Source organism: Pseudomonas sp. 2995-1 (assembly GCF_002742505.1).
GTDB lineage: Bacteria > Pseudomonadota > Gammaproteobacteria > Pseudomonadales > Pseudomonadaceae > Aquipseudomonas > Aquipseudomonas sivasensis.
The window spans coordinates 57,672-115,342 of sequence record NZ_LJSA01000332.1; the positions used below are offsets into that span (position 1 = coordinate 57,672).

Annotated in this window: 53 protein-coding genes (2 of these 53 cut by a window edge); 30 read left to right on the forward strand and 23 right to left on the reverse strand. The window is 60.3% G+C overall.

Translation table 11 applies throughout. From position 1 onward, the window contains the following. The 8 genes from AOA61_RS09225 to pqqE form a co-directional block, all read left to right on the forward strand. Positions 1–1,419: the 3' portion of an NAD(P)/FAD-dependent oxidoreductase gene (locus AOA61_RS09225; RefSeq protein WP_032883896.1), read on the forward strand. 273 nt of this gene lie to the left of the window's left edge; the window shows 1,419 of its 1,692 coding nt (coding positions 274–1,692); its start codon lies beyond the left edge, outside the window; the stop codon is at positions 1,417–1,419. Between the two features lie 11 nt (positions 1,420–1,430). Further along, a complete protein-coding gene (locus AOA61_RS09230; RefSeq protein WP_099601637.1) occupies positions 1,431–2,225 on the forward strand; it encodes a carbon-nitrogen hydrolase family protein in 795 nt (264 codons plus the stop codon). 48 nt (positions 2,226–2,273) lie between these two features. Further along, positions 2,274–4,628 (forward strand): pyrroloquinoline quinone biosynthesis protein PqqF, encoded by a 2,355-nt coding sequence (gene pqqF / locus AOA61_RS09235; RefSeq protein ID WP_099601638.1) that lies wholly within the window; start codon positions 2,274–2,276, stop codon positions 4,626–4,628. A 174-nt stretch (positions 4,629–4,802) separates the two neighbouring features. Then, positions 4,803–4,877 (forward strand): pyrroloquinoline quinone precursor peptide PqqA, encoded by a 75-nt coding sequence (gene pqqA / locus AOA61_RS09240; protein ID WP_003194766.1) that lies wholly within the window; start codon positions 4,803–4,805, stop codon positions 4,875–4,877. Between the two features lie 71 nt (positions 4,878–4,948). Next, complete coding sequence (gene pqqB, locus AOA61_RS09245) at positions 4,949–5,860, forward strand: pyrroloquinoline quinone biosynthesis protein PqqB (protein ID WP_032883902.1); 912 nt, start codon at positions 4,949–4,951, stop codon at positions 5,858–5,860. An 11-nt stretch (positions 5,861–5,871) separates the two neighbouring features. Further along, positions 5,872–6,624 (forward strand): pyrroloquinoline-quinone synthase PqqC, encoded by a 753-nt coding sequence (gene pqqC / locus AOA61_RS09250; RefSeq protein ID WP_099601639.1) that lies wholly within the window; start codon positions 5,872–5,874, stop codon positions 6,622–6,624. After that, entirely contained in the window at positions 6,621–6,896 is a 276-nt protein-coding gene (gene pqqD, locus AOA61_RS09255) for a pyrroloquinoline quinone biosynthesis peptide chaperone PqqD (protein WP_095185054.1), read from the forward strand. Before pqqC ends, pqqD begins: the two co-directional genes overlap by 4 nt. Further along, positions 6,868–8,019 (forward strand): pyrroloquinoline quinone biosynthesis protein PqqE, encoded by a 1,152-nt coding sequence (pqqE, locus tag AOA61_RS09260; RefSeq protein ID WP_163033231.1) that lies wholly within the window; start codon positions 6,868–6,870, stop codon positions 8,017–8,019. The genes pqqD and pqqE overlap by 29 nt, the downstream gene beginning before the upstream one ends. A gap of 5 nt (positions 8,020–8,024) precedes the next feature. Here the strand turns inward: pqqE and AOA61_RS09265 are convergent, their stop codons facing one another. Next, positions 8,025–8,183 (reverse strand): YqaE/Pmp3 family membrane protein, encoded by a 159-nt coding sequence (locus AOA61_RS09265; protein WP_003194776.1) that lies wholly within the window; start codon positions 8,181–8,183, stop codon positions 8,025–8,027. A 182-nt stretch (positions 8,184–8,365) separates the two neighbouring features. Beyond that, positions 8,366–9,631, reverse strand: coding sequence for an aspartate aminotransferase family protein (locus AOA61_RS09270; protein ID WP_099601640.1), 1,266 nt, complete (start codon positions 9,629–9,631; stop codon positions 8,366–8,368). A 197-nt stretch (positions 9,632–9,828) separates the two neighbouring features. Here AOA61_RS09270 and AOA61_RS09275 point away from each other — a divergent pair, with 197 nt between their 5' ends. Then, a complete protein-coding gene (locus AOA61_RS09275) occupies positions 9,829–10,728 on the forward strand; it encodes a LysR family transcriptional regulator (protein WP_032883909.1) in 900 nt (299 codons plus the stop codon). 226 nt (positions 10,729–10,954) lie between these two features. Here AOA61_RS09275 and AOA61_RS09280 read toward each other — a convergent pair whose 3' ends face one another. From AOA61_RS09280 to bioB, 10 genes are all read right to left on the reverse strand, one after another. Next, a complete protein-coding gene (locus AOA61_RS09280) occupies positions 10,955–12,733 on the reverse strand; it encodes an acyl-CoA dehydrogenase C-terminal domain-containing protein (protein WP_032883911.1) in 1,779 nt (592 codons plus the stop codon). A 122-nt stretch (positions 12,734–12,855) separates the two neighbouring features. Then, positions 12,856–14,625 (reverse strand): acyl-CoA dehydrogenase C-terminal domain-containing protein, encoded by a 1,770-nt coding sequence (locus AOA61_RS09285; RefSeq protein WP_095185057.1) that lies wholly within the window; start codon positions 14,623–14,625, stop codon positions 12,856–12,858. Between the two features lie 90 nt (positions 14,626–14,715). Next, the gene (locus AOA61_RS09290) at positions 14,716–16,005 is read right to left on the reverse strand and encodes a diguanylate cyclase (protein WP_099601641.1); all 1,290 of its coding nucleotides are present in this window, start codon (positions 16,003–16,005) and stop codon (positions 14,716–14,718) included. A 200-nt stretch (positions 16,006–16,205) separates the two neighbouring features. Then, a complete protein-coding gene (locus AOA61_RS09295; RefSeq protein ID WP_032883916.1) occupies positions 16,206–18,011 on the reverse strand; it encodes a phenylacyl-CoA dehydrogenase in 1,806 nt (601 codons plus the stop codon). A 263-nt stretch (positions 18,012–18,274) separates the two neighbouring features. Continuing rightward, entirely contained in the window at positions 18,275–18,556 is a 282-nt protein-coding gene (locus AOA61_RS09300; RefSeq protein ID WP_032883917.1) for a hypothetical protein, read from the reverse strand. A gap of 106 nt (positions 18,557–18,662) precedes the next feature. Then, positions 18,663–19,343 carry a dethiobiotin synthase gene (bioD, locus tag AOA61_RS09305; RefSeq protein WP_032883918.1) on the reverse strand — a complete coding sequence of 227 codons (681 nt, stop codon included), beginning with the start codon at positions 19,341–19,343 and terminating at the stop codon, positions 18,663–18,665. Continuing rightward, a complete protein-coding gene (bioC, locus tag AOA61_RS09310; protein ID WP_099601642.1) occupies positions 19,340–20,152 on the reverse strand; it encodes a malonyl-ACP O-methyltransferase BioC in 813 nt (270 codons plus the stop codon). The genes bioD and bioC overlap by 4 nt, the downstream gene beginning before the upstream one ends. Continuing rightward, the gene (locus AOA61_RS09315; RefSeq protein WP_032883920.1) at positions 20,145–20,876 is read right to left on the reverse strand and encodes an alpha/beta fold hydrolase; all 732 of its coding nucleotides are present in this window, start codon (positions 20,874–20,876) and stop codon (positions 20,145–20,147) included. The genes bioC and AOA61_RS09315 overlap by 8 nt, the downstream gene beginning before the upstream one ends. Beyond that, positions 20,869–22,050: an 8-amino-7-oxononanoate synthase gene (gene bioF / locus AOA61_RS09320; protein WP_099601643.1), complete on the reverse strand. Its 1,182-nt coding sequence runs from the start codon at positions 22,048–22,050 to the stop codon at positions 20,869–20,871. Before bioF ends, AOA61_RS09315 begins: the two co-directional genes overlap by 8 nt. 144 nt (positions 22,051–22,194) lie before the next feature. Then, positions 22,195–23,250 (reverse strand): biotin synthase BioB, encoded by a 1,056-nt coding sequence (gene bioB, locus AOA61_RS09325; RefSeq protein ID WP_032883922.1) that lies wholly within the window; start codon positions 23,248–23,250, stop codon positions 22,195–22,197. 92 nt (positions 23,251–23,342) lie between these two features. Between bioB and AOA61_RS09330 the strand changes: the two genes are divergently transcribed. From AOA61_RS09330 to rarD, 5 genes are all read left to right on the forward strand, one after another. Next, positions 23,343–24,080, forward strand: coding sequence for a ComF family protein (locus AOA61_RS09330; protein WP_099601644.1), 738 nt, complete (start codon positions 23,343–23,345; stop codon positions 24,078–24,080). Between the two features lie 52 nt (positions 24,081–24,132). Further along, positions 24,133–24,897 carry a TOBE domain-containing protein gene (locus AOA61_RS09335; RefSeq protein ID WP_099601645.1) on the forward strand — a complete coding sequence of 255 codons (765 nt, stop codon included), beginning with the start codon at positions 24,133–24,135 and terminating at the stop codon, positions 24,895–24,897. Positions 24,898–24,976: 79 nt separating this feature from the next. Then, the gene (locus tag AOA61_RS09340; RefSeq protein WP_099601646.1) at positions 24,977–26,875 is read left to right on the forward strand and encodes a PhoX family phosphatase; all 1,899 of its coding nucleotides are present in this window, start codon (positions 24,977–24,979) and stop codon (positions 26,873–26,875) included. 179 nt (positions 26,876–27,054) lie between these two features. Further along, the gene (locus AOA61_RS09345) at positions 27,055–28,029 is read left to right on the forward strand and encodes a serine/threonine protein kinase (protein WP_032883927.1); all 975 of its coding nucleotides are present in this window, start codon (positions 27,055–27,057) and stop codon (positions 28,027–28,029) included. 129 nt (positions 28,030–28,158) lie between these two features. Beyond that, positions 28,159–29,043, forward strand: coding sequence for an EamA family transporter RarD (rarD, locus tag AOA61_RS09350; RefSeq protein ID WP_099601647.1), 885 nt, complete (start codon positions 28,159–28,161; stop codon positions 29,041–29,043). Between the two features lie 111 nt (positions 29,044–29,154). On the opposite strand, the gene AOA61_RS09355 is transcribed toward rarD, so the two are convergent. Next, positions 29,155–29,667, reverse strand: coding sequence for a glycine cleavage system protein R (locus AOA61_RS09355; protein WP_032883932.1), 513 nt, complete (start codon positions 29,665–29,667; stop codon positions 29,155–29,157). A gap of 266 nt (positions 29,668–29,933) precedes the next feature. Between AOA61_RS09355 and AOA61_RS09360 the strand changes: the two genes are divergently transcribed. Continuing rightward, a complete protein-coding gene (locus tag AOA61_RS09360) occupies positions 29,934–32,111 on the forward strand; it encodes a malate synthase G (protein WP_032883935.1) in 2,178 nt (725 codons plus the stop codon). Between the two features lie 118 nt (positions 32,112–32,229). Here AOA61_RS09360 and AOA61_RS09365 read toward each other — a convergent pair whose 3' ends face one another. Continuing rightward, positions 32,230–32,676: a response regulator gene (locus AOA61_RS09365; protein WP_032884510.1), complete on the reverse strand. Its 447-nt coding sequence runs from the start codon at positions 32,674–32,676 to the stop codon at positions 32,230–32,232. Positions 32,677–32,922: 246 nt separating this feature from the next. Between AOA61_RS09365 and AOA61_RS09370 the strand changes: the two genes are divergently transcribed. The 8 genes from AOA61_RS09370 to AOA61_RS09405 all read left to right on the forward strand — a co-directional run bounded on the left by AOA61_RS09370 (position 32,923) and on the right by AOA61_RS09405 (position 42,775). Beyond that, complete coding sequence (locus tag AOA61_RS09370; protein WP_032884511.1) at positions 32,923–34,845, forward strand: putative nucleotidyltransferase substrate binding domain-containing protein; 1,923 nt, start codon at positions 32,923–32,925, stop codon at positions 34,843–34,845. Further along, positions 34,842–35,549, forward strand: a complete 708-nt coding sequence (locus AOA61_RS09375; RefSeq protein WP_099601648.1) for a PolC-type DNA polymerase III — start codon at positions 34,842–34,844, stop codon at positions 35,547–35,549. The genes AOA61_RS09370 and AOA61_RS09375 overlap by 4 nt, the downstream gene beginning before the upstream one ends. A 982-nt stretch (positions 35,550–36,531) precedes the next feature. Further along, entirely contained in the window at positions 36,532–37,050 is a 519-nt protein-coding gene (locus AOA61_RS09380; RefSeq protein WP_032883939.1) for an RNA polymerase sigma factor, read from the forward strand. Next, complete coding sequence (locus tag AOA61_RS09385) at positions 37,047–38,015, forward strand: FecR domain-containing protein (protein ID WP_099601649.1); 969 nt, start codon at positions 37,047–37,049, stop codon at positions 38,013–38,015. Before AOA61_RS09380 ends, AOA61_RS09385 begins: the two co-directional genes overlap by 4 nt. A 157-nt stretch (positions 38,016–38,172) precedes the next feature. Then, a complete protein-coding gene (locus AOA61_RS09390) occupies positions 38,173–40,611 on the forward strand; it encodes a TonB-dependent siderophore receptor (RefSeq protein ID WP_099601650.1) in 2,439 nt (812 codons plus the stop codon). A 64-nt stretch (positions 40,612–40,675) separates the two neighbouring features. Then, complete coding sequence (locus tag AOA61_RS09395) at positions 40,676–41,779, forward strand: PepSY domain-containing protein (RefSeq protein ID WP_099601651.1); 1,104 nt, start codon at positions 40,676–40,678, stop codon at positions 41,777–41,779. Beyond that, entirely contained in the window at positions 41,776–41,958 is a 183-nt protein-coding gene (locus tag AOA61_RS09400; RefSeq protein WP_099601652.1) for a hypothetical protein, read from the forward strand. The genes AOA61_RS09395 and AOA61_RS09400 overlap by 4 nt, the downstream gene beginning before the upstream one ends. 187 nt (positions 41,959–42,145) lie before the next feature. Next, on the forward strand, positions 42,146–42,775 hold the full coding sequence (locus tag AOA61_RS09405; RefSeq protein WP_099601653.1) for a glutathione S-transferase: 630 nt from the start codon (positions 42,146–42,148) through the stop codon (positions 42,773–42,775). A 697-nt stretch (positions 42,776–43,472) separates the two neighbouring features. On the opposite strand, the gene creD is transcribed toward AOA61_RS09405, so the two are convergent. The 4 genes from creD to AOA61_RS09430 are packed head-to-tail and all read right to left on the reverse strand — an operon-like array spanning position 43,473 to position 47,515. Further along, entirely contained in the window at positions 43,473–44,846 is a 1,374-nt protein-coding gene (gene creD / locus AOA61_RS09415; protein ID WP_099601655.1) for a cell envelope integrity protein CreD, read from the reverse strand. A gap of 51 nt (positions 44,847–44,897) precedes the next feature. After that, entirely contained in the window at positions 44,898–46,337 is a 1,440-nt protein-coding gene (gene creC / locus AOA61_RS09420) for a two-component system sensor histidine kinase CreC (protein ID WP_099601656.1), read from the reverse strand. Next, on the reverse strand, positions 46,337–47,005 hold the full coding sequence (gene creB, locus AOA61_RS09425; protein ID WP_032883959.1) for a two-component system response regulator CreB: 669 nt from the start codon (positions 47,003–47,005) through the stop codon (positions 46,337–46,339). Before creB ends, creC begins: the two co-directional genes overlap by 1 nt. A 9-nt stretch (positions 47,006–47,014) precedes the next feature. Further along, positions 47,015–47,515, reverse strand: coding sequence for an ATP-dependent zinc protease (locus AOA61_RS09430; protein ID WP_032883961.1), 501 nt, complete (start codon positions 47,513–47,515; stop codon positions 47,015–47,017). 172 nt (positions 47,516–47,687) lie between these two features. Here AOA61_RS09430 and AOA61_RS09435 point away from each other — a divergent pair, with 172 nt between their 5' ends. Beyond that, positions 47,688–48,575, forward strand: a complete 888-nt coding sequence (locus AOA61_RS09435; RefSeq protein ID WP_099601657.1) for an acyltransferase — start codon at positions 47,688–47,690, stop codon at positions 48,573–48,575. Here AOA61_RS09435 and AOA61_RS09440 read toward each other — a convergent pair. Continuing rightward, positions 48,572–49,144: a DUF2780 domain-containing protein gene (locus AOA61_RS09440; protein ID WP_032883963.1), complete on the reverse strand. Its 573-nt coding sequence runs from the start codon at positions 49,142–49,144 to the stop codon at positions 48,572–48,574. The two genes, AOA61_RS09435 and AOA61_RS09440, sit on opposite strands and share 4 nt — an antisense overlap. Positions 49,145–49,274: 130 nt before the next feature. On the opposite strand from AOA61_RS09440, the gene AOA61_RS09445 reads away from it, so the two are divergent. From AOA61_RS09445 to AOA61_RS09470, 6 genes are all read left to right on the forward strand, one after another. Next, positions 49,275–49,901, forward strand: coding sequence for a sigma-70 family RNA polymerase sigma factor (locus AOA61_RS09445; RefSeq protein WP_099601658.1), 627 nt, complete (start codon positions 49,275–49,277; stop codon positions 49,899–49,901). Continuing rightward, a complete protein-coding gene (locus AOA61_RS09450; protein WP_095185074.1) occupies positions 49,898–50,575 on the forward strand; it encodes an anti-sigma factor in 678 nt (225 codons plus the stop codon). Before AOA61_RS09445 ends, AOA61_RS09450 begins: the two co-directional genes overlap by 4 nt. A gap of 77 nt (positions 50,576–50,652) precedes the next feature. Next, positions 50,653–51,111 carry an anti-sigma factor gene (locus AOA61_RS09455; protein ID WP_032883966.1) on the forward strand — a complete coding sequence of 153 codons (459 nt, stop codon included), beginning with the start codon at positions 50,653–50,655 and terminating at the stop codon, positions 51,109–51,111. A 135-nt stretch (positions 51,112–51,246) separates the two neighbouring features. After that, positions 51,247–51,660 (forward strand): DUF3757 domain-containing protein, encoded by a 414-nt coding sequence (locus AOA61_RS09460; protein WP_158234797.1) that lies wholly within the window; start codon positions 51,247–51,249, stop codon positions 51,658–51,660. 147 nt (positions 51,661–51,807) lie between these two features. Next, the gene (locus AOA61_RS09465) at positions 51,808–52,782 is read left to right on the forward strand and encodes a hypothetical protein (protein ID WP_099601660.1); all 975 of its coding nucleotides are present in this window, start codon (positions 51,808–51,810) and stop codon (positions 52,780–52,782) included. Further along, positions 52,783–53,142 carry a hypothetical protein gene (locus tag AOA61_RS09470; protein ID WP_099601661.1) on the forward strand — a complete coding sequence of 120 codons (360 nt, stop codon included), beginning with the start codon at positions 52,783–52,785 and terminating at the stop codon, positions 53,140–53,142. Positions 53,143–53,186: 44 nt separating this feature from the next. Here the strand turns inward: AOA61_RS09470 and fdhA are convergent, their stop codons facing one another. The 4 genes from fdhA to AOA61_RS09490 all read right to left on the reverse strand — a co-directional run. Beyond that, a complete protein-coding gene (gene fdhA / locus AOA61_RS09475; protein ID WP_005792122.1) occupies positions 53,187–54,386 on the reverse strand; it encodes a formaldehyde dehydrogenase, glutathione-independent in 1,200 nt (399 codons plus the stop codon). A gap of 197 nt (positions 54,387–54,583) precedes the next feature. After that, entirely contained in the window at positions 54,584–55,441 is an 858-nt protein-coding gene (purU, locus tag AOA61_RS09480; protein ID WP_032883972.1) for a formyltetrahydrofolate deformylase, read from the reverse strand. Positions 55,442–55,608: 167 nt separating this feature from the next. Then, a complete protein-coding gene (locus AOA61_RS09485) occupies positions 55,609–56,241 on the reverse strand; it encodes a sarcosine oxidase subunit gamma (protein ID WP_032883974.1) in 633 nt (210 codons plus the stop codon). Between the two features lie 129 nt (positions 56,242–56,370). After that, a protein-coding gene (locus AOA61_RS09490; protein WP_032883975.1) for a sarcosine oxidase subunit alpha crosses the window boundary here: on the reverse strand, positions 56,371–57,671 show its end. The gene runs 1,717 nt beyond the window's last position; 1,301 of the gene's 3,018 nt are visible here — the last part of the coding sequence; its start codon lies off the right edge, out of view; its stop codon occupies positions 56,371–56,373.

Here is a 57,671-nt window from a genome sequence, read left to right on the forward strand (position 1 = left end):
GAAGGTGCCGAAGGCATCATCGCCGAGCTGGGCGGCATGCGCTTCCCGGTGTCGTCCACCGCCTTCTATCACTATGTGGACAAGCTGGGACTGGAAACCAAACCGTTCCCCAACCCACTGACGCCGGCCTCCGGCAGCACCGTGATCGACCTCGAAGGCCAAACCCACTACGCACAAAAGCTGTCCGACTTGCCTGCACTGTTCCAGGAAGTGGCTGACGCCTGGGCCGACGCCCTGGAAGCTGGCTCGCAGTTCGGTGATATCCAGCAAGCCATTCGCGACCGCGACGTACCGCGCCTCAAAGCGCTGTGGAATAAGCTGGTGCCCCTGTGGGACGACCGCACCTTCTACGATTTCGTCGCCACGTCCAAGGCGTTCGCCAAGTTGTCGTTTCATCACCGTGAAGTGTTTGGGCAAGTCGGTTTCGGCACCGGCGGCTGGGACTCGGACTTTCCCAACTCGATGCTGGAAATCTTCCGCGTAGTGATGACCAACTGCGACGACCACCAACACCTTGTGGTCGGTGGCGTGGCCCAAGTGCCAATGGGTATCTGGCGCCATGTACCGGAACGCTGCGCCCACTGGCCGGCCGGCACCAGCCTCAGCTCGTTGCACAGCGGCGCGCCGAGAGCCGGGGTCAAGCGCATTGCACATGCAGCCGATGGCCGTTTCGCGGTGACCGACAACTACGGCGACACCCGCGAATATGCCGCCGTCCTCACCACCTGCCAAAGCTGGCTGCTGACCACCCAAATCGAATGCGATGAAACCCTGTTCTCGCAAAAGATGTGGATGGCCCTGGACCGCACCCGCTACATGCAATCCTCGAAAACCTTCGTGATGGTCGACCGCCCCTTCTGGAAAGACAAAGATCCGGAAACCGGCCGCGACCTCATGAGCATGACCCTCACCGACCGCCTCACCCGCGGCACTTACCTGTTCGACAACGGCGACGACAAACCAGGGGTGATCTGCTTGTCGTACTCGTGGATGAGCGACGCGCTGAAAATGCTTCCGCAGCCTATCGAAAAGCGGGTAAAGCTGGCCCTGGATGCCTTGAACAAGATCTACCCGAAAGTCGATATCAAGGCGCGCATCATTGGTGATCCGATCACCGTGTCCTGGGAGGCCGACCCGCATTTCCTCGGGGCCTTCAAAGGCGCGCTGCCTGGCCACTATCGTTACAACCAGCGTATGTATGCGCACTTTATGCAGAAGGACATGCCAGCCGAACAGCGTGGGATTTTTATCGCCGGCGACGACGTTTCCTGGACACCTGCCTGGGTGGAAGGCGCAGTACAAACCTCGCTGAACGCGGTGTGGGGCATCATGACCCACTTCGGTGGCAGTACTCACGCCGAGAACCCAGGGCCGGGCGACGTGTTCGATGACATCGGGCCAATCGCCCTGGCCGAATAAGGAGTTACGCCATGCGTGTCGCCCTGTACCAATGCCCGCCGCTGCCACTGGAAGTGGCGGGCAACCTCAAGCGCCTGCGCCAGCTCGCACACGAAGCGACCGGCGCCGATGTGCTAGTGCTGCCGGAGATGTTCCTGACCGGTTACAACATCGGCGCAGAAGCCGTCGGGGCATTGGCCGAAGCGCAGGATGGCGAGTCTGCCCAGAGCATTGCCGACATCGCGCAAAGCGCCGGACTGGCCATTTTGTATGGTTATCCTGAGCGGGCCGACGGTGGACAGATCTACAACGCCGTGCAGCTGATAGACGCCAACGGCCAGCGCCTCTGCAACTATCGCAAGACCCATCTGTTCGGGGATCTGGACCATTCGATGTTCAGTGCCGGCGACGATGACTTCCCACTGGTGGAGCTCAACGGTTGGAAGCTGGGATTCCTGATTTGCTACGACCTGGAGTTCCCGGAAAACACCCGACGCCTGGCCTTGGCCGGGGCCGAATTAATACTGGTGCCCACCGCCAACATGGTGCCGTTCGATTTCGTTGCCGACGTCACCGTGCGGGCGCGGGCCTTTGAAAACCAGTGCTACGTGGCCTATGCCAACTATTGCGGGCACGAAGGCGAGATTCAGTACTGTGGCCAAAGCAGCATCGCCGCACCGGATGGCCAGCGCATCGCCCTGGCCGGTCTGGATGAAGCCTTGATTGTCGGCACGTTGGATCACCAATCGATCCTCGACGCCCGCACCGCCAATCACTACCTGCAAGACCGTCGCCCCGAGCTTTACGGCCCGCTGCACAAGCCCTGATCCGATGGGTTTGTTAGCATAGGCACTTGCCCCGTTCTGGAAGTGCCCATGCCTGTCCCGGCCCACCCTTATCCCGTTCATTTGACCCTGGCCAACGGCCTGCGGGTTTGCCTGCGCCATGCGCCACGTTTGAAGCGTTGCGCCGCAGCGTTAAGGGTGGCTGCCGGCAGCCATGACGTACCGTTGGCTTGGCCGGGTCTGGCGCATTTTCTTGAGCATTTGTTGTTTCTCGGCACCGAGCGGTTTCCCAGCGGTGAAGGGTTGATGGCCTACGTACAACGTCACGGTGGCCAAGTGAATGCCAGCACCCGCGAACGCACCACAGACTTCTTCTTTGAACTGCCCGTTCCGACCTTTGCAGAGGGACTTGAACGGCTGGCCGACATGCTGACCCATCCGCGCCTGACGCTGGAGGATCAACTGCGCGAGCGCGAAGTGCTGCACGCAGAGTTTGTCGCCTGGTCTCAAGATGCCAAGGCTCAGCAACAGGTGGCGCTGTTCGAAGGCTTGGCGGCGGATCATCCGTTGCGTGGTTTTCATGCCGGCAACCGCGACAGCCTGCCGGTGGAGCGCGAGGCGTTTCAACAAGCCTTGCGGGAATTCCACACACATTTCTATCAGAGCGGGCAGATGACTTTGAGCCTTGCCGGTCCGCAGTCGCTGCAAGAGCTGGAAGCCCTGGCGCAGCAGTTCAGTGTGCAACTGGTCTCTGGCCCGCAACATCCGCAGGCGTCGCCACCGGCCCTGATGCAAGGCCAGGCTCGGCGGTATCAGCACACCGAAGGCGGACACCTGCACCACGTCATCACCTGTGACGTACCCCGCGAAGCACTGGATTTCCTCTGCACTTGGCTAAACGCCTCTGCACCGGGCGGGCTGCTCGCTGAGTTGAAAGCACGGCAATTGGTCAGCGCACTGCAGGCGTCAGTGCTGTACCACGCGGCCGGACAAGCAGTGCTGGATATCGACTTTACGCTCGGTACCGCAGACAAACCGGCGACACACATTGAGGCACTGTTGCACGACTGGCTGAGCTTTTTCTCACACAGCGACTGGACTCCGCTGCGCGAAGAGTTCGCGCTGCTGAACGTGCGACAACAACAGATCCAGGGCGCCCTGGCATTGGCCCGAAACGACAGCGACGATCTGGGTGAACAAGGCATCGTCGCGCTCAAGACCCTACTTGAATCACTGCAACTACCGCCCGCCGAACATCGCTGGCAACTCCCATCGAACAATCCGTTCCTGCGCCCACCGGTCAAGCAAGAGCGCGCAGGCCTGATCCGCGGCCAAACCAGCGCCCACCGAGGGCTGCGAACCTTTGCCCAGGATCGCTCGCGGGGTCGCCGGGAGGTAGCGGCGCTAACATTCAGCCAGGCCTTGGCGGATGACAGCGACGAAGGCGCGCTGTACCTGCAATGGCGGTTTGGCTCGCCAGTTGCTGCCGGGGTGGAAAGCAGCTTGCAGCCCTTGCTTGAAAATGCAGGTCAGGCGGGTGTTGAAGTGTCCTTTGAAGCCACCGGTAGTGACTGGCTGGTGAAGATGACCGGCCTGCACGAGCCCATGCCGGCCGTGCTGGAGGTCTTGGCGCAAAGCCTGAATCAGCCGCAAGAAGCTGTCATCGCGCCACCGCCCATGATCCCAATCCGAGCGTTGCTCAAGGCGCTGCCCTCGTGCTGCGCCGCTGGTAATGTCGACCCCCACGAGCAGCCTCCATCCTGGGCGACCGCACGCTGGCATGGCCTGGGCCTGGGTTTACCCATCGCAACTCAAGCGTTGATCAAAGCGGCCGCCGCCCTTCTGCCTGGGCAACCTGCCCACATCGAACAAACAATGCAAAACCTCAGTGGTCAACGCGTGTGGCATGAGATAAAAACCAGCTCCACCGAAGCCGCCTTGCTGCTGTTTTGCCCGACCCCAAGCCAATCCCTGGCCGATGAAGCGTCGTGGCGACTGCTTGGACACCTGCTCCAAGCTCCTTTCTACCAACGCCTGCGGGTTGAGCTGCAGTTGGGCTACGCAGTATTCAGCGCAGTCCGACAGATAAACGGGCAAACCGGCCTGTTGTTTGGCGTGCAGTCTCCCAGCGTGTCCCTGGAAGGCATCGTTGAACACCTGGAAACTTTCCTGGCCCAACTGCCAGCGTTGGTCGGCAGTTTCGAAGATCTGGGCAACCTTGCCCTGGCTCAACAATTTTCACCTCAGGCGTTGCCGGTCGCCCAAGCTGCCGAGCTGCTGTGGCACGCACACTTGGCCGGCCATCCGTCGGGTTATCTCACGCACATTCAGCAACTGATCCACAGCGTTAGCCGTGAAGACCTGCTGCGGGCCGCCCAGCAATTGAATGACGCCCTAGGTGGCTGGCGCTACGTAGCCAACGGCCCGGAGACGTTGAGCGCCTGAACGCCAGCAGGCTGATCATTGCCAACCCTGCAACAGGCTTTTTCCACCAAGACAGCGCTAACCTGACAAGAATTGAGTAACATTCCTACGCACACATCTGAACATCTCCGACTGGAGGTGGACTATATGTATTACTTGGTAGTAAACGTCCCATCACTTCGTAGGAGTAAGAATATGACTTGGTCCAAACCTGCTTACACTGATCTGCGCATCGGTTTCGAAGTCACCATGTACTTCGCCAGCCGTTAATCCGCTGGGTAATACAACGCCTCGGTTCGCCCGGGGCGTTTTTGTTTTGAGCTTTGCGTGATGGAGTAACCATGTTCGTCCAGATTCTAGGTTCCGCCGCCGGCGGTGGTTTCCCGCAGTGGAACTGCAACTGCGTGAACTGCGCAGGTTTTCGTGATGGCAGCCTGCGGGCCCAGGCACGTACCCAGTCGTCCATCGCGATCTCCGACGATGGTGTGAATTGGGTGCTGTGCAATGCCTCCCCGGATATTCGCGCACAGCTGCAAGGCTTTGCGCCGATGCAACCGGGCCGTGCCCTGCGCGACACCGGCATCAGTGCGATCATCCTGATGGACAGCCAAATCGACCACACCACGGGCCTCTTGAGCCTGCGCGAAGGCTGCCCGCACCAGGTGTGGTGCACTGACATGGTCCATGAAGACCTGAGCACCGGCTTCCCGCTGTTCACCATGCTCACCCACTGGAACGGCGGTCTGGCCTGGAACCGCATCGAACTGGACGCCAGCTTCACCATCCCGGCCTGCCCGAATCTGCGCTTCACTCCATTGCCACTGCGCAGCGCTGCGCCGCCTTACTCGCCGCACCGTTTCGACCCGCACCCCGGCGATAACATTGGCCTGATCGTTGAAGACCTGCGCACCGGCGGCAAACTGTTCTACGCCCCGGGCCTGGGCAAAGTCGACGCGCCACTGTTGGAGATCATGGCCGGCAGCGACTGCCTGCTGGTAGACGGCACGATGTGGGACGACGATGAAATGCAGCGCCGTGGCGTCGGTACCCGCACCGGTCGCGAGATGGGCCACCTGGCGCAAAACGGCCCCGGCGGCATGTTGGAAGTGCTGGAGCAACTGCCGGAGCAGCGCAAGGTGCTTATCCACATCAACAACACCAACCCGATCCTCGATGAAGATTCTCCCGAGCGGGCGGAGCTGGTGCGGCGCAATGTCGAAGTGGCTTACGACGGCATGAGCATTGAATTGTAGGAGCAGACGACATGACTGACACACCGTTGACTACCGCCGAATTCGAAGCCGCCTTGCGCGCCAAGGGCGCCTTCTACCATATCCATCACCCTTACCATGTGGCGATGTACGAAGGCCGTGCCAGCCGCGAACAAATCCAGGGCTGGGTCGCCAACCGCTTCTACTATCAAGTGAACATTCCCCTGAAGGACGCCGCGATTCTGGCCAACTGCCCGGACCGCGAGATCCGTCGCGAGTGGATCCAGCGCTTGCTCGACCACGATGGTGCTCCCGGTGAGGACGGCGGTATCGAAGCCTGGCTTCGCCTGGGCGAGGCAGTCGGCCTCGACCCGGACCAACTGCGCTCCCAGGAATTGGTGCTGCCCGGCGTACGGTTTGCGGTGGACGCCTACGTCAACTTCGCCCGTCGCGCCAGTTGGCAGGAGGCCGCCAGCAGCTCGTTGACCGAACTGTTCGCGCCGCAGATCCACCAGTCGCGCCTCGACAGTTGGCCGCAGCATTACCCGTGGATCGACCCAACCGGCTACGAATATTTCCGCACTCGCTTGGGTCAGGCCCGTCGCGATGTGGAGCACGGCCTGGCGATCACGCTGCAGCACTACACCACCCGCGAAGGCCAGGAGCGCATGCTGGAAATTCTCCAGTTCAAACTGGACATCCTGTGGAGCATGCTGGATGCCATGAGCATGGCCTACGAACTCAAACGCCCGCCGTATCACAGCGTGACCGAGCAGCGGGTCTGGCATAAAGGGATCACCCTATGAGCTTTGATCGCAGCAGAACACCGACCTGGCGCCAGGGTTATCGCTACCAGTACGAGCCTGCGCAAAAGGGCCATGTGCTGCTCTACCCTGAGGGCATGATCAAGCTCAATGACAGCGCCGCGTTGATCGGCGGTTTGATCGACGGCGAGCGCGACGTGGCCGCAATCATCGCCGAGTTGGATAAACAATTCCCAGGTGTGCCTGAGCTCGGTGACGACATCGAGCAATTCATGGAGGTCGCCCGTGCTGAGCACTGGATCACCCTTGCCTGAAAAGCCGGCCATTGGCCTGCCGCTGTGGCTGCTGGCCGAGCTGACTTACCGCTGCCCGCTGCAGTGCCCGTATTGCTCCAACCCGCTGGACTTTGCCGAGCAGGGCAAGGAACTGAGCACCGAGCAGTGGATCAAGGTATTTCGCGAAGCCCGGGAAATGGGCGCCGCGCAGTTAGGCTTTTCCGGCGGTGAACCGCTGGTGCGTCAGGACTTGGCCGAGTTGATCGCCGAGGCGCGCAAACTGGGGTTCTACACCAACCTGATCACTTCCGGCATCGGCCTCACCGAGCAGAAGATCAGCGATTTCAAGAAGGCCGGCCTGGACCATATCCAGATCAGCTTCCAGGCCAGCGACGAACAGGTAAATAACCTGCTGGCCGGCTCGAAAAAAGCCTTCGCGCAAAAATTGGAAATGGCTCGTGCGGTGAAAGCCCACGGCTATCCGATGGTGCTGAACTTCGTCACCCATCGGCACAATATCGACAAGATCGACCGCATCATCGAGCTGTGCATCGCGCTGGAAGCGGACTTTGTTGAGCTCGCGACGTGCCAGTTCTACGGCTGGGCGCAGCTCAATCGTGTTGGGCTGTTGCCAACCAAGGAGCAGTTGGTGCGCGCCGAACGCATCACCAACGAATACCGCGCCAAGCTCGAAGCCGAAGGTCATCCGTGCAAGCTGATCTTCGTCACGCCGGATTACTACGAAGAACGCCCGAAAGCCTGCATGAACGGCTGGGGCAGCATCTTTCTGACCGTCACGCCAGACGGCACCGCCCTGCCCTGCCACGGCGCCCGACAGATGCCGGTGCAGTTTCCGAATGTGCGCGACCACAGCATGCAACACATCTGGTACGACTCGTTTGGCTTCAACCGCTTTCGCGGCTACGACTGGATGCCAGAGCCATGCCGCTCATGCGACGAGAAGGAAAAGGACTTCGGCGGCTGCCGTTGCCAGGCCTTCATGCTCACGGGGGATGCGAGCAATGCCGACCCAGTGTGCAGCAAGTCCGAGCAGCACGGCATCATCCTGCAAGCGCGGGAAGAGGCCGAACACGCCACCCAGACCATCGAGCAACTGGCCTTTCGCAATGAGCGCAATTCACGGCTCATCGCAAAAGGCTAACAGCCTCAGCGCTTGGCGATGATGTACACCGCGTGGATGATCCCAGGGAAGTAACCGCACAACGTCAGCAGAATATTCAGCCAGAACGCGCCGCCGAAGCCTACTTGCAGAAACACACCCAGTGGCGGCAGCAGAATGGCGATGATGATACGAATGATGTCCATGGGTCAGCTCCAAAAAATCGGCTCGTGCGAGCCGTGTAGCTAATCGACCTTTGCCATTCGTGAGGGTTCAGTGAATTCTGGCATTGAGCCATCCTGTAACGAGCAGGCAAAAAAACGCCCCCAGCCAAAAGAATCAGGCTGGAGGCGCCGCGTATACCGCGAGACGGTTCAGAAAAATGGGATTAAACAGCGATGCCCTTGCGGCATTGCAGCTGTGCGGTACGCACGCGGGAGAACGCGCGAGCAAGGCGCAGGAGCATTTCGTCAATGTTGCTTTTGCTCACCGTCAGCGCTGGCGTGAAGCGTAGGCAGTCAGGTTGCGGGGCGTTGAGGATCAGGCCTTCTTGCAGTGCGGCGCTTACTACAGCATCGGCAGAATCATCCGACAACGTCAGCCCCCACATCAGGCCCTGGCCGCGCAGTTGGCCGTGGTCGTAGCGATAGGCCAGACGAGTGAGGCCTTCGCCAAGATAAAAGCCGGACTCGCGCACATGCTCAAGAAAGCCATGCTCCAGCACCGTATCGAGCACCGCCGCGCCGGCTGACGCCATCAACGCATTGCCGTGATGCGTGCCTTCCAATTCGCCTACTTCGAAACAACACGCCTTGCCACGCGCCAGCAGCGCCGCCAGGGGCACGCCGCCGCCCAGACCTTTGCCGAGGGTGATGATGTCAGCGCGTACACCGTACTGTTGTTCAGCCAGCAACGTGCCATAACGACCGAGGCCTGTCTGCACTTCGTCAAGGATCAGCAGGATCCCCAGTTCACGGCACAAGCGCTCAACGCCCTTGAGGTAGCGCTCCGTCGCAGGGGTTACGCCGGCACCCTGGATCGGTTCGAGCATGATGGCTACGGTTTGAGCATCGACAGCAGCGTGCAGCGCCGGCAGGTCGTTGAAAGGCACATGGCTGAAACCAGGCAATTGCGGTTCGAAACGGTTTTCCAAAGTACCGGCCGATGCAGCCAGCGCCGCGAAACTGCGGCCATGGCAACCGTTGCTGGCACTGATGATGCGGTACGCGCCACCACGATGCAGCTGACCCCATTTGCGCGCCAGCTTGATCGCCGCTTCACAGGCTTCCGCGCCACTGTTGAGCAGATAAGCCTGGTCGCTGCCGGTACGGTGACACAAACGGTCGACGAGGTTGAGTTGGGCACGGTTATGCAGACCCACGCCGGGGTTGATCAACGCTTGGGTCTGGTCACTCAGCGCTTTGATCAACACCTGGGGGCTATGGCCGAGGCTATTGGCGCCATTGCCTTGGCTGAAGTCCAGGTAAGCGCGGTCGTCGCTGTCCCACAACCAGGAACCCTGGCCACGCACGAAGACTTGCGGCGGCCTCGCCACCGTGGGCATCAAGGATTCGCTGGACGGATCATCGTGCTGCGTATCCAAGACCAAATCGTCCAGGCTAGGCGCGGGGCGGCGAATAGAGAACAAGTTCACAGATCCCCCCCGATAGCAACCGAGCAAGCCGCGAAGACTGCCTGTGAATTTTTTGAGTTGCCTATGTAAACGCTATCAACACAAACACTGTTCATTGCCTGATCTGGCCCTGTAAGCCCTGCGAATAGGCGCTAGACTAGGCGCCTAAAGGGCTAACAGCCATTTCGATTTTTCAGCTTTTTCGATAAGAAAGACTTATGGATTTCAAGCAACTGCGTTATTTCGTCGCGGTGTATGAAGAGGGCCATGTAGGCCGTGCCGCCGAACGTCTGTCGATTTCCCAACCAGCGTTGTCGCAACAGATTCGCCAACTGGAGCAGAACCTGGATGTGAGCCTGTTCGAGCGCAGCAGCAAACGTCTACTGCCAACCCTGGCCGCTCACACGCTGTACAACCACGCGTTGCCGTTGATAGATGGCATGCAGCAAGCCGTCGAAGCGCTGCGCAACTTCAAGGGTCAGGCCCTGCGCACCTTGGCTATCGGCGTGCTGCAAACCGTGCACACCAGCCTGGTGCCGCAGATGCTTGAGCGCGTACGCAAGGCCCAGCCGCATCTGGTGGTGCAGATTTACGAATTGACCGGGCTTGAGATTGAACGGCGCCTGCTCAATGGTTCGCTGGACATCGGCATCAGTTACCTGCCACCCCGTCAGCCGGGATTACATGGCGTGCTGCTGTATGAAGATGAGTTGAAAGTGGTCATTCCGGACGATCATCCCCTGCGCGAATTCAAGAAAGTCTCGCTGAAACAGGCGGCCGAGTTGCCGATGTTGTTGCTGGGGGAAGAGTTTCAAATCAGGCAGATCTGGCAGGGCCAACTCGCCAACCTTGGGCGACGGCCACAAGTCCAGGCTGAGCTCAACACCATGGTGGGGATTCTCGACAGCCTGCCCCATACCAAACTGGCAACGGTGCTGCCGGGGCGCTCCCAGGACGAACACAACAGCCAGATGCTGCTGTGGAAACCCTTGAGTGAACCGAGGGTGCCGCTGAAAGTAGGCTTGGTGTGCCGTGACGTGCAGCGCCAGCAAGCAACAGTGGCGCTGCTGCGCACCTTGCTTGAAGACGTGATGAATGCCCCGCAGGCGCCGGCCTGACTTTTTCGCGGGCAAAAGAAAACCCCGCCGAAGCGGGGCTTTGCAGACTGTTTCCCTGACATCCATTTCACTCCGCCGTCCTGGCAGAATCCTACGTGTCCGTGTTGTTTCTTTGCGCTTCCTGCGCGACGTCCATGTGAAGTAGATTATCCGTGGATCCAATTTGGCGATAGAGGACGAATAGCAGCACGTCATGTAAGAGAATGCTTACACGCCATCGCCCCCCTTAAAACAGTGCCTCATCCATCAAAAACAGTGATTCGCTACCGGCCTTTACCGACGCACTCAGCGAGTGAATACGCGGCAGCAGGCGCGCAAAGTAGAAGCGCGCGGTCCCCAGCTTGCTGGCGTAGAAGTCTTCTTCAGCCTCTTTGCCCAACGCGGCCTTGGCCATACGCGCCCACATGTAGGCGTAGGCCATGTATCCAAACGCATGCAAATACTCCACTGAGGCCGCACCGATTTCGTTCGGGTTGGTCTTGGCGCGATCCAGCACCCAGGCCGTCAACTCATCGAGGTTGTCCACCGCCGCACTCAGCGGTTTGGTGAACTCAGCCAGGTCGGCGTTCGAGTGAGCAATGAACTGGCGGATCTCGTCGGCAAACAAGGTGTAGAACGCCCCGCCGCTGCCCACGATCTTGCGCCCCATCAAGTCCAGGGCCTGAATGCCGTTGGTGCCTTCGTAGATCTGGGTGATGCGCACATCACGCACTAGTTGCTCTTGGCCCCACTCGCGGATGTAGCCGTGGCCACCAAACACCTGCTGGCCGAGCACCGTGGTTTCCAGGCCCAGGTCGCTGAGGAACGCTTTGGCCACCGGCGTCAGCAATGCCACCAGGTTATCCGCACGCTCACGGGCTGCGGCGTCTTCGCTGAACTTTGCGATATCCAGCTGCGTTGCCACGTAGGTGGAGAACGCGCGGCCGCCTTCGTTCGCAGCTTTCATGGTCAGCAGCATGCGGCGCACGTCCGGATGGACGATGATCGGGTCAGCGGCTTTGTCTTTCGCCTGAGCGCCTGTCGGTGAGCGGCTTTGCAGACGATCACGCGCATACTCAATCGCGTTCTGATAGGAACGCTCGCCGGACGCCAGGCCCTGGATACCCACACCCAGACGCTCGTAGTTCATCATGGTGAACATCGCCGCCAGCCCACGGTTAGGCTCGCCCACCAAGTAACCCACGGCTTCGTCGAAGTTCATCACGCAAGTAGCGGACGCCTGGATACCCATCTTGTGTTCAATGGAACCACAGCTCACCAGGTTGCGCGCGCCGAGGCTGCCGTCGGCATTGACCATGAACTTTGGCACCAGGAACAGCGAGATCCCCTTAGGCCCGGCCGGCGCATCCGGCAGCTTGGCCAAGACCAGATGGATAATGTTTTCGGTGAGGTCGTGCTCGCCACCGGTGATAAAGATCTTGGTCCCGCTGATTTTGTAGGAGCCGTCCGTCTGAGGCTCGGCCTTGGTCCGGATAATCCCCAAGTCTGTGCCGGCATGGGCCTCGGTCAGGCACATGGAACCGGCCCATTCACCGGAATACATCTTCGGCAGGTAGGCAGCCTTGAGCTCTTCGCTGGCGTGGGTGTTGATCGATACGCACGCGCCAGACGTCAACATCGGATACAGGCCAAACGCCAGGCTCGACGAGTTGATCATCTCTTCAACCTGGGCCGACACCGCCTTGGGCATGCCCATACCGCCAAACACCGGATCGCCGCCGACACCGACCCAGCCGCCTTCAGCGTAGGTTTTGTAGGCCTGTGGATAACCGTCCGGGGTAAACACCGCGGTGTTATCCCAGCGGCAGCCTTGCTCATCGCCACCGCGACTCAGCGGGGCGATGGATTTGGCGGTGACTTTGCCGGCTTCCTCGAGGATCGCCTCGACAGTTTCGGCGTCAACGCTGTCTGCCAATGCCGGCAATTGGGCCCATGTATTGGCGACCTCAAAAACTTCGTTGAGGACGAAGCGCATATCACGCAGCGGCGCTTTGTAATCAGCCATGGCAAACCTCGTGAGAACGGGAAAAGTGATTCGATAGGATCGGTTTTACAGGCTCCGAGTGTACCCGAACAACTTTTCAGACACATAGGGTCCACTTGTGACTGATTGGTATTTTTAAGTCACTACAGTGCAAATGCCTCCGCTGGCAGACTCATCAGGCATTCGCTGCCCGCTTGCACAGCGGCGCGGTGGGTTGTGGTACGCGGCAGCAGACGCTTGAAGTAGAACTCGCACGTGGCCAGCTTGGCCTTGGCAAACTCGACATCGTCATGGGCCTGCGCCGCGATCGCCATGCGCAGCCACAGGTAGGCAAGGACGATGTAACCGCTGTACATCAAGTAATCCACGGCAGCGGCGCCCACTTCGTCGGGATTTTTCATCGCGGCCATGCCGACCTGGGTGGTCAACTCGCCCCACTCCTGGTTCAACTGATTGAGCTGCGCCACATAGGCCTTGAACTGCGGATGTTCGGCATTCGCGGCGCAGAACTTATGCACAATCTTGGTAAACCCGCGCAGCAACTTGCCCTGGCTGCCCAGCACCTTGCGCCCCAGCAGGTCGAGTGCCTGAATGCCGTTGGTGCCTTCATAGATCGGCGCAATCCGCGCATCGCGAGCCAACTGCTCCATGCCCCATTCGCGGATATAGCCATGGCCGCCAAATACCTGCATGCCGTGGTTGGTCACTTCCAGCCCGGTGTCGGTCATAAAGGCTTTGCAGATCGGCGTGAGGAACGCCAGCAGGTCTTCGGCTTCCTGGCGTTGAGCGGCGTCGCTGCTCAGGTGTGCAGTGTCGAGTAATTGCGCGGTGAAGTAGGTCAGCGCGCGATTGCCTTCGTTGAAGGCTTTCATGGTCAGCAGCATACGACGCACATCGGGGTGCACGATGATCGGGTCGGCGGCTTTGTTCGGAGCCTTGGCGCCAGTCAGGGAGCGCATTTGCAGGCGGTCGTTGGCGTATTTGATCGCGCCCTGGAAGCTCGCCTCGCCGTTGCACAGGCCCTGCATGCCGGTACCCAGCCGCGCGTGGTTCATCATGGTGAACATGCAGTTGAGGCCTTTGTTGGCCTCTCCAATCAAAAAGCCCTTGGCGCCGTCGAAGTTCAGCACGCAGGTGGCCGAAGCCTTGATGCCCATCTTGTGCTCGATGGAGCCGCAGTGCACCGCGTTGCGTTCGCCGGAGTCAGCGTGGAACTTGGGCACGATAAACAGCGAGATACCTTTGGTGCCCGCGGGTGCATCCGGCAGTTTGGCCAACACCAGGTGGATGATGTTGGCGCTCATGTCGTGCTCACCGGCTGAGATGAAGATCTTGCTGCCGGTGATCGCATAGCTGCCATCGGCCTGGGGCACGGCGCGGGTCTTGATCAGGCCCAGGTCGGTGCCGCAATGGGCTTCGGTGAGGCACATGGTGCCGGTCCATTCGCCTGCGGTAAGTTTGCCCAGGAACGTGGCCTTCTGCTCTTCCGTCCCGTGGGCGTGGATCGCCGACATCGCGCCGTGAGTCAGGCCCGGATACATGCCCCATGAGGTGTTGCTGGAGCCGATCATCTCGCTGAGCACCAGGCCCAACGATTGCGGCAAGCCCTGGCCGCCGTAGGCCGGATCCGACGCCACACCGTGCCAACCGCCTTCGACGTATTGGGCGAAGGCTTCCTTGAAGCCCTTGGGCGTGGTCACGACGCCATTGTCGAAATGGCAGCCCTCTTCATCACCGCTGCGGTTGAGGGGCGAGAGCACGTTCTCGCAGAATTTGGCGCCCTCTTCGAGGATAGCGCTGACCATGTCCGGGCTGGCGTCGGTTGCGCCCAGCGTGGCGTAGTGACCGTGGAAATCAAATACGTTGTCGATCAGAAAGCGCATGTCGCGCAGGGGAGCTTTGTACTCAGGCATGGTCATGTCTCCGGCAGCAGATGGTCTCAACCTACTGCTGGCCAGCGTCGCAAACAATCACTGTAGAACCGCTGAATACACCGCCATTACTTAACCGGCAGCGCTGTCCATACGCACCGCGCCACGGCGCGTCTGCCCGGCGGCAATCACGCAGTTACGCCCGGCGCCCTTGGCCGCATACAGCGCCTGGTCGGCGGACTTGAGGACTTCTTCTGAGCTGCGCTGCTCGGCCTGGCGTTCGGCCACGCCGATACTGACCGTCACCGACACACTCGTCGCGCCGCTGCCCGCCCGGCGCTGACGGCCTTGTTGATCATCCTGGGGACGGTCCGCGTTGCGCAGCTTAATGTCATAGTTGGCGATAATTTCGCGGATTTCCTCTAGGTGCGGCATGCACTCATCCAGGGTTTTGCCGGCAAACACCACGGCGAACTCTTCACCGCCGTAGCGGTAGGCGCGTCCACCGCCATTGACCTTGGACAACTTGCTCGCCACCAGGCGCAGCACTTGGTCACCCACATCGTGACCATGGGTGTCATTGAACCGTTTGAAGTGGTCGACGTCGGTCATCGCCAACACATAGTTGCGCCCCAGCCGCTGCATGCGCTCGTTGAGGGCGCGGCGTCCCGGCAGGCCGGTCAGCTCATCGCGGAACGCCATTTGATAGGCCTCATGGGCCACGCCGGCCGCGATCATCAACATCACCTGGCTGCACATGATGTTCAGGGTGAACGGCAGGATGAAGGTTTTCGGCAGCATCCAGAACAGCCCCAGCAACCCCACCAATTGCGCCGCGTGCAGCGGGCGCGGCTGGTACCAGTATTGGGCGGCGAGGGTGAGAAAACCGATCAGGAACATCGGATACGACAACTGGATCAGGCTCATCCAGGTCCCGTGCAGCGCCGGCCAGCGAATCTCCGCCAGCCAGTTCAGCACCGCTTGGGGATAACTTTGCTCCAGGGCCAGCGCCACGCTGCCTATCGCCAGTACCACAGCGCAACGGGCCACGAAGTCGCGGAACAGGTGGGTTTTCTCCTGCCACAGCGCGTAGATGCTGAACAGCAGCGGCAACAACAGGCAACACAGATGAAACACCACGGCAGCGTCTTCGCGCACGCGGCCGTTGTCGCGATAGAAATCGGTCTGGGTATCGAGCAGGAAGTAGGCGATGTACACCGTGATCATCAAAAACAGCTCACGCTGGCGCCGATACACAGCGCAGTACGAACCGCCGAGCAACAGCACCAAGGTTGGCAACACATTGAACAGTGACGTGAAGAAGACGTTGAGGTCCTTGACGTACGCAGCCGAGAGCCCGGCCAGCAAGAGCAGCAACGAAGGGAGGAAATGACTGAAACGAACAGCGGACACGCGTGACAAGGGTAGAACTCCGACCCGCAAAAATGATGGCTATGTGCCTTAGCGCGGACAGTTAAGCACACCCTGCCTGTCACGTATCACATTGCCATCACTGTAACGGCAGGCGGCGACAATCCCTGAGCGCTGCGCTGTGTTTTTTATCGCCCATAAAAAACCGCCGCTTCCAAGGGAAGCGGCGGTTCAGGGAAACCCGGTGAGGCTTAGTAAGCCAGGCCGAAGTCTTCCTCTTTCATGTCCATCAGGTTGTTGGCGCCCGACAGCATGGTGGCTTTGTGCGCCAAAGTACGCGGCAGAATGCGTTGGAAGTAGAAGCGCGCAGTCTGCAACTTGGCGGTGTAGAACGCCTCTTCAGTCGTGCCGGCAGCCAGTTTTTCGGCCGCCAGGCGTGCCATGTCGGCCCAGAAGTAAGCCAGGCAGGCGTAACCGGAATACATCAGGTAATCCACCGAAGCGGCACCGACTTCCTCACGGTCTTTCATCGCGGCCATGCCGACCTTCATGGTCAACTCGCCCCACTCTTTGTTCAGTGCAGCCAGCGGTGTAACGAACTCCTGAACGGCCGCGTTACCTTCATTGGCCTGGCAGAACTTGTGCACGATCTTCGTGAAGCCCTTGAGCGCCTCGCCTTGGGTCATCAGCACTTTACGGCCGAGCAGGTCCAGCGCCTGGATACCGGTGGTGCCTTCGTACAGCATCGAAATGCGGCTGTCGCGCACGTTCTGCTCCATGCCCCACTCGGCGATGAAGCCGTGACCGCCGTAGATCTGCACGCCATGGTTGGCCGATTCAAAACCAACTTCGGTCATGAATGCCTTGGCGATTGGCGTCATGAAAGCCAGCAGGCCATCGGCCTGTTTCTTGGCTTCGTCATCGGTGCCGTACTTGACGATATCCACTTGCTTGGCAGTGAAGTACACCATTGCGCGATTGCCTTCGGCGAAGGCTTTCATGGTCAGCAACATGCGGCGCACGTCTGGGTGCACGATGATCGGGTCAGCGGCCTTGTCCGGTGCTTTCGGGCCGGTGAGGGAGCGCATTTGCAGGCGATCGCGGGCGTATTTCAGGCCGCCCTGGAAGCCGATCTCGGCATGGGCCAGGCCTTGCAGCGCGGTGCCCAGGCGAGCGGTGTTCATAAAGGTGAACATGCAGTTCAGGCCTTTGTTCGCCGGGCCGATCAGGAAACCGGTGGCCGCGTCGAAGTTCATCACGCAGGTGGCGTTGCCGTGGATACCCATCTTGTGTTCCAGGGAACCACAGGTCACCGCGTTGCGCTCACCCACCGAACCGTCGGCGTTAGGCATGAACTTGGGCACGATAAACAGCGAGATGCCTTTAGTGCCGGCCGGTGCGTCCGGCAGGCGGGCCAATACGATGTGGACGATGTTGTCGGCCATGTCGTGTTCACCGGCCGAGATGAAGATCTTGGTACCGGAGACTTTGTAGGAGCCGTCGGCCTGAGGCTCGGCCTTAGTGCGCAGCATGCCCAGGTCGGTGCCGCAGTGTGGCTCGGTCAGGCACATGGTGCCGGTCCATTCGCCCGATACCAGCTTGGTCAGGTAGGCCTCTTGCTGCTCGGGGGTGCCGTGCTCGGAGATGGTGTTCATCGCACCATGGGACAGGCCTGGGTACATGCCCCACGACCAGTTGGCTTCGCCGACCATTTCGCTCACGGCCAGACCCAGGGATTCCGGCAGGCCTTGGCCGCCGTGCTCCACGTCGTGGGCCAGGCTAGGCCAGCCGCCTTCGACGAATTGCTTGTAGGCTTCTTTGAAACCCGTCGGCGTCTTAACGCCTGACTCACTCCAGGTGCACCCTTCGATGTCGCCCACTCGGTTCAACGGTGCCAGCACTTGTTCACAGAACTTGGCGCCTTCTTCAAGAATGGCGTCGACCATGTCCGGAGTAGCGTCCTGGCAAGCCGGCAGACTCTGATAGTGCGCTTCATAACCGAGCAGTTCGTCACGAACGAAGCGAATATCACGCAAGGGGGCCTTGTAGTCAGGCATAGCGATAAACCTCTGCTGATGTAGCTGGAATGAACAACCGCGTGGATGTGTTGTGGCGGTCAAACAGGTGTTTGAAACATACGTTTACGACCTAGGGATGTCAAGCGTCGGGCAGATGCCGTCTGTCATGACGCACGTCAACCCAGGCGCAACAAGGCCTGAGGCGAGATGCCACATCGGGGAGAGTGTAGAGAGGGATCAGAATAAAACAGGACAAATGTGGGAGGGGGACGAGCCCCTCTCACATTTCAAGCGCCAGCAGATCAGGCGTAGGTGTCGATCAAGGTGCCGAGCATTTCGTCGGAAGCCTTGGCGACTTTGACGCCCAGCTCCACCTGAAACTTGCCTTCTGCCAGTTCCACCATATTGCTGGCAGAATCGGTCGGCTGGCCACGGTTGATCGCCTGCAAGCGATCATTCTGGGCATCGGAAGGTTGGCTGGTGGCTGCGCTGGCGATCTTGCCAGCGGCCTGGTCGACACGGCTCTGCCCGGACTGAATGGTGTTCAGGCCCGAATAAAACGCGCTGCTTCCAGAGATTTCCATGGCTTAAGCCTGCCTTGAGAGAATCGTGAATGTTGATTGAAGCAGAGAACCTGGCAAAACGCCCGTCAAAAACACTAATGGCATAATGCCTTAGCGATAGCCAAAATCAGTCAAGCAAGTCCAACTGTAAGTATTGCGCCACGGCTTCGGCGCTGGCGTGCTTGAGTTTCGGCACTCGACCCAGGCACGGAGCAGGCAGCCGTTCGGCCAGGGTGGCGAGGTTTTCTTCCAGACGGGAGGTCTTGGGATCGATGATGTTCGCCACCCAGCCCGCCAGCGACAGACCATCCCTTGCGATGGCTTCGGCGGTGAGCAAAGCATGGCTGATACAGCCCAGGCGCACGCCTACCACCAAGATCACCGGCAGTTTGAGCCCGATGGCCAGGTCCGACAGATTGGCCTGGTCAGCCAACGGCACGCGCCAGCCACCTGCGCCCTCGATCAAGGTGAAATCCGCTTGCCGCGCCAGAATCTGCTGCATGGGCTTGAGCAGCGATTGCACCGTCAGCGAAACCCCTGCCTCCCTTGCAGCCAAGTGCGGGGCGATGGCGGGCTCGAAAGCCACCGGATTGACCTCGGCATAACTCAACGGCAATGAACATTCGGCCAGCAGCGCCAGTGCATCGGCATTGCGCAGGCCCTCGGGGGTTACTGCGCAACCGGAGGCGACAGGTTTACCAGCGGCGGTGCTTTTGCCGGCTTGGCCGGCTGCATGCAGGAGGCCGGCGGCGATGGTGGTCTTACCGACATCGGTGTCGGTGCCCGTAATGAAATAAGCGGCGTTCATAGAGGTTTCTCCAGTACGGCGTACACCACTTGATAAGTCGCCGGCAGGCCTTGGGACTGGCGGAATCGCTCATAAGCCTCGACCAGTGCAACAATCCGCGCGCGGCCCGTCAGCCCTCCGGGGCGTCCGGGGTTGAGATTGTGGGCACCAAGAGCCTTCAATTCATGGGTCAGACTGCGCACATCCGGGTAATGCAGCACATGGGGCTGGCGCTCCAGGCTGACCACACGCAGGCCGCTGGCCGCACACAGTTGCTGGTAAGCCTCGAAGGTACGGAAGCGATTGACGTGCACCAGGCCATCGGCGGCGCGCCAACTTTCGCGCAGTTCATCCAATGTACCCACACACAAACTGGCAAAGGCCAATACCCCGCCCGGTTGCAGCACGCGATGGGCCTCGCTGAGCACTGCATCGAAGTTGGCACACCATTGCACCGCAAGGCTGGAGAAGATCAGCCCGCAGCTTGCATCGTGCACGGGCAAACGCTCGGCATCTCCCGCGATGAAATGCGCCGCGCCGCCTAAAGGCCGCGCATGGTTGAGCATGCCTTCAGCGATATCCAGCGCCACGCCCTCGCTGGCCGGCAATAACTCACCCAGCACGCGACTGAAATACCCAGTGCCGCATCCCATATCCAGCCAACGTCGTGGCGCGCACGCTGACGGCAGGCGCGACAGCAGTTCATGCCCCACCGCTCGCTGCAGCTCGGCGACGCTGTCGTAACTGGCCGCCGCACGGGAAAATGACGCCGCTACCTGGCGCTTGTCCGGCAAGGCACCCGGCAGAGGGGGGTGGGATAAATCAGTCATCAACGCACTCATGCAAAAAAGCCTGGATGGCCCCCGCTACTCCGTGGGGATCCTCCAGAAGAAAAGCGTGACCGGCCTGTTCAATCAGACCGATTTCAACATCGGGGAGCAGCGTCAGCAGGTCGCTGGCGGCTTCGGCAGGCACCAACCCGTCCATACCGGCAAACAGATGCAACTGCGGGCCGCGATAGGCCAGCAAGGCTTCGCGGGTGTCCAATTGCGCAAGCAGTTCAAGACCGGTCATCAACGCGCCGGACAGCGTCTGCGGCGCGCCGCTGACCAACAAACGCGCCAGCCCGCGAGGGTCTTCGGCACCTTTGGCGCACAACAGTCCGAAGCGCTTGAGGGTGACCTGGGAATCGGCGTGGCAGCCGGCGAGGAAGGAATCGAACGTCTGCGCAGGCATCGCACTCGGCCAACCCTCGTGGGCGACAAAACATGGATTGCTCGCCAGGGTCAGCAACCCGCAGCAGCGTTCGCCACGTCGCGCCGCCAATTCCGAGGCCAGCATGCCGCCCAGGGACCAGCCGCCGAGCCAGGCGTTATCCGGCAATGTGGCGTCGAGTTCATCCAGCCATTCGCCGAGATCGCTGGAGTCCAGCACCGGCAACGGCTCGATCTGTACGTGCAAATGTTCGTCCAGCCCTTGCAATGCGGCGGCCAAAGGTTCCAGCGGCGATACGCCGAGGCCCCAGCCGGGCAGCAATATCAGTCGATCACGCATGGTCGGGCTCCAGGGCGCCTAGCAAGCGGAAACACTCTTCCAATGCGTTTAACAATAGCTGCACCTGCGCCTCGCTGTGGGCCGCCGTCAATGTCACGCGCAAACGGGCGCTGCCGACGGGTACCGTTGGTGGTCGGATCGCGGTGACCATCAAGCCGCGCTCGCGCAGCATCTGGGACAAACGCACGGCTCTGGCGCTGTCGCCAATCAGGATCGGTTGGATCGGCGTAAAGCTGTGCATCAAGTCCAGGCCGAGCTGCTCGGCGCCCTGCCGGAACTGGCGGATCAGGCCATTGAGGTGTTCACGCCGCCAATGTTCGGTGCGCAGCAGCTCCAGGCTTTTCAACGTGGCGCAGGCCAACGCGGGTGGTTGGCTGGTGGTGTAGATATACGGCCGGGCGAACTGGATCAGGCTTTCGATCAATTCTTCACTGCCCGCCACAAACGCGCCGGCGGTGCCGAAGGCTTTGCCCAGGGTGCCGACCAGTACCGGCACGTCTTCCTGACTCAAGCCAAAATGCTCGACGATCCCTGCGCCGTTGGCCCCCAACGGGCCGAAACCATGGGCGTCGTCCACCATCAGCCAGGCGCCTTTGGCCTTGGCTTCACGGGCCAGCGCGGGCAAGTCGGCCAAATCGCCGTCCATGCTGAACACGCCATCGGTGACCACCAACGTATTACCGGTGGCTTTCTCCAGGCGCTTGGCCAGGCTGGCGGCGTCGTTATGCAGGTAGCGATTGAACCGCGCACCGGACAGCAAGCCCGCATCCAGCAAGGACGCGTGATTGAGACGATCTTGCAGCACCGTATCGCCCTGCCCCACCAGCGCCGTGACTGCGCCCATATTGGCCATGTAGCCCGTGGTAAACAGCAGCGCACGGGGGCGAGCGGTCAAGTCAGCCAGGGCCTCTTCCAGTTCATGGTGCGGCGTGGCGTGCCCGACCACCAAATGCGATGCGCCACCGCCCACGCCCCAACGGGACGCACCAGCACGCCAGGCTTCGATCACTTGAGGATGATTGGCCAGGCCCAGGTAGTCGTTATTGCAGAAGGCGAGCAACGGTTGGCCGTCGACCACCACTTCAGGACCTTGGGGGCTCTGCAGCAGTGGCCGCTGACGGTAAAGGTGTTCGGCACGGCGGGCAGCGAGGCGCGCGGATAGATCAAAAGACATGCAGGCCTCGGACTAGCAGGATTAACTCGATCAAATTGTAGGAGGAGGCTTGCCCTTGATAGCGGTGGGCCAGTCACTTTATTTATCGACTGACACTCCCTCATAGGGGGGCAAGCCCCCTCCCACATTGGCCTTTCATTTCAATCAGACGACAGCGTTGTAGAACTGCTCGCTGCTCTTCTGCTCGACCAACGCCTGCTCAATCGCCGCTTGATGCACTTCATCGGCGTGCTCTTCACGGGCTTCCGGCAGGATGCCCAGGCGCGAGAACAGTTGCATGTCCTTGTCGGCCTGCGGGTTGGCGGTGGTCAGCAGTTTGTCGCCGTAGAAAATCGAGTTGGCGCCGGCGAAAAACGCCAGGGCCTGCATCTGCTCGTTCATGGCTTCACGGCCGGCGGACAGCCGAACATGGGATTGAGGCATCAGGATGCGCGCCACGGCGAGCATCCGGATGAAGTCGAACGGGTCGATGTCTTCGGCGTTTTCCAGCGGCGTACCGGCCACTTTCACCAGCATGTTGATCGGCACCGATTCCGGATGCTCCGGCAGGTTGGCCAACTGGATCAGCAGGTTGGCACGGTCGTCGAGGGACTCGCCCATGCCGAGGATGCCGCCGGAACAGATCTTCATCCCCGAATCACGTACATAGGCCAGGGTTTGCAGGCGCTCGCTGTAGGTGCGGGTGGTGATGATGCTGCCGTAGAACTCCGGCGAGGTGTCCAGGTTGTGGTTGTAGTAGTCGAGGCCGGCCTGGGCCAGGGCTTCGGTCTGGTCCTGGTCAAGACGGCCGAGGGTCATGCAGGTTTCCAGGCCCATGGCCTTCACGCCTTTGACCATCTGCAGCACGTACGGCATGTCTTTGGCCGACGGGTGTTTCCAGGCGGCGCCCATGCAGAAGCGCGTCGAACCGATGGCCTTGGCGCGGGCGGCCTCTTCGAGGACCTTCTGCACTTCCATCAGCTTTTCTTTTTCCAGGCCAGTGTTGTAGTGGCCCGACTGCGGACAATATTTGCAATCTTCCGGACAGGCGCCGGTTTTGATCGACAGCAGCGTCGACACCTGCACACGGTTCGCGTCGAAATGCGCACGGTGTACGGTCTGCGCCTGGAACAACAGGTCATTGAACGGCTGCACAAACAGTGCTTTGACTTCAGCCAGGGACCAATCGTGACGCAAGGTGGCGGTGATGCTGGCGCTCATGGGCGATTCCTTGATTATGCTTTGGCAAACGCTGCGGGAAGGGCAATACCCACAGGCGCGACACGGATGCTCGGCATATTTAAGGAAGATTCATGCACTGTCAACCAAGATACAAACACGAAGTTTACATCTGGTTAAAAAACATACGCACCTGTTTAATCTGCGATGAGGCCACAGAAACAGACGATTGTGTGTGCAACGTCTGCGAAACCGAGCTGCCCTGGCTGATGGATCACTGCCAGACCTGCGCGTTACCCTTGGCAATGGACGGTTTGATCTGCGGCCAATGCGTGAAACACCCCCCCGCCTTTAAACAAGTAATCGCCCCCTGGACCTACAGCTTTCCCGTGGACACCTTGATCAGTCGCTTCAAGCACCAGGCGCGCTGGCCACTCGGGCATCTACTGGGGCACTTGCTGGGGCAACACCTGCGGGATCGCTTCGACAACAACGAACTCACCCGCCCAGACGTTCTGCTGCCGGTACCCATGGCCCGCCAGCGCTTGCGCGAGCGTGGTTATAACCAGGCGCTGATGCTGGCGCGCTGGCTCAGTGCCGACCTGAATATCCCCTACGATGAACACCTGTTATTACGCCCCCATGAAACCATGGCGCAACAGACCCTCGACGCCAAGGCGCGCAAACGCAACCTGCTCAACGCCTTCGCCCTGCCCCCTGATGCCCTTGTACAAGGCCGCCACCTGGCGCTGGTGGACGACGTGCTCACCACCGGCGCCACCGCCCACAGCCTGGCGCGGCTGTTGATCAACGCCGGCGCGCGACAGGTGGACGTGTACTGCCTGGCCCGCACACCCAAGCCCGGCACTTGACTCTCATGCCTCACAGCCGCAACGTCCGCTCATCCCAACACAGCATATGCCCATGTCTCTTCCGACTTTACTGAGCCAACACATCGTCCGCCGCCCCCAACGCATCGCCCTGCTGGGGCATATCGCCGAACAGGGCTCCATCACCCGCGCCGCCAAGAGTGCTGGCTTGAGTTACAAGGCCGCTTGGGATGCCATTGATGAACTGAACAACCTCGCGCAAAAACCGCTGGTAGAACGCAGCGTCGGCGGCAAAGGCGGCGGCGGCGCCAGGCTCACGGCTGAAGGGGAACGGGTATTGCGCCTCTATCAACGCCTGCAAGCCTTGCAGGCTGAGGTGCTGGGCTCGGACGAAGCCGCCAGTGACTTCAATCTGCTGGGCCGTCTGATGCTGCGAACCAGCGCGCGCAACCAGTTGCATGGCTTGGTCATCAGAATTGAAAGCCATGGACGCAACGACCTGATTCATTTGCAACTCGCGGGTGGATTGACCCTCGCGGCGCAAATCACCCACGACAGCACACAACGGCTGGAGCTGGAGATCGGCGTGGAAGTCGTCGCGCTGATCAAGGCTGGCTGGCTGGAATTGCTGGCACCGGATGGCGCCGTAACACTCGGACACAATTGTATGAGCGGGACGCTAGACGCCATTCTCCACGCCGAGGACGGTCCCAGCGAAGTGCGTATCGCCCTGCCCAATGGCCAGGTTTTATGCGCCCTGGCGCAGCCCGACGTACTCATCGCCCTGGAAGCCGCCGAAGGCCAGGCGATCCAAGTGCAATTTGCCCCCAGTCATGTGCTGCTCGGCACACCGGTCTGAGCCGCAGAGTTCTTCAAACTGCAACAACTTCGTCACACCCGCTCCTTATGGTGTCTGCAAAAACCGCAGGGAGCCTGAGATGAGCCTATTAGAAGAAAACCAAGCCACCGACCTTGAACAGATGGTTGGCCTCACCCGCCGCCGCTTCATCGGCGCCGGCGCCCTGTGCGGTGCCGCGATGTTCCTGGGCGGCAACCTCCTGAGCCGCAGCGCACTGGCCGTGAACGCCGCTTCCGCCAGCCCGCTGCTGGGGTTTGCCAGCATCGCTGCCGCCACCAGCGACACCATCACCTTGCCGCCGGGCTACAGCGCCTCGGTGCTGATCAGTTGGGGGCAGCCGCTGCACAAAAGCGCGCCGGCCTTCGACCCTTCCGGCAACGGCACGGCCAAGGCCCAGGAACAACAATTCGGCGACAACAACGATGGCATGAGCCTGTTCGCCTTCCCCGGCGACGACAACCGCGCGCTGATGGCGATCAACAACGAATACACCAATTACCGCTATCTCTACGCCCACGGCGGCGCGCCGCAATCGGCGGAAGATGTGCACAAGGCCCTGGCCAGCGAAGGCGTGTCGGTAATTGAAGTGCGGCGCAAGGGTGACACCTGGCAGTTCGTCCAGGACTCGCGTTACAACCGCCGTATCCACGGCAACTCGCCAATCCGCCTGAGCGGCCCCGCTGCTGGCCACGACTGGCTGAAAACCAGCGCCGACAAATCCGGCAAGAAAGCCCTCGGTACCTTCCAGAACTGCGCCAACGGCAAGACACCCTGGGGCACTTATCTGACGTGTGAAGAAAACTTCACCGACTGCTTCGGCAGCAGCAACCCACAACAAACTTTCGACGCCGCACAGAAACGCTACGGCGTGGTGGCCGCCAGTAAAGACATCAACTGGCACCAGCACGACCCACGCTTCGACTTGGCCAAGAACCCCAACGAACTCAATCGTCATGGCTGGGTGGTGGAAATCGACCCATTCGACCCGCAATCCACCCCGGCCAAACGCACGGCGCTGGGCCGCTTCAAACACGAAAACGCCGCCCTCGCTGAAACCCGCGACGGCCGCGCGGTGGTGTACATGGGCGACGACGAGCGCGGTGAGTTCATCTACAAGTTCGTCAGCCGCGACAAGATCAACCACAAGAACCCCAAGGCCAACAAGGACTTGCTCGACCACGGCACCTTGTACGTGGCGATCTTCGACGCGGGCAACGGCGATGCCGACCATCCCAAGGGCAAGGGCCAGTGGGTCGAGTTGACCCATGGAAAAAACGGTATCGACGCCAGCAGCGGTTTCGCCAACCAGGCAGAAGTGCTGATCCACGCGCGCCTGGCCGCCAGTGTGGTCAAAGCCACGCGCATGGACCGCCCGGAATGGATCGTGGTCAGCCCCACCGATGGCCAGGTTTACTGCACCCTGACCAACAACGCCAAGCGCGGCGAAGACGGCCAACCGGTAGGCGGCCCCAACCCACGGGAAAAGAACGTCTACGGCCAGATCCTGCGCTGGAAAGCCAATGCCGATGACCACGGCGCGGCCGATTTCAGCTGGGACTTGTTTGTGGTCGCCGGCAACCCCGGCGTACACGCGGGCAAGCCCAAGGGCGGATCGTCCAACATCAACCCGCAGAACATGTTCAACAGCCCCGACGGCCTGGGCTTCGACAAGGCCGGACGCCTGTGGATCCTCACCGATGGCGATTACAGCAACGCGGGCGACTTTGCCGGGATGGGCAACAACCAGATGCTCTGCGCCGACCCAGTCACCGGAGAAATCCGCCGCTTCATGGTCGGGCCGGTGGCGTGTGAAGTGACGGGTATCAGCTTCTCACCGGATCAGAAGACGTTGTTTGTGGGGATTCAGCATCCGGGGGAAACCGGCGGCTCGACTTGGCCGGAGCATCTGCCGAATGGCAAGCCGCGTTCGTCGGTGATAGCGATTCGGCGAGATGATGGCGGGATTGTCGGCGCCTGATAGACCGCTATCGGGGGCAAGCGTCCTCCCACATCAGACCGCATTCCTACAGGATAAACGCGGTCACCTGTGGGAGGACACTTGCCCCCGATGACAATGGCACAGGCGCCCCCTATCTCAGGCTTGGTGCGTTACCATACCCGGCCGGAAGCGGCGCCCTGCTGCCCGCAGGAGTTCCCATGGCCCATCCGTTTGAAACCCTCACCCCTGACCTCGTGCTCGACGCCGTCGAAAGCATCGGTTTTCTCAGCGATGCTCGTGTTCTGGCGCTCAACAGCTACGAAAACCGCGTGTATCAGGTGGGTATCGAAGACGGTGAACCGCTGATCGCCAAGTTCTATCGCCCTCAACGCTGGACCAACGACGCGATCCTTGAAGAACACCGCTTCACCTTCGAGCTGGCCGACTGCGAAGTGCCAGTAGTCGCGCCATTGATCCACAACGGCGAGAGCCTGTTCGAACACGCCGGTTTCCGCTTCACCTTGTTCCCTCGCCGTGGCGGCCGTGCGCCAGAGCCCGGCAACCTTGATCAACTGTATCGACTCGGGCAACTGCTCGGCCGTTTGCACGCGGTGGGTTCGACCCGCCCGTTCGAACACCGTGAAGCCCTGGGCGTGAAGAACTTCGGTCACGATTCACTCAACACGCTGCTTGAAGGCAATTTCATTCCCAAAAGCCTGCTGCCGGCCTACGAGTCCGTCGCCCGCGACCTGCTCAAGCGTGTGGAAGAGGTCTACAAGGCCACACCGCACAAGAACATCCGCATGCACGGCGATTGCCACCCCGGCAACATGATGTGCCGCGACGAGATGTTCCATATCGTCGACCTGGATGACTGCCGTATGGGGCCGGCGGTGCAGGACCTGTGGATGATGCTCGCTGGCGACCGTCAGGAATGCCTGGGCCAACTGTCCGAGTTGATGGACGGCTATCAAGAGTTCCACGATTTCGACCCGCGGGAATTGGCACTCATCGAACCGCTGCGCGCCCTGCGTCTGATGCACTACAGTGCATGGCTGGCGCGGCGTTGGGACGATCCCGCCTTCCCCCACAGCTTCCCGTGGTTCGGCAGCGAGCGGTATTGGGGTGATCAGGTGCTGGCACTGCGCGAGCAGCTTTCGGCGCTCAATGAAGAGCCGCTCAAACTCTTCTGATTGCTTGTGAACGTGGGAGGGGGCTTGCACCCTCCTACACAAAGCAGACCGCATTACCTAGCCAGTCCCATTGCCTGACAAATATCCTTACAATCGCGCTTTGTTAGCTGCCTAAGCAAGGATTCTGCAATGCACGCCGCCAACCCCCGCAAGGGGTACATCCTGGGCCTGAGCGCCTATGTCATCTGGGGCTTGTTCCCGCTCTACTTCAAAGCCATCGCCAGCGTACCCGCCGCCGAGATCATCGTTCACCGTGTGCTGTGGTCGGCGTTGTTCGGCGGTTTGCTGTTGATGGTGTGGAAGCATCCCGGTTGGTTCCGCGAGCTGCGCGACAACCCCCAGCGCCTGGCGATCCTTGCCCTCAGCGGTTCGTTGATTGCCGGTAACTGGCTGACGTATGTGTGGTCGGTGAACAGTGGCCGCATGCTGGAAGCCAGCCTGGGTTACTACATCAACCCGTTGGTGAATGTACTGCTGGGCATGTTGCTTCTCGGCGAACGCTTGCGTCGCCTGCAATGGGCCGCCGTGGGCCTGGCCGCAGTGGGCGTGGCGCAACAGGTGTGGCAAGTGGGCAGTTTGCCGTGGGTGTCGTTGGTGCTGGCGCTGACCTTTGGCTTCTACGGCCTGATCCGCAAACAGGCACCGGTCAAGGCGCTACCAGGGCTGGTGGTGGAAACCTGGATGCTGGTGCCAATTGCCGTCGCGTGGCTGCTGTTAAACCCCTCCGCCCACAGTGCGCAACTGGCGTTCTGGAGTACGTCCGAAGCCTGGTGGCTGGTGGCCGCGGGTCCGGTAACGCTCATCCCGCTGGTGTGCTTCAACGCCGCCGCACGGCATTTGCCGTACACCGCGCTGGGTTTCTTGCAGTACGTCGCGCCGACCCTGGTGTTGCTCGAAGCCGTACTGCTGTTCGGCGAACACCTGGCGCCAAGCACGCTGATTGCCTTCGCCTTTATCTGGGCTGGGTTGGTGGTCTACAGCGTGGACGCCTGGCTGACCGTGCGCAAACGCTGATCAAATAACGTACAGCATCCTGCAAGCCACAGCCGGCATGGCTTGCAGGCATTCACCCCAAGGTTATCCACAGGCCCATGCAAGATTTCCATGCATAACCTTGTGGACAAATTATTCCTCGTTACGCAGCTCCACCATCAAGTCATCGGCCAAGGTTTCCAGGGATTGCTGCAAGCTCTCCAGGGACAACGATGGTGGCACCTGCAACAACGCTTCAGCCGTGAACAGCGGGTCGCCACTCATAGGGGCCGGGCGCACATCCGTGCTCAAGCGCTCCAGGTTCACGCCCTGCTGACTCAATAACGCTGTGATCTCACGCACGATGCCCGAACGGTCATTGCCCACCAACGTCATCACAATTGGTTTGGACGCCGAGGCCTGCCCAGTGCTTCCCTCACCCACCAACACGCGAATGCCGTGTGTGGATAAGTCCTCCAGCGCCCCCAATAACGCCTGACGGCTTTCCGTAGGTACGCTGACCCGCAGGATCCCGGCAAACTGCCCGGCCATATGGGCCATGCGGCTTTCCAGCCAGTTGCCACCGTGGGCGGCAATGTTCTGCGCGATGCGCTCGACCAGGCCGGGTTTGTCGGCGGCGATAATTGTGAGTACAAGATGGTCCATGGCGAAGCCCTCTGAATTCAATCTACAAGGTGGACCCGGGGGCCCACGAAAACAAATCGTGTACCATTTTTATATTTATCTGGAACAATCCAATAGTTTTTTGAGAACATCCTGTTCTCCGCTGTGACCGTACGACCAAAGTGGGTCGCTAAACGACGTATTTAGTCTAATTTTCACAACCGCAAGTCATCATGTAGTATGCCCAACCGTGCACTACATAATGAAAATCTGAAAAAGCGCATAAGCTCCGCAGAGTGAGGCAAGCAATGACTGAACACGTTCAAGTCGGTGGCCTGCAGGTCGCCAAAGTCCTGTTCGACTTCGTGAACAACGAAGCCATTCCCGGTACCGGCATCACTGCCGACCAGTTCTGGGCCGGCGCCGACAAGGTCATCCATGACCTGGCACCGAAGAACAAAGCCCTACTCGCCAAACGCGACGATTTCCAGGCGCGCATCGATACCTGGCACCAGACCCATGCCGGCCAGGCTCACGACCCGGTGGCCTACAAAGCCTTCCTGCAAGACATCGGATACCTGCTGCCAGAAGCCGCAGACTTCCAGGCTTCGACCCAAAACGTCGATGACGAAATCGCCCGTATGGCCGGCCCACAGCTGGTGGTGCCGGTGATGAATGCCCGTTTCGCCCTCAACGCCTCTAATGCGCGCTGGGGTTCGCTGTACGACGCGCTATATGGCACCGACGCCATCAGCGAAGCCGACGGCGCCGAGAAGGGCAAGGGCTACAACAAAGTGCGTGGCGACAAAGTGATTGCCTTCGCCCGTGCCTTCCTCGACGAAGCCGCGCCGCTCAGCGCCGGCAGCCACGTCGATTCCACCGGTTACAAGATCGTCGACGGCACGTTGATCGTCAGCCTCAAGGGCGGCAGCAACAGCGGCCTGCGTGACGATGCGCAACTGATCGGCTTCCAGGGCCCGGCGGCCGAGCCGATTGCGATCCTGCTCAAACACAACGGCCTGCACTTCGAAATCCAGATCGACGCCAGCACCCCGGTCGGCCAGACCGACGCCGCCGGCGTGAAAGACGTACTGATGGAAGCTGCGCTCACCACCATCATGGACTGCGAAGACTCCGTCGCCGCCGTGGATGCCGACGACAAAGTGGTGATCTACCGCAACTGGCTCGGCCTGATGAAGGGCGACTTGGCCGAAGAAGTGGCCAAGGGCGGCAAGACCTTCACCCGTACCATGAACCCTGACCGTGTCTACACCGGCATCGACGGTCAGGACGTGACGTTGCATGGCCGTTCGCTGTTGTTCGTGCGCAACGTTGGTCACTTGATGACCATCGACGCGATCCTCGACAAGAACGGCGATGAAGTGCCGGAAGGCATCCTCGACGGCCTGGTCACCAGCCTGGCGGCGGTCCACAGCCTCAACGGCAACAACACCCGCAAGAACAGCCGCACCGGCTCGGTGTACATCGTGAAGCCGAAAATGCACGGTCCGGAAGAAGCCGCGTTTACCAACGAGCTGTTCGGTCGCATCGAAGACGTGCTGAACCTGCCGCGCAACACCCTCAAGGTCGGGATCATGGACGAGGAGCGCCGCACCACGGTCAACCTCAAGGCCTGCATCAAGGCGGCCAGCGAGCGCGTGGTGTTTATTAACACCGGCTTCCTGGACCGTACCGGCGACGAAATCCACACCTCCATGGAGGCGGGCGCGATGGTGCGCAAGGCCGCCATGAAGGCCGAAAAATGGATCGGCGCCTACGAGAACTGGAACGTCGATATCGGCTTGAGCACGGGCCTGCAAGGCCGCGCACAGATCGGTAAAGGCATGTGGGCGATGCCCGACCTGATGGCCGCGATGCTCGAACAGAAAATCGCTCACCCATTGGCCGGTGCCAACACCGCCTGGGTACCGTCGCCTACGGCGGCTGCGCTGCACGCCCTGCACTATCACAAGGTTGACGTATTCGCCCGCCAGGCCGAACTGGCCACGCGCGAGCGCGCCTCGGTGGACGACATCCTGACCATCCCCCTGGCCAGCAACACCGATTGGTCCGAGGAAGAAATCCGCAACGAGCTGGACAACAACGCCCAGGGCATCCTCGGCTACGTGGTCCGCTGGATCGACCAGGGCGTCGGCTGCTCCAAAGTGCCGGACATCAACGATGTGGGCCTAATGGAAGACCGCGCCACCCTGCGTATTTCCAGCCAGCACATCGCCAACTGGTTGCGCCACGGCATCGTCAACGAAGCCCAGGTGATGGAAAGCCTCAAGCGCATGGCGCCAGTGGTGGACCGTCAGAACGCAGGGGACGCGCTGTATCGCCCACTGGCCCCGGACTTCGACAGCAACATCGCGTTCCAGGCAGCGGTGGAGTTGGTGATTGAAGGGACCAAGCAACCCAACGGTTACACCGAGCCGGTGTTGCACCGTCGGCGTCGGGAGTTCAAGGCTAAAAACGGCCTGTAAATGAAAAAGCCCTGATCGAGAGATCAGGGCTTTTTCTTTGGGGCTGTGTTGTGGATGTACGCGGTCAACTGTGGGACGGGGCTTGCTCCCGATGAAGCCCGTGCAGATACCGCAAAAATCAGGAAGCCATCCCCAACTCGCGCTTGACCAGTTTCGCTAACTTCACGCTGTCGATCGGCTTGAGCAAAAAGTCCACCACACTCAAATGCATCGCATCGATCACATCCGGCGCTTCGGCGTCCCCCGACATGATGATGATCGGCAGCGCCGCGCGGGTGGATTCGCGCACTTGGCGGATCAACTCCAGGCCATTGCTCGGTGCCATGCGCAAGTCGGTGATCAGCAAACCGATGGAGCTGCTGGATTTCAACAAATTCCACGCTGCCTCACCACTCTCGGCAGTCATGCAGCGAATACCGTCCAGAGCAAGGATCTCCGCCAGCAGTTCTCGCGCATCCTTGTCGTCATCGACAATCAGCACGCGTTGCGGCGGTAAATCAGGCTCCAGCATCACGGCGCTCAGGGCCTCGCGCTCGGCATCACTCAAAATATCGTGGTCGGACATACGGTTCTCAACAATTTTCATCAATCTCCCAGCACACTCGTCAGACATCTGCGGAAGGGCGATCAATGTGCACTTCGTCGGAAAGTTTGACTAGTGGGTGTTCCACGGGGTTTGGACGATATTCATGTAAGGTTTTTCCCTAGCTCTACGCTGTTTTCATCGACCTAGACTTACGTCCAATGGGCACCTATCGCGTAGGAGTCGACCATGCAGGACGATAACGACAAAAAAACTGCGGTCACTGTTATGAGTAAAGCTGATGCTTTCACGCAGGCGGGTAAAACCGCCGTGTTGCAGAACATCCACGGCACTTTGCAATTCCTGCAACGTTTCCCGCCATTCAATCAAATGGAAAATGCGCACCTGGCATTTCTGGTTGAACAGTGTCAATTACGTTTCTTCGGCCCTGGCGAGAGCATTCTCAAGCCGTCGGGCGGGCCGGTGGAGCACTTTTACATCGTCAAACAAGGCCGCGTCGTGGGCGAACGACCGGACTCGGCAGAAACCACCTTCGAAATCACCACTGGCGAGTGCTTCCCCCTTGCTGCGCTTTTAGGTGAACGAGCCACGCGCACCGAGCATAAAGCCGCCGAAGACACCTTCTGCCTGCAACTGAACAAGCCCGCCTTTATCAAACTGTTTGCCCTCTCCAGCCCGTTTCGCGACTTTGCCCTGCGCGGCGTCAGCAGCCTGCTGGATCAGGTCAACCAGCAAGTGCAGCAAAAAGCCGTGGAAACCCTAGGCACGCAGTATTCGCTCAATACCCGTCTGGGCGAATTGGCCATGCGCCACCCGGTAATGTGCAGCCCGGACACGCCGCTGCGCGAAGCGGTGACGCTGATGCACGAGCAACAGGTGGGCAGCATTGTGATCGTCGACGTCCATCAGTCGCCCCTGGGGATTTTTACCCTGCGCGACCTGCGCCAAGTGGTCGCCGACGGCACCAGCGATTTCAGCCAGGCGATCGACAGTCACATGACCCAGGCGCCGTTTTTCCTGACCCCGGACCACAGCGCATTCGACGCCGCCATCGCCATGACCGAACGGCATATCGCCCACGTGTGCCTGGTCAAGGACCAGCGCCTGTGTGGCGTGGTATCCGAACGCGATCTGTTTTCCCTGCAACGGGTCGATCTGGTGCACCTGGCCCGCACCATCCGCAATGCGCCCCGGGTGGAGAACCTGGTGGCGATTCGCGGCGAGATTGGCCAGTTGGTCGAGCGAATGCTCGCCCATGGCGCGTCATCCACCCAGATCACTCACATCATTACCCTGCTCAACGATCACACGGTGTGTCGAGTAATCGAGTTGACCCTCGCCGAAAAAGGCGACCCCGGCGTGCCGTTCAGTTGGTTGTGTTTCGGCAGCGAAGGCCGCCGCGAGCAGACGCTGTACACCGACCAGGACAACGGCATTCTGTTCGAGGCCAAGGACGCGGTGGAGGCCGCCGAGATTCGCGGTCGGTTGCTGCCCCTGGCGCAGCAGATCAACCAGAGCTTGGCGCTGTGCGGGTTCAGCCTGTGCAAGGGCAATATCATGGCCGGCAACCCCGAGCTGTGCCTATCGCGGGCGGAATGGGCGCGGCGGTTTGCGGCGTTTATTCGTGAAGCAACGCCGGAGAACCTGTTGGGTTCGAGCATCTATTTTGATCTGCGGGTGGTGTGGGGCGATGAACAGGGGGGCGATTTTTTGCGCCAAAACGTCCTGGATCAGGTCGCAGACAACCGGCTTTTTCAACGCATGCTTGCCGAGAACGCCTTGCGCCAACGGCCACCTGTAGGACGTTTCCGCGAATTCGTGCTGACACGCAAAAGCGGTGAAAAAGCCACGCTCGACCTCAAGGTGCAGGGCCTCACACCGTTTGTCGACGGCGCGCGCCTGCTGGCGCTGGCCAATGGCATCCACGCCAACAACACCCTAGAGCGTCTGCGCCAGTTGGTGGCCAAGGAAGTCATCGAGCCGCTGGACGGCGCCGCGTATGAAGAGGCGTACCACTTTATCCAGCAAACCCGCATGCAGCAGCACCAGTTACAGACCCGCGAGAACCAGCCGTATTCCAACCGCGTCGACCCCGATAGCCTCAACCACCTGGACCGGCGCATTCTGCGCGAATCCCTGCGCCAGGCCCAACGCCTGCAAAGCAGCCTGACGTTGCGGTATCAACTGTGAGTTTATTCGACTGGTTACGTGCGAAAAAACCTGGCCTTGATGCCGCGCAACAACGGCGCCTGGTGCAACTGCCCAAGCCCGCGGCATTGGGCGATAACCCATTGCGTACCCAACGCTGGGTGGTGGTGGATCTGGAAACCAGCGGCCTGAATCTCAACCGTGACCAAGTGCTGTCCATCGGCGCGGTGGTGATCGAAGATGGCGCGGTGGACTTTTCACAGCTGTTCGAACGCACCCTGCAGCGCGCCGAAACAAAGCTCAGCCCCAGCGTGTTGATCCATGGTCTAGGGCCCAGCGCCATCGCCGCTGGCAGTGATCCGGTGGAAGCGCTGCTGGACTTCATGGCATTTGTCGGCGACAGCCCATTGCTGGCCTTCCATGCACCGTTCGACCAGCACATGCTCGGCCGCGCACTCAAGGACAGCCTGGGTTATCGCCTGGCGCATCCGTTTCTGGATGTGGCCGACATCGCCCCACTGCTGTGCCCCGAGGCGCCTATCCGCGAAGCCGGACTGGACGACTGGATAAACCATTTCAAACTGCACGTGGGCGAACGCCATCACGCCAGCGCCGACGCCCTGGCCACGGCGGAGCTGATGCTTATCTTATTCAGTCGTGCGCGACAACAGCAGATCGACTCCCCGAAGGCGCTTCAGGAGCGCTTGAGCCAATGGAAACGGCGCAAGCAAGCGCCCTCTTTCTAACCACTTAATAAATGACCTTTAGGTGAAAGGGCTTTCATTGTGGTGAGCGGGCTTGCCCCGCGCTGGGCTGCGAAGCAGCCCCAATCCAGGCACCGCGTTTCTTCAGCCATAACCCATTGGCAGGTGTTGGGGCCGCTTCGCAGCCCAGCGCGGGGCAAGCCCGCTCACCACAGAAAATCTAGTCACCACAGAAAACCTGCTCACCAAAGAAAGCCCCCTCACCACGCTTGAGCCAATGGAAACGGCGCAAGCAAGCGCCTCTTTCTAACCACTTAATAAATGACCTTTAGGTGAATGAGCTTTCATTGTGGTGAGCGGGCTTGCCCCGCGCTGGGCTGCGGAGCAGCCCTAATCCAGGCACCGCGTTTCTTCAGTCATAACCCATTGGCAGGTGTTGGGGCCGCTTCGCAGCCCAGCGCGGGGCAAGCCCGCTCACCACAGAAAATCTAGTCACCACAGAAAGCCTACTCACCAAAGAAAGCCCAGTCACCATAGAAAGCCCCCTCACCACGCTTGAGCCAATGGAAACGGCGCAAGCAAGCGCCTCTTTCTAACCACTTAAATAAATGACCTTTAGGTGAATGAGCTTTCATTGTGGTGAGCGGGCTTGCCCCGCGCTGGGCTGCGGAGCAGCCCCAATCCAGGCACCGCGCTTCTTCAGTCATAACCCATTGGCAGGTGTTGGGGCCGCTTCGCAGCCCAGCGCGGGGCAAGCCCGCTCACCACAGAAAATCTAGTCACCACAGAAAGCCCCCTCACAACAGAAAACCTACTCACCACAGAAAGCCCCCTCACAACAGAAAACCTGCTCACCACAGAAAGCCCTCACCACAAAGAGCCCGTCTCACCAGGCAACGCTCATCTACCAATGAGATGTCATTAAGCCTTCAACCCGACGGACGCCAATTGCGCCCATCCCACGCCTCTGACACAATCGCGAATAATTCTCGTTAGTTTAAACCCTTGTTTATTCGGTGATGCCTTGTCGTCGGTCCAGAACCCACACAGTGAGCTTGTTGGCGCGTTGTATCGCGACCATCGTGGCTGGCTGTTGGCCTGGCTGCGGCGCAACGTGGCCTGCCCGAGTCGCGCCGAAGACCTGAGTCAGGACACCTTCATGCGCCTGCTGGGCCGTGACGAGCTGCGCGCCCCCCGCGAGCCACGGGCATTTCTGGTGGCGATCGCCAAAGGCTTGCTGTTCGACTACTTCCGTCGCGCCGCCTTGGAACAGGCCTATCTCGCCGAATTAATGCTAGTCCCGGAAAGCGAACACCCTTCTGCGGAAGAACAGCAACTTATCCTGGAAGACCTCAAGGCCATCGACCGCCTGCTCGGCAAGCTGTCGAGCAAGGCCCGCGCCGCGTTCCTCTATAACCGCCTCGACGGCCTGGGCCACGCGGAAATCGCCCAGCGCCTCGGCGTGTCAGTACCCCGTGTGCGCCAGTACCTGGCCCAGGGCATTCGCCAGTGCTACATCGCGTTGTATGGCGAACCGTTGTGAGTGCGATCAGCTCAAAACCGGTCTCGGCCCGTGTGCTGGATGCGGCGATTGCCTGGCAGCTGTCCCTGGATTCCGGCGACGGCAGCGCGGTGGAACGTGAAGAGTTCAGCAAATGGTTGGCCAGTAATGAAGAACACGCTCGCGCCTGGCGCCAGTTGGGGATGCTCGACCAGCGCTTTGGCGTAGCCTCGGGCCCGGCGCGGGCGGCGTTGTTGCAATCGCGTGAAGGTATTCGCCAACGGGTGCGCAAGCTCGGTACTGGCCTGGCGAGTATCGCGCTGGTGTGCGGTTTGGCGTTGTTTGCCGGCGAGCGTTATGTGCCGATCCACTATTGGCTGGCCGACCAACGCACCGCCACCGGCGAACAGCGCACGCTGAAACTGGCGGACGGCACGCAGATCAACCTCAATACCCACAGCGCCATCGACGTACGCTTTGATGAAAAACGCCGGCTGATCGTGTTGCAGGAAGGCGAAATCCTCGTCGAGACCGGCCACAACGACGCGCGCCCGTTCTACGTGCAAACCCGCGACGGCAGCCTGCGGGCACTGGGCACGCGGTTTATCGTCAGGCGCGAAGACGACGCCACGCGGTTGAGCGTCTTGCAATCGGCAGTCGCGGCGCAGCCGCAAGCATTGCATCAAGAACAGATTTTCAAGGAAGGCCAGCAAGTGCTGATGCGTGGCGACGGCCTCGGCCCAGCGCTGGCCGTCACCCCTGCCACCGACGCCTGGACCCGCGGCATGCTGGTGGTCGACAACGCCCGCCTGGGCGATGTGGTGGATGAGCTCAGCCGCTACCGCACCGGCTACTTGGGTGTGGATAAAAACGTGGCTGACCTGCGCATCACTGGCAGCTTCCCGCTGCACGACACCACCCTTGCGCTCAACGCTCTGCTGCCGACCCTGCCGGTGCGGATCGAGCAGCACACGCCGTGGTGGGTAACGGTCACGGGTAAGCCATAGGTTCTGGGGTGGCTGGGCTATCGCTATCGACGATTCGACTTGCTCCCGATGAGGCCCTCACACCCACCGCAAAAATATTTCGATCCTGCCCTATCACTTCTCGATTCTCGTTCGGCACATAGGCAATTGCGAATTACTTCCATTCAGGAGCCGCCCCATGTCCCGCACGCTAGACACCTTGTTGCGCCCCAGCCTGTTAGCCGTGGCCATAGCCCTCAGCGCCCCGCTGGCCAGCCCTTCACTGTTTGCCGCCGAACAAGCGTCCAGCGTGCGCGCCTACAACCTGCCGGCTGCACCGCTGGCCACCACCCTGAACCAAATCGCCAGCCAGGCCGGCCTCGCGCTGACCCTCAACCCGTCGCTGGCCGCCGGCAAGACCTCGGCGCCGGTCCAGGGCCAGTTCGATGCACAAGGTGCACTGCGCGAGGCGTTGCGTGGGACTGGGTTGCAATTGGAACAGGGTGGTGCGGGGACGTTTACCTTGGTGGCGATTCCTGAGGGGGTTGTGGCGTTGCCAGAGACCAGCATCACCGGACAGGGCAGTTATGAAAGCGCATGGGGGCCGGTGGATGGTTATGTCGCCACCCGCACAGCGGCTGGCACCAAGACCGATACTCCTATCGCCGAGTTGCCTCGCTCGGTCACGGTGATCACTCGCCAGCAAATGGAAGACCGCTCCGTTCTCAACCTTAACGATGCACTGCGTTACACCGCTGGCGTGCAGAGCAGTGGCTACGGATCAGACTCGCGCAGTGACTGGCTGCTGGTACGCGGGTTTGTCCCAACCCAATTCCTTGACGGCCTGCCATTGCCCAAAGGCAACTACGCCACGCCGAAGATTGACACCTGGAACCTGGAACGCATCGCAGTCCTCCGAGGTCCGGCCTCGTCGGTCTACGGGCAAACCCCACCCGGCGGTTTGCTGGATATGGTCAGTCGCCGCCCCCAGGCCGAAAGCTCGAACGAAATTGAAGTTCAGGCAGGCAGCAATAACCACAAACAGATCAACTTCGATAGCACCGGCAAGATCGACGATGAAGGACAGTTCCTCTACCGCGTAAGCGGCGTGGTGCGCGACAGCAACACCGCCGTCGACCACATCCCGGACAAGCGCTACAACGTCGCACCCAGCCTGACGTGGAATATCAACGACGACACCAGGTTCACGCTGCTGACCCAGTTCACCCGCGACGATACGGGTATCACCGGGCAGTTCCTGCCACTGCAAGGCACCAAGTTGAGTTCACCGGCCGGCAAGATTTCCCACCACAAAAACCTGGGCGATCCGGACTGGGAATTCTATGACCGCACTTACTACGCGCTGGGTTACGCGTTCGAGACGCGCCTGAACGACACCTGGCAGTTCCACCAAAACCTGCGTTACACCAAGAATGACCTGTCCTTCCAGGGCATTACCGCCGGTGGCGCGTTCTTTCCAAATGGGCCTGAAGTTGCGGTTGATGCCGATGGCGACGTGAGTCGTTCCGCTGGCAAGGTCGATGAAAACATCGGCCAATTCGCCGTCGACAACAACTTCCAGGCAGACTTCAAGACCGGCGCAATCAATCACACCCTGCTGCTGGGTCTCGACCACCAGCGCTCCGACAGCGATGCGCGCTGGTTGTGGGGATCGGCGGGCGTGCCGACCATCAACTTCAACCGTCCGGTGTATGGGCAGGACTTCTCGAAAGTCACCTACTTCACCATGTATGACTACAACCAGAAGACCCAGCAGACCGGCCTCTACCTTCAAGACCAAATGGCCCTCGACAACTGGCGCCTGACCCTCGGCGGGCGTGAAGACTGGGTCCATACCGGCACCACGTTTCATAACCTCAACGACGCAACCAATACTCAGCGTGACAAACATTTCAGCGGTAACGCGGCGCTGAGCTATGTCTTCGACAACGGCATCACTCCGTACCTGTCCTACGCTGAATCATTCCAGGCCGGCTCGGGTACACAAGTAGCCAGCACCGGAGCATTTAAGCCCACCGAAGGCAAGCAATATGAAGCCGGTATCAAATACCAGCCTCCCGGCACCAAAGCATTATTCACCGCTGCAGTGTTCGACCTGACACAACAAAACACCTCGGTCACCGAAGGCAGCATCACTCGCCAAGTCGGTGAGGTACGGGTTCGAGGCCTTGAACTGGAAGCCAGTGCCGACGTCACCGAAAGCCTCAAGCTCGTAGGTTCCTACACCTATAACGACAGTGAAATCACCGAAGGGGTTGCGGCAGAAAAAGGCAATCGCCTGAACCAGTTGCCTCGCAACCAAGCCACAGGCTGGGCCGACTACACCTGGCACAGCGGCATGCTGGACGGGTTCGGCGTGGGTGCAGGTGTGCGCTACGTCGGCGACACCTACGGCAATGCTGCCAACACCGACCTCGGTCATGTGGGGTCCTACACCGTATATGACGCCTCCGTGCACTACGACCTGGGCCGCGTAAACAGTTCTATGAAAGGTGTGACGGTGGCGGTCGACGCCAAGAACATCTTCAACAAGGATTACCTGTCGACCTGCGACGGCTTCTACTGCTACTACGGCGACCAGCGTAACGTGGTCGCCAGCGTGAACTACAAATTTTAAGACGGTGAAAAACCGCTGATGAAGGGCCGCCTGAACTGCGGCCCTTTTGCCTTTTGGAGCCGTGATGAAAAGCAAAACCATCCGCCGCTGGTCCTTCATCCACACTTGGACCAGCCTGATCTGCACCGTATTCCTCCTGCTGCTCGCCCTCACCGGCCTGCCCCTGGTGTTTCACCATGAGATCGACCATCTGCTGGGCAACGAGCCCACACTGGCGCAGATGCCTGCCGATACGCCGCAGCTCAACCTTGAGCAACTGGTCGCCAAGGCGCAGGACCATCGCCCCGGTGAAGCCATGCAATACCTGGCGTGGGACGAGGACGACAAGAACGGTGTGATCGCGATCATGGCCGCCACTGCGGGCACTGAGCCCAATTCGTCCCACACCTTTATGCTCGACGCGCGCACCGGCGAGTCGGTGGAGATGCCTTCGGCCAATGGCGGTTTCACGCTGTTCCTGCTGCGTCTGCATGTGGACATGTTCGCCGGGCTGCCGGGCAAGTTGCTGCTGGCGTTCATGGGCGTGTTGTTTGTGCTGGCGATCATCTCCGGCACAGTGTTGTACCTGCCGTTTATGCGCCGATTGAAGTTCGCCACTGTGCGCCAGGACAAATCCACCCGCCTGCGCTGGCTGGATCTGCACAACCTGATCGGCGTGGTCACCCTGACCTGGGCGCTGGTGGTGGGCGTGACCGGCGTGATCAGCGCCTGCGCCGACCTGATCATCGCCGCGTGGCGTCAGGACAGCCTCAGCGCGATGATCGAACCGTACAAGAATGCCCCGCCGCTGACCCAGCGTGCCCCAGCAACGGAACTGCTGACCATCGCCGCCAAGGCCGCCCCTGGTATGCAGCCGGATTTTATCGCCTTTCCTGGTACACGCTTTTCCAGCGAGCATCATTACGCGGTGTTCATGAAAGGCAGCACCCACCTGACCTCGCACCTGCTCACGCCGGTGCTGATCGACGCGAGCACCCTGGCCGTCACCGCCGTTGCCGAACGGCCGTGGTACATGGACGCCATGGGCATGTCCCAGCCGCTGCACTTCGGTGACTACGGCGGCATGCCGATGAAAATCCTGTGGGCGGTGCTGGATGTGTTGACCATCGTTGTGCTGATCAGCGGGATTTATCTGTGGATCGTCCGGCGCAAGGCGGGCAAGGCATGAAGCCAAGACAGTCGAGTTTCTGGAAGGTATTTGGCATCCCGCTGGGGATTGGCCTGCTCAGCGCCGCCGGGTTGTTTGCGGCGTTGCTGGGTGATGGGCTGTGGGATTCGTTGAGTTGGGTGGGGTTGGGGATACCGGCCGCCATTGGCATGTGGGTGTTGTTCAAGCAGCGTGGCTGAGGGCGCTATCGGGGGCAAGCCCCTCCCACAGGTGTTCCGCGTTCGTCATGACAACTCGGTCAACCGTGGGAGGGGCGGTGCGACGATTCGACTTGCCCCGATGAGGCCCTCAAAAACACCCGCACTCCCCCTCGCCAGCCACCGCGCAACCCTCTAGGCTAGCCACAGTCAATTTTGAGGTTTGCCCATGCCCACTCCCAGCATGACCTTGTTCCATAACCCCGCGTCACCGTTCGTTCGTAAGGTCCGCGTGCTGCTGATCGAAACCGGCCAGCAGGATCGCGTGGCCCTGCAAGGGTGCATGCCGACCCCGGTCAACCCGGACGCGCAGGTGGTGCAAGGCAACCCCGTGGGTAAGATCCCAGCCCTGCGCCTGGCGGACGGCAGCGCATTGCACGACAGTCGGGTGATCCTTGATTACCTCGACCACCAGCATGTGGGCAACCCACTTATCCCCCGCGACGGCTCGGCCCGCTGGCGCCGCCTGACCCTGGCCTCGATGGCCGACGGCATCATGGATGCCGCCGTGCTGGTGCGTTATGAATCGACCCTGCGTCCGGTGGAGAAACATTGGGCGCCTTGGCTCGACGAGCAACGCAACAAGATCCGCCGCGCCCTCGCCGAGCTGGAACAGGATGCCATCGCCGAGCTGACCAGCCACTTCGACATTGCTTCGATCAGCGTGGCCTGCGCCCTGGGCTACCTCGACTTCCGTCATCCGGACATGCAGTGGCGAGTCGACAACCCCAAGCTTGCCGGCTGGTACGCCGAAGTCAGCCAGCGACCTTCGATGCTGGAGACCCAGCCGCCGGTCTAGCAAACCGCTCAGCTTTCCTGTGGTGAGTGGACGGTCTGTGGTAGTGGGCTGTCCGTGGTGAGCGGGCTGTCTGTGGTAGTGGGCTGTCCGTGGTGAGCGGGCTTGCCCCGCGCTGGGCTGCGAAGCGGCCCCAAAACTTGCCAATCGGGTATTGCTGAAAAAACGCGGTGTCTGGATTAGGGCTGCTTCGCAGCCCAGCGCGGGGCAAGCCCGCTCACCACAGACAACCCGTTCACCCCAAAAAACCCACTCACCACAGACAGCCCCTTCATCCCAAAAATCCACTCTCCACAGACAGCCCCTTCATCCCAAAAATCCACTCACCACAGACAGCCCCTTCATCCCAAAATCCACTCACCACAGACAGCCCTTTCACCCCAAAAATCCACTCACCACAGACAGCCCTTTCACCCCAAAAATCCACTCACCACAGACAGCCCCTTCACCCCAAAAATCCACTCTCCACAGACAGCCCCTTCATCCCAAAAATCCACTCACCACAGACCGCCCGTTCACCCCAAAAATCCACTCACCACAGACCGCCCACTCTCCACAGACCGTCCACTCACCACAGACCGCTTACTCTCCACAGCCCGCCCGCTCACCACGCAAACCTCACTCACCACAACAGCGGAAAACAGCGCGTTAATTTTCTCCACCAACTGCGACCGCTCTTGCCGATCCTCTCGTAACCCACTCATTGCACCGCCTCCAGATCAAACGCCAACGGCTCGACCACCTTGCGCTTGCCCACGCCGTACCAATCCAGCTTGCGCGTCAGCACCATCACTGTTCCCAGCAGGCCGAACAACAGCAGCGAGCCCATCAGCAGCGCGTAATCCTCGGCGCTCAACAGCCCGTACAACAAGCCGTACAACGCCGCCAACCCCGCCGAAAACCCCAGGCCGTGGGCGACGCTGCGCAGCACATGGCACACATAAAAGCCGATCAACATCACACAGGCACTCGCCGAGATCAGGTACGCCAGGGCAAAACCCAAGTGCTCGGACAACGACAACAGCAGCAGGTAGAAGAACGCCAGCGCCACACCCACCAAGGCGTATTGAATCGGGTGCACTGCCAGGCTCTTGAGCACTTCGAAGAGGAAGAAGCCGGCAAAGGTCAGGGCGATGAACAGCAGCGCGTATTTGATCGCACGGTCGCTCTTGAGGTACTGGTCCACCGGATCGATGAAGTTCACCCCGAAACTGCGGCTGTTGAAGTCCTCACAGCTGTTTTCGGACAAGCAGCCACGCAGGGCTTCTTCGAGGTTGGTGGAGAAGAACGAAGTCTGCCAGTTGGCGGTGAAGCCCTGGTCGGTGACCTCACGCTGAGCCGGCAGGAAGTTGCCGATAAAGCTCGGGTGTGGCCAGTTGGACGCGAGTGAGACCTGGCTGGTCTTGCCCACCGGCACCACTTGCAGTTGCTCGGTGCCCTGCAGGCGCAGGTCAAAGGCGAAGTCCATGGCGGCCGGTTTCTTGTTGTCCTGCGCCGGCAGTTCGACGTGTACACCTTCACCCAACCAACCGACCTGACTGCCCGGCGAGAACTCCAGGCGCTGGCTGCCCAGCTCCAGTTTCAGCGCGTTTTCGATACCGCGAATATCGCTGATGCCCACCGCCAAAAACGCCGGCTCAAAGCGGTAATCGGCATAGTTCTCGGTGATGCCCCATTGCTCCGGCAGCACAAAACGCCCGCTGATGCGATTGTCGGCGTGGAACAGCCGAGCTTGGTAAATGCCCCGTGCGCGCAGTTCTGTCTGCACCTTGCCGTCGAGTTCAAAACGCTCCGGAAGGAAATACAAACGACCACGCACTTCACGGGTTTCTTCGTAGCGCTTGTTGAGCTTTTCATTGAGCTTCCACTCACGCACGGTCTTGCGATACGGCACCACCATCACCGGGCCGGTGAGGCGTTGGGCGTAGCTGGAGCTGCGTGCGATGTCCATCAGTACGCCGTCGCGCAGTTGCTGGCGGTCGCTGATGATGCCGTTGATCATCAGCAACGGAATCAGCAACAGCAGGATCAGCAGCGCAATCGCGCCAAGTTTGAAAAGCAGGCTGCGGTTCATGGGTCTCTCCCTGTTTTGATGGAGAGAGAGTGGGCCGCGCATGTGGGGGATTTATGTGGGCAATGTGGAGACTGTGTGGAGATGCAGTTCTACGCGCACTCCGCCAGGGACGTTACCGATCTGCAATGCGCCGCCGTGAAGCTTCATCACTTCCTCGACAAAGTTGAGGCCCAGCCCCGTGCTTTTGCGTCCGCTGGCCGGGCGTGGCAGGGAATAAAAACGTTCGCTCAGGCGCGGCAACGCGTAGTCGGGAATCGGTGCGGCCTGGTTGAACAGGCTCACCTGCACATCGTTGTGGTGCGTCAGTGCAGCGAATGCCAACAGCCCGCCAGGGGGGGTGAAATCCAAGGCGTTCTCCAGCAGATTGCCCAGTGCCTGGCGAAGGAGGAAGGGCTCGCCGAACACCTTCACATCCGCCGCAATCGTCTGCTCCACTTGCAAGCCGGCGCCCTCGATCCGCGCACATTGGGCCTTGAGCACGTCGTCGACCAAGGCTGCCAGCGGGATACTCACCTGCTCTTCCAGGCCTTGGCGTTGTTCCACTTGCGCCAGGTTCAGCAAGCGCTCGATCAACTGCTGCAGGCGTGCGCTTTCACTGTCGATATTGCCGACAAAACGCTGCTGCTGCTCGCGGGTCATATCACCCTGCAACAGCTCTGCCGCGCCACGAATCGCCGCCAATGGGCTTTTCAATTCATGGGTCAGGGTGTGCACGTAATGCTCGACGTAGGCCTTGCCCTCCAGTTGCGTGCGCATGTGCTCCACGGCAGTGGATAACTGCTTCAACTCGCCGCCACGGTAGTGAGGCAACTCGGCGCGCCGGCCTTCGCTGACCGCCTCGGCATAGGCCGTCAGCCGTCGCAGCGCGACGCTCAACCACCACGACAACAGCGCGCCCAACAGCAGGCCCAGGATGACTAATCCGGCGCCGTACCACAGCAGGCGCCGCTCAGTGCGATCCACATAAGGCTGCAATGAACTGTTGGGCTTGGCCACGGTGACCACGCCGATGATCTGGCCGTTGTCGCGGATCGGTGCACCTACGTGCATCACTGATGAAGTGGCGTCATCCGGTTGGCTGCGGGTGGAGCGGGCGCCGTATTCGCCGCGCAGCGTCAGGTAAACATCGTTCCATTTGGAGTAGTCCTGGCCCACCGCTTCGCCTGTGGAGTCGAGCAACACGATGCCTTTGGCGTCGGTGACATAGATGCGGTGGTTGACCTGGTTTTTCGGCAGGCCCCAGATGGTCGCGCCCGGCTGACGGTTCCCGTAGGCCTTGAGCAATTCCTGCCAGTGGCTTTGGCCGAGGGTGCGGTTTTTGACGTCATCGCGCAGGATCTCGGCCAACAGGTTGGCGGTGTCCACCAGGGTTTCCTCGGTAGACTGGCGCACGCCGGGGCGGATTTCCTTCATCACCGTGCTGAGCACGAAGTAACCGGTGAGGCCGATAAACAGCGCGTACACCAGGAAAATCCGCAGCCCCAGGCGCATCAGCTGTTGCTCGGGCTGTAGCTGTAGCCCAGGCCGCGATGGGTCTGGATCGGTTCGGCGTCCGCCGCCACGCTACGCAGTTTGCTGCGCAGGCTTTTGATATGGCTGTCGATATTGCGCTCGTAGCCGGCATCCGCCGGTACGCCTACCGCATCCAGCAATTGCTCGCGGCTGAACACCCGCTCGGGTTGTTCCAGCAGGCTCTGCAGCAGGCGGAATTCATGGCGCGTGAGGCTCAGGGGCTGGCCCCGATACGTGATCTGCATGCGTTCCAGGTCCACCTGGAACACCGCCGGTGCAACGCCGGGGCCGACCCGTTTGAGAATCGCCCTGACCCGCGCCGCCACTTCCCGTGGGCTGAACGGCTTGACCACATAATCATCGGCGCCGATTTCCAGCCCCACTACCCGGTCGATCTCAGCATCGCGCGCGCTGAGGAACATCACCGGCACTTCGGTGAAACGGCGCAATTGCTTGCAGGTTTCAAAACCGCTGATGTCGGGCAGGCCGATGTCGAGGATGATCAAGTCGGCGGGCGTCTGCCGCTGATGGGCCAATGCCTCCTGGCCGAGACTCAGCCAGGTGGTGGTAAAGCCCTCGCCTTGCAGGGCGAATATCAGCGTGTCGGCTATCGCCGCTTCGTCTTCGACAATCAGGATGTGGGGCATGGGTTCAAATCAGCAGTCCGGTTTGTCGGCAGTGTACCGACGAGCCGGGTTTACCGCTGCGCCAAATTCACGCAAAGCCTTGGCGCCGATCAGCAACGGATAATTGAAACTGCTGCGGTCGGTCAGGTTGACCTCGACGGTCCGCTTGACGTTGCCCAGACACATTTCCAGGTCGATCACCGGGCGCTTAGCGACGCTGGCTTCGTCCTTGTCGTCGTCTTCGTCGGCGCGGCTCTTGATCTTGCTGATGCGCGAGACCTTGTGTTCGTAGACCTTATCGGAGGCGTCCTTGCCGCCGAGACGGAAGCGCACCCAATCATCGCCATCACGGGTGAAGGTGTCGATGTCGCGGGCCGACAGCGAGGCGGTCAGCGCGCCGGTGTCCATCTTGGCCTTGAAGGTTTCGCCGATCTCCGGCAGTTGAATGTATTCGTAGCGACCGTAAAGGGTCGGTTCGGCTGCCATGACAGGCAGCGCAACGAGGGCAAGCAAGGCAAGGATAGATTTCACGTAGGTGGTTTCCTTGAATTAAGTAGGCGGATTCTAGACCGCAAAAGCGACCGTTAGTTAGTCAGCCCAACATACCCGGAACATTGTGAAACATTCGTCCGACGCTTTGCGATTTGGCCTCTAGACTCAGCTTGCTTATCATGATCCGCCCACAAGATCCCAAGAGTTGCTTATGCGCCGCCTGCTCACCGGCTGTTTGGTCACCCTGCTGCTATTACTCAATACGCTGATCCTGATCGGCCCCTTGCTGGTGTTCGCCCTGCTCAAGCTGGTGGCACCGGGGCGCTACCGTGACTATGCGTCATGGGCGGTGATGTGGATCGCCGAGACCTGGGCCGAGATCGACAAACTGATCTTCGCCCGCTGCATCCCGACGCAATGGGACATTCGCGGCGGCGACGACTTGCGCAGGGACACCTCCTACCTGGTCATCAGCAACCACCAGTCTTGGGTGGATATTCCGGCGCTGATCCAGGCGCTCAACCGGCGTACGCCGTTCTTTAAATTCTTCCTGAAAAAAGAACTGATCTGGGTGCCCTTCCTGGGCCTGGCCTGGTGGGCGCTGGATTACCCGTTCATGAAACGCTACACCAAGGCGTTCCTGGCCAAGCACCCCGAGCTGGCGGGCCAGGATTTGAAGATCACCAAACAAGCCTGTGAGCTGTTCAAGCGCCAGCCGGTGACGGTGGTCAATTACCTGGAAGGCACGCGGTTCAGCGAGGCCAAACACAGGCAGCAGGACTCACCCTTCACCCAGTTGCTCAAACCCAAGGCAGGCGGTGTGGCGTTTGTGCTGGCAGCGATGGGGGAACAGCTGGACGCAATCCTCGACGTCACGGTGGTCTATCCGCAGCAGAAGATTCCGGGGTTCTGGGACTTGATCAGCGGCGCGGTGCCGAAGGTGATCATCGACATCCAGACCCGTGAGCTGGACCCGGCGTTGTGGCAGGGAGATTACGAGAACGATCCGGCATTTCGCCAGACCGTCCAGAACTGGGTCAACCAGCTCTGGAAGGAGAAAGACGCGCGCATCGAACAACTGCGCGCGCAGAGCATTTAGCTGCCGGTGCCCCAGGCCTGGGCCAGTTTGCCCAGCACCGAACTGCTGGCGCCCTGGCCGCCCAGGTATTGCAGGATCACCGGAGCGAATTGGCCGATCATGCCGCTGTCCATGCCCAACGCGCTGAACGCGGTGTTGAGGTCGTTGGTGTTCTTCACGTTACCCAGCAAGCCGTCCAGGCCGCTGGTTTTGCTGCCACCGGTCTGGCCGAGCATCCCGCTCAAGGCCCCGAGGCTGCCCAATGCATTGTTGCCCGACAGCTGATCCAGGCCCGGCACACTGTTGCCCAGTTGCGAATAATCGTTGCCGCTCAGTTTGTTCTTGGCCAGGCCCAACATCGCGCCGGTGCCACCAACGGCTTGCTCGGGGGTGATATTGAGTTGCGAGGTCAGCGCGCTCAGCAAACCGGCCGTCTCGGACGACGGTGCGGCGGCAGCGGCTTTGTTGCTACCGCCCTGCATGCCGGAAATGGCATTGGCCGCATCACCAAGGCTGAAGCCCGCGGCGAGTACGGGGCCGGCCGCCAGAGTCATCAGGCAGGAAAGGGCGAAACCGCGTGAAATCTTCATTGAAACAACCTCTGGATATAGGTGCGAAAGCAGGCGTTTGACTGGGCATTCCGGGGGATTGTTCCCACACCCGCATCCGAATCGCCCTGCCCTACGTATAGGCTTCATACGCTGCCCGGAGCTGGATGGAATGAATGCCCAAGCTGAACTAACCTCTGCCTACCGTGCGCAGTCCCGTCGCCCTCAAACGAGAGCCTGGAGAAGCCCTATTACGCTCACTGATGCTGACACGTTGCGGCCCCTGCTGGCCCAATGCGCCTTGGGCAATCGCCAAGCGTTTGAAACGCTCTATCGCAGTGTTTCGCCGCGTCTGCACGGGGTCGCCATGGTGTTTATGGGACGCCAGGACCTGGCTGAAGAGGTGCTGCAGGAAGCCTTCGTACGCATCTGGTACAACGCCTCGCGCTACGAAGCCCACCTGGCGGCGCCGATGACCTGGATGATCAACATCACCCGCAACCTGGCCATCGACCAACTGCGTAAACGCCGCGAACAGCCTTTGGCCGACGGTCAACAGGACGCCTTGCTCGACGAAGGCCCCAGCGCCTACGAACGGCTCGACAGCGAACGCGAAGCCCGCACGCTCAACCGCTGCCTCGACACCCTCGACGACATGCAGCGTCAATCGATCACTGTGGCTTACTTCCAGGGCCTGTCGTGTTCGGAGTTGGCCGAACACTTGGCCGCGCCGCTGGGCTCGGTCAAATCCTGGATTCGCCGCGGCATGGAGCGCCTGCGCAGGTGCCTTGAATCATGAACTACAAAACCACAGCCCTGCGCCGCGCCCTGGCAGCCGACTACGCCATCGGACTGATGCCCGCCACCGCCCGTCGGCGTTTTGATGCGCTGTTATTGGAAGACGCCGCGCTGCGCGTTGAACTGGGCCATTGGCAGGAAGCGCTTGCCAGCCTGACCGGCGCATTGCCCGAGCGGCCGGTGCCCGAGCATGTGTGGGCGGGCATCAAGTCACGGATCGAGCCGCAGGTGCTGCACATGCCGGCCAAGAAACCGTTGTGGACGAACCTGCGACTGTGGGCGGCGGCGTTCGGGATTGTTATCGCAGTGCTGGTGGGCGTGTTGTACCAGCGCGACCTGGGTGTGGCGTACAACGCCACACTGGTCGCCGCCAACCAACAACCCGCGTTGCAGATCAAGGCCTTTGCCGACCACCTGCAAGTGGAACCCTTGTCACTGGCCGCCGTGACGTCGGCACAGGACCTGGAATTGTGGGCCATCAAGCCCGGAGGCAAACCGATCTCCCTGGGCCTGGTGCCCGCAGTGGGCAAAGGCCGAATCCAACTGAGCGAAGCGCAGCGAGCCTTGCTTACCGCACCGCTGACCTTGGCCGTGAGCCTGGAACCACACGGCGGCTCGCCCACCGGGCAACCCACCGGACCGGTGCTGTATCAGGGCCAATTGGCATCACTTTAACCTGCAAGGGGGGCCAGGAACCCATCGCGCAAACCAGAGTCCATGACAGCACTGAAAGCCCTGTCAGGAACAACGTTATGAGCGCGACACGCCCCACAATCATTGAGCCCAAGCCGCCTTTCTGGAGCCGTCCACGCCTGTTTATCGGCGTCTGCGTGGCCGTGATCGCCGGCCTCGGCGGCGCGTTCTACACTCAGGACAACGTCAAGTCCGCCGCCACCCTGATCACCACCACCCAACAGCCGGCGGCGCAGGTCATGGCGCACAAGGATTACCTGGAAGTGCAACCCATCGCCATCACCGCACCCGCGCCGGACCAGAGCCTGGAACTGTGGGCGATACCCGACGGCGGCAAGCCCGTGTCACTTGGACTGATACCGGAGGATGGCGAAGGCATCATCGGCTTGAACCCGAGGCAACAGGCCTCGATCAGCAAACCGGTGGAATTGATGGTGAGCGCGGAGAGCAAAGGCGGCTCAGTGAGCAAGCAACCGACGGGGCCGACGGTCTATCAGGGGGCTTTGGCAACGCGCTGAGCCCATTGCCGCAAGGGTGCTCTGAGCACCCCGTTTTTTATCAAAATTGAATCTAAGCCACTGTCATTTCTCACAGTAGATGCTTGATAAAAACTCCCTCAGCATTCAAGTCCAATGCACAAGGGAGTCTCTCTCATGAACCTCAACCGTGTTGTTTGCCTATTGGCAATGCTCACTGTGACCGGTCACGTCTTTGCACAAACTTCTTCCTGCCCCAAGCCTGCCGACATCAAGCAATACCGGATGGACAAAGGCGGCTACCACTATGTGGCTGATGGTCCTTTGGATCAGAAATGGGCCGGCGAGAACGAGACCGCCAAAGAACTGCGCATGGCAAGCCTGGAATTCACGGCGGCAAACTACAAGCCCATAAACGACGAGAGAAACAGCATGCCTGCGGTCATCTGTGATTACTCCGGGGCCGGCGATGACGCCCTGAGACTGGTACTAAAACCTGTGCATCAGTTCTCACATGCGCCCAATACGTTCTGGGAAGCCAACTACTGCAAGGCTAATGACAACTTGAAATGCATGTTCAACCATCAATGAACGTTGCGCTGCGTAGGGCTGATTTGTAGTCATCAGCCCTAACTCAGGTAGTCCGTTTCCGAAACGCTACCAACTTCCTTGTACACGCCTTACATCCCTTATGGCGCCTTCTTATAGTCCTGCACCTCAGTCTTGGAGGTGTACGCGATGCAGGGACCTTACGCATTTATCAATGAGCGGCCGCAGCCTTATCCGTTGCTCAAACTGAGCCTTTCTCTCACCCCAAATACCCAAATCAAGTTCGACATCCTCAACCAACACATTCGCAACACCGTAGTACTGCCTGGACATTTGGTCATTATCGGGGACAGCCGAACAGCTTCCTGTACCGCTGAAGAAGCCCGACTGATGCGATCGGCAGCCAACATCAAGCATGCGCTGTTGGCACACTCCGCCGCGGATCAATTTATGATCAAAAACTACGATCAATTGCAGACCATCATGTCCCATGCGTCTTTGGGCATCGGCAGTGTGAGCGGTGCTTGGATCAATCACCTGACGCAGATCGAGCAGACGCTCAAGGAAATCGATGAATTGCATAAGCAGTACCTGAGGAACGGTACCGTGAGTGCGAGAAATGAATTTCTGGCTAAGCGTAGGGCGTTGTTTGCGAGGCTGGATGGTCAACTGTCAGGGTTGGCACGGTTGGGGACGGGCCTGAAAAACGAAGGTTCGATTAAAAAGATGCTAGGGATTTCCACTAAGAGTTATTGGCATCATGGGGAGATTCGGGGGTATGAGGAGACTGTAAAGCGAGTAGCCAAGGCCTCAGAAATGTTGAAAAAAGGCACTTATATTGGGATCGCTCTGGATATTGGAGCGACTACGCTGGAGATAGCGGAGGCATGCTCCACCGGGCGTGAGCAAGAGTGTACTCAAGCGAAGTACGTTGAAGGAGGCAAATTGGTGTTTGCCGTTGGCGGTGCATACGCAGGAGGAAACATTGGTGCGGCTATCGGGATCGGTGCCTGCATGCTTGTTTTTGGCATACCTACAGCGGGCGCCGGGGCCCTGGCCTGCGCAATCGTAGGAGGCGCTGCAGGAGGGTTTGCCCTAGGCTCCGCCGCGAGCGACGTAGGTAAAGAAGCGGGCACCTTTCTCTACAAAACTTGGGGAGGCTAAATGGATCCGACATTTATCGGTATGTTGTCAGGAGCCATCATGCTACTCAGCCTCCCACTCAACTTTTATGTCATGTTCGATAAGCTCGACGCAGCGGAACATTATCTGCAACGCAGCACATACATCGTGGGGACGCAACATACTCTGCGCCGTTTGCCCTTTGAGGGGAGACACGTGCGCCTATATGTCGTGGCCACGGTTATTCTTCTGCCAAAATTATTTCAATGGAGAAACCTGATAGTCACGGAGGATATTGAAAAGATCCCAAGACGCCTCAGATGCTGGATGGTTATACCCGCACTCATTACCCATCTATCAGCCCTGACGATGTTTATCAGTTGGCTGTTAATAAAAGCTTGATCTCCACAAAACAAGGGCGACTCTAAGTCGCCCTTATCTATCAACTACGCCGCACTAAACAACTTATGCGGATCAATCACGAACTTCTTCGGCACGCCCGCATCGAACTCGCCATACCCACGTGGTGCGTCATCCAGGCTGATCACCTGCACACCGACGATTTCGGCAATGTTGATACGGTCCCACATGATCGCCTGCATCAGTTGGCGGTTGTACTTCATTACTGGCGTTTGCCCAGTGTGGAAGCTGTGGGATTTGGCCCAGCCCAGGCCGAAGCGGATGCTCAGGCTGCCCATCTTCGCCGCGGCATCCACAGCACCTGGATCTTCGGTGACGTACAGGCCGGGGATACCGATCTTGCCCGCCACACGCACCACGCCCATCAGTGAGTTGAGCACCGTGGCCGGGGCTTCGGCCTTGACGCCGTCGTGACCGTGACCGCGTGCTTCAAAGCCTACGCAGTCAACCGCGCAGTCCACTTCGGGCTCGCCGAGGAGCGCGGCGATTTGTTCGTGCAATGGGGTGTCGGTGGAGAGGTCGACGATTTCAAAACCCTGGGCCTTGGCGTGGGCCAGGCGGATGGAGTTGACGTCGCCGATGATCACCACCGCCGCGCCCAGCAGGCGTGCAGACGCAGCAGCTGCCAGGCCGACGGGACCGGCGCCGGCGATGTAGACGGTGCTGCCAGGGCCAACGCCAGCAGTCACCGCGCCGTGGTAGCCGGTCGGCAGAATGTCGGAGAGGCAGGTCAGGTCACGGATTTTCTCCATGGCCTTGTCACGGTCGGGCAGTTTCAGCAGGTTGAAGTCGGCGTACGGCACCAGCACGTATTCGGCCTGGCCACCGGTCCAGTCGCCCATGTCGACGTAGCCATAAGCACCACCGGCACGGGCCGGGTTGACGGTCAGGCACACGCCGGTGTGCTGTTCTTTGCAGGAGCGGCAGCGGCCGCAGGCGACGTTGAAGGGGACGGAAACCAGGTCGCCGATCTTCAGGTTTTCGACGTCGCTGCCCTTCTCGATCACTTCACCGGTGATCTCGTGACCGAGCACCAGGCCGGTCTGGGCGGTGGTGCGGCCGCGCACCATGTGTTGGTCGGAGCCGCAGATGTTGGTGGAGACCACGCGCAGGATGACGCCGTGTTCAATCTTCCTGCCACGGGGGTCCTGCATTTTGGGATAGTCGATTTTCTGTACTTCGACCTTGCCGTTGCCGAGATACACGACACCACGATTACCAGACATGCTTTCACCTCGCTGTTGTTTTTATGGAACTGCGTTGCCCGTTGGGTGGGCAGCGCGTTTAAGTGCTCGGGTACAGATGCTGTTATTGCGTTGTTTGTGAGGGCCTCATCGGGGGCAAGCCCCCTCCCACAGTTGACCGAGTTCTACCTTTGGAATGCGGTCGAATGTGGGAGGGGGCTTGCTCCCGATGGCGGCAGTCAGAGCACCACCGTCCGATTGGCATTCAAGAACACCCGCCGCTCAATGTGATACCCCACCGCCCGAGCCAATGTCAGCCCTTCGATGTCCCGCCCCTTGGCAATCAAATCCTCGGGATAGTGGCTGTGATCCACCACCTCCACGCCTTGGGCGATGATCGGACCTTCGTCCAGATCGTTGTTGATGTAATGCGCCGTAGCGCCGACGAGTTTCACGCCCTTGTTGTACGCCTGGTGATAAGGCTTGGCGCCCTTGAACCCCGGCAGCAACGAGTGGTGGATATTGATGGCCTTGCCGTCCAGCTTGCGGCACAGCTCCGGCGACAGCACTTGCATGTAGCGCGCAAGAATCACCAATTCGGCGCCCGTCTCTTCAATCACCTGCCACACCTGACGCTCCTGGGACGGTTTGTCGTTGGGGTCGAGGGGGAAATGGTAGTAGGGAATTTGATGCCAGTCGGCCAAAGGTTTGAGATCGGGATGGTTGGACACCACTGCGACCACATCCATAGACAGCTGACCGATACGCTGGCGGTACAGCAGGTCGTTTAGGCAGTGATCGGCCTTGGAGACCATGATCACCACTTTTGGCCGGTAGTTCGGCGCCGTCAGCTCGAAGATCATGCCAAAGGCTTCACCGCGCGTGGCCAGGCCATCGCGGAAAGCCTGCTCGTCGAAGCCGTCCGGCTGGCGGAATTCGACGCGAATAAAAAACCGACCCGAGAGACGGTCATCGAACGAATGGTGCTCGGTGACGTAGCAGCCCTGTTCGAACAGATAGCGGGTGACCGCGTCCACCGTGCCGAGCACGCTGGGGCAGTCGGCGGTCAAAATCCATGTATCGGGTGCGCGGCTCATACTGGAATCCTCAGGCCCTTGTGGCGAGGGGGCTTGTCCCCGTTGAGCTGCGAAGCAGCTCCAAAACCCGCCACTCGGTTATTGCAGAAAAAATGCGCTGACCTTAGTGGGACCGCTGCGCGCTCCAACGGGGGGCAAGCCCCCTCGCCACAAAAGCGCCCACTCGATCAGGCTTGAACGCTCAGGCCGAATTCGGCCGAGGCGTCCTGCAGCCACAACCACCAGTAATCCGAGAAGCTGCGACGAATCACCAGTTCCCAGGTGTCTTCAGCCGTGTGGCGGATCACCAATTGCGACTTGGCGAACACCGTGCCCACTGCCTTGCCCACCGGGAAGTTGTTGGGGTGCACGTCGTAGCTGGTGGATTTCATCAGCACATCACGCACGTTCGGGCCGCTCAGTTCGAGGATCTGCTGACCGCCGCTGACGTTGACGACCTGGATATGCAAATCACCCAGAGCGGCGCGCAGGTTTTGTTCGGCGGCGAATTCCTCACCGCTTGGCACGATCAGCAACCACTCATCCGGGCCGAGCCATTGCAGGCTGGTTTCGCCTTTGACAATGACCTGCAGGGCGCCGGGCAGTTCGATGCCCAGGGCCTTGTGCACGCCGGCGGCGAAGGCTGCGTCATGGCCGTCACCACGAAGGGTCAGGTGGCCGAGGAGTTTCTTTTCACGCACGGTCACGCCGGCGTTCTTGCGGCCCTTACCGACCAGGCTGGCGAGGTCGGCATGGTGCAGCGACGACTCGGCCTTGGCGCCGGAGGTGGGGCGTTGTTGGTAAACATTGGCTGCTGTCATAAAGCACCTATCTGAATTCTGGGGTGACTGTTCTGGCCTCATCGGGGGCAAGCCCCCTCCCACATTTGAAAGTATTCACCCATCAAAATGTGGGAGGAGGCTTGCTCCCGATGGCCGCGCCGCGGTCTATCAGATGTTCTGCCGATCACCCTTAGGATCAAAGAACACCGAAGACACAATCTCCGCCTCGATCACGCTGCCATCCGCCTGGGGTGAGAACACCCGCTCGCCGATGCGCTTCAAGCCGCCCTTCACCACGCCCATGGCAAACGAATAGCCCAGGGAGTTATGCGCATAACTTGAGGTGACGTGGCCGACCATCTTCATCGGGATCGACTGCTTCGGATCGAACACCAGTTGCGCGCCTTCCGGCAGCCACACAGTCGGGTCGATCGGTTTCAAGCCCACCAGTTGCTTACGCTCTTCGCGCACGCAGTCTTCACGGTTCATCCCACGCCAGCCGATCCACGAGAACGGTTTGGTGCGGCCAACGCACCAGCCCATGTTCAGGTCGTCCGGGGTCATCGAGCCGTCGGTGTCCTGGCCGACGATGATGAAGCCCTTCTCGGCCCGCAGTACGTGCATGGTTTCGGTGCCGTACGGGGTCAGGTTGTACTTCTTGCCGGCCGCGACGATCTGTTCCAGCACGCCCATGGCGTAGTCGGCCTGCACGTTGACTTCGTACGACAGCTCACCGGTAAACGAGATACGGAACACCCGCGCCGGCACACCGCCCACCAGGCCTTCTTTCCAAGTCATGAACGGGAAACCGTCCTTGTCCAGGTCGATGTCGGTGACTTCGGCCAGCAGCTTGCGGCTGTTAGGACCGGACAGGGTCATGGTCGCCCAATGGTCGGTGACCGAAGTGAAGTACACCTTGAGGTCCGGCCATTCGGTCTGTTGGTAGATTTCCAGCCACTGCAGCACACGGGCGGCGCCGCCGGTGGTGGTGGTCATCAGGAAGTGGTTGTCGGCGAGGCAGGCGGTGACGCCGTCGTCGAAGACCATGCCGTCTTCCTTGCACATCAGGCCGTAACGCGCCTTGCCCACATCGAGCTTGGTCCAGGCGTTGCTGTAGATGCGGTTGAGGAACTCGCGCGCATCCGGGCCCTGGATGTCGATCTTGCCGAGGGTGGACGCATCCAGCAGGCCGACGCTGTCGCGCACGGCCAGGCATTCGCGTTTCACCGCGGCGTGCAGGTCTTCACCGTTACGCGGGAAGTACCACGGGCGTTTCCACTGACCGACGTCTTCAAACTCGGCGCCGTTTTTCACGTGCCAGGCTTGCAGCGCGGTGTAGCGCACGGGTTCGAAGATGTGCCCACAGTGCCGGCCCGCTACCGCGCCGAAGGTCACCGGCGTGTAGTTGGGGCGGAACATCGTGGTGCCCATCTGCGGGATGGTCACGTTCAGCGAGCGCGCGGCAATCG

Excerpts from the sequence above, each read along its gene's own strand:
- AOA61_RS09405 (WP_099601653.1), top strand. The coding sequence starts at position 42,146 with ATGCCCACTCCCAGCATGACCTTGTTCCATAACCCCGCGTCACCGTTC.
- bioB (WP_032883922.1), bottom strand. The coding sequence starts at position 23,250 with ATGAGCGCCAGCATCACCGCCACCTTGCGTCACGATTGGTCCCTGGCT.
- creC (WP_099601656.1), bottom strand. The coding sequence starts at position 46,337 with ATGCGCCTGGGGCTGCGGATTTTCCTGGTGTACGCGCTGTTTATCGGC.
- AOA61_RS09455 (WP_032883966.1), top strand. The coding sequence starts at position 50,653 with ATGAGCGCGACACGCCCCACAATCATTGAGCCCAAGCCGCCTTTCTGG.
- AOA61_RS09340 (WP_099601646.1), top strand. The coding sequence starts at position 24,977 with ATGAGCCTATTAGAAGAAAACCAAGCCACCGACCTTGAACAGATGGTT.
- creD (WP_099601655.1), bottom strand. The coding sequence starts at position 44,846 with ATGAACCGCAGCCTGCTTTTCAAACTTGGCGCGATTGCGCTGCTGATC.
- AOA61_RS09360 (WP_032883935.1), top strand. The coding sequence starts at position 29,934 with ATGACTGAACACGTTCAAGTCGGTGGCCTGCAGGTCGCCAAAGTCCTG.
- AOA61_RS09470 (WP_099601661.1), top strand. The coding sequence starts at position 52,783 with ATGGATCCGACATTTATCGGTATGTTGTCAGGAGCCATCATGCTACTC.
- AOA61_RS09315 (WP_032883920.1), bottom strand. The coding sequence starts at position 20,876 with ATGCGTGATCGACTGATATTGCTGCCCGGCTGGGGCCTCGGCGTATCG.
- bioD (WP_032883918.1), bottom strand. The coding sequence starts at position 19,343 with ATGAACGCCGCTTATTTCATTACGGGCACCGACACCGATGTCGGTAAG.
- rarD (WP_099601647.1), top strand. The coding sequence starts at position 28,159 with ATGCACGCCGCCAACCCCCGCAAGGGGTACATCCTGGGCCTGAGCGCC.
- AOA61_RS09285 (WP_095185057.1), bottom strand. The coding sequence starts at position 14,625 with ATGCCTGAGTACAAAGCTCCCCTGCGCGACATGCGCTTTCTGATCGAC.
- AOA61_RS09295 (WP_032883916.1), bottom strand. The coding sequence starts at position 18,011 with ATGCCTGACTACAAGGCCCCCTTGCGTGATATTCGCTTCGTTCGTGAC.
- AOA61_RS09265 (WP_003194776.1), bottom strand. The coding sequence starts at position 8,183 with ATGGACATCATTCGTATCATCATCGCCATTCTGCTGCCGCCACTGGGT.
- bioF (WP_099601643.1), bottom strand. The coding sequence starts at position 22,050 with ATGTCTTTTGATCTATCCGCGCGCCTCGCTGCCCGCCGTGCCGAACAC.
- AOA61_RS09370 (WP_032884511.1), top strand. The coding sequence starts at position 32,923 with ATGAGTAAAGCTGATGCTTTCACGCAGGCGGGTAAAACCGCCGTGTTG.
- AOA61_RS09335 (WP_099601645.1), top strand. The coding sequence starts at position 24,133 with ATGTCTCTTCCGACTTTACTGAGCCAACACATCGTCCGCCGCCCCCAA.
- AOA61_RS09460 (WP_158234797.1), top strand. The coding sequence starts at position 51,247 with ATGAACCTCAACCGTGTTGTTTGCCTATTGGCAATGCTCACTGTGACC.
- AOA61_RS09390 (WP_099601650.1), top strand. The coding sequence starts at position 38,173 with ATGTCCCGCACGCTAGACACCTTGTTGCGCCCCAGCCTGTTAGCCGTG.
- pqqF (WP_099601638.1), top strand. The coding sequence starts at position 2,274 with ATGCCTGTCCCGGCCCACCCTTATCCCGTTCATTTGACCCTGGCCAAC.
- AOA61_RS09435 (WP_099601657.1), top strand. The coding sequence starts at position 47,688 with ATGCGCCGCCTGCTCACCGGCTGTTTGGTCACCCTGCTGCTATTACTC.
- AOA61_RS09230 (WP_099601637.1), top strand. The coding sequence starts at position 1,431 with ATGCGTGTCGCCCTGTACCAATGCCCGCCGCTGCCACTGGAAGTGGCG.
- AOA61_RS09450 (WP_095185074.1), top strand. The coding sequence starts at position 49,898 with ATGAACTACAAAACCACAGCCCTGCGCCGCGCCCTGGCAGCCGACTAC.
- AOA61_RS09280 (WP_032883911.1), bottom strand. The coding sequence starts at position 12,733 with ATGGCTGATTACAAAGCGCCGCTGCGTGATATGCGCTTCGTCCTCAAC.
- AOA61_RS09440 (WP_032883963.1), bottom strand. The coding sequence starts at position 49,144 with ATGAAGATTTCACGCGGTTTCGCCCTTTCCTGCCTGATGACTCTGGCG.
- AOA61_RS09275 (WP_032883909.1), top strand. The coding sequence starts at position 9,829 with ATGGATTTCAAGCAACTGCGTTATTTCGTCGCGGTGTATGAAGAGGGC.
- AOA61_RS09400 (WP_099601652.1), top strand. The coding sequence starts at position 41,776 with ATGAAGCCAAGACAGTCGAGTTTCTGGAAGGTATTTGGCATCCCGCTG.
- AOA61_RS09355 (WP_032883932.1), bottom strand. The coding sequence starts at position 29,667 with ATGGACCATCTTGTACTCACAATTATCGCCGCCGACAAACCCGGCCTG.
- AOA61_RS09465 (WP_099601660.1), top strand. The coding sequence starts at position 51,808 with ATGCAGGGACCTTACGCATTTATCAATGAGCGGCCGCAGCCTTATCCG.
- AOA61_RS09395 (WP_099601651.1), top strand. The coding sequence starts at position 40,676 with ATGAAAAGCAAAACCATCCGCCGCTGGTCCTTCATCCACACTTGGACC.
- pqqC (WP_099601639.1), top strand. The coding sequence starts at position 5,872 with ATGACTGACACACCGTTGACTACCGCCGAATTCGAAGCCGCCTTGCGC.
- creB (WP_032883959.1), bottom strand. The coding sequence starts at position 47,005 with ATGCCCCACATCCTGATTGTCGAAGACGAAGCGGCGATAGCCGACACG.
- bioC (WP_099601642.1), bottom strand. The coding sequence starts at position 20,152 with ATGACTGATTTATCCCACCCCCCTCTGCCGGGTGCCTTGCCGGACAAG.
- AOA61_RS09345 (WP_032883927.1), top strand. The coding sequence starts at position 27,055 with ATGGCCCATCCGTTTGAAACCCTCACCCCTGACCTCGTGCTCGACGCC.
- AOA61_RS09365 (WP_032884510.1), bottom strand. The coding sequence starts at position 32,676 with ATGTCCGACCACGATATTTTGAGTGATGCCGAGCGCGAGGCCCTGAGC.
- AOA61_RS09445 (WP_099601658.1), top strand. The coding sequence starts at position 49,275 with ATGAATGCCCAAGCTGAACTAACCTCTGCCTACCGTGCGCAGTCCCGT.
- AOA61_RS09330 (WP_099601644.1), top strand. The coding sequence starts at position 23,343 with ATGCACTGTCAACCAAGATACAAACACGAAGTTTACATCTGGTTAAAA.
- purU (WP_032883972.1), bottom strand. The coding sequence starts at position 55,441 with ATGAGCCGCGCACCCGATACATGGATTTTGACCGCCGACTGCCCCAGC.
- fdhA (WP_005792122.1), bottom strand. The coding sequence starts at position 54,386 with ATGTCTGGTAATCGTGGTGTCGTGTATCTCGGCAACGGCAAGGTCGAA.
- pqqD (WP_095185054.1), top strand. The coding sequence starts at position 6,621 with ATGAGCTTTGATCGCAGCAGAACACCGACCTGGCGCCAGGGTTATCGC.
- pqqB (WP_032883902.1), top strand. The coding sequence starts at position 4,949 with ATGTTCGTCCAGATTCTAGGTTCCGCCGCCGGCGGTGGTTTCCCGCAG.
- AOA61_RS09485 (WP_032883974.1), bottom strand. The coding sequence starts at position 56,241 with ATGACAGCAGCCAATGTTTACCAACAACGCCCCACCTCCGGCGCCAAG.
- AOA61_RS09300 (WP_032883917.1), bottom strand. The coding sequence starts at position 18,556 with ATGGAAATCTCTGGAAGCAGCGCGTTTTATTCGGGCCTGAACACCATT.